At 65.6% G+C, this 53,817-nt stretch carries 60 protein-coding genes, 1 tRNA gene and 4 pseudogenes (2 of these 65 only partly in view); 19 read left to right on the top strand and 46 right to left on the bottom strand.

Translation table 11 applies throughout. From position 1 onward, the window contains the following. A protein-coding gene (locus D5041_RS03590) for a thiamine phosphate synthase (protein WP_265283886.1) crosses the window boundary here: on the top strand, positions 1-857 show its 3' portion. 55 nt of this gene lie to the left of the window's left edge; 857 of the gene's 912 nt are visible here — the last part of the coding sequence; its start codon lies beyond the left edge, outside the window; it ends in the stop codon at positions 855-857. Between the two features lie 41 nt (positions 858-898). On the opposite strand, the gene D5041_RS03585 is transcribed toward D5041_RS03590, so the two are convergent. The 25 genes from D5041_RS03585 to D5041_RS03465 all read right to left on the bottom strand — a co-directional run bounded on the left by D5041_RS03585 (position 899) and on the right by D5041_RS03465 (position 17,650). Beyond that, positions 899-975, bottom strand: a tRNA-Met gene (locus D5041_RS03585). Positions 976-997: 22 nt separating this feature from the next. Next, positions 998-1,390: a 50S ribosomal protein L17 gene (gene rplQ, locus D5041_RS03580; RefSeq protein ID WP_265258280.1), complete on the bottom strand. Its 393-nt coding sequence runs from the start codon at positions 1,388-1,390 to the stop codon at positions 998-1,000. A 103-nt stretch (positions 1,391-1,493) separates the two neighbouring features. Further along, positions 1,494-2,486 carry a DNA-directed RNA polymerase subunit alpha gene (locus D5041_RS03575; RefSeq protein ID WP_010100590.1) on the bottom strand — a complete coding sequence of 331 codons (993 nt, stop codon included), beginning with the start codon at positions 2,484-2,486 and terminating at the stop codon, positions 1,494-1,496. Between the two features lie 114 nt (positions 2,487-2,600). Beyond that, complete coding sequence (gene rpsD / locus D5041_RS03570; RefSeq protein WP_010100592.1) at positions 2,601-3,224, bottom strand: 30S ribosomal protein S4; 624 nt, start codon at positions 3,222-3,224, stop codon at positions 2,601-2,603. Positions 3,225-3,318: 94 nt separating this feature from the next. Beyond that, entirely contained in the window at positions 3,319-3,723 is a 405-nt protein-coding gene (gene rpsK, locus D5041_RS03565) for a 30S ribosomal protein S11 (protein WP_005793662.1), read from the bottom strand. An 18-nt stretch (positions 3,724-3,741) separates the two neighbouring features. Further along, a complete protein-coding gene (gene rpsM, locus D5041_RS03560) occupies positions 3,742-4,107 on the bottom strand; it encodes a 30S ribosomal protein S13 (protein ID WP_010100600.1) in 366 nt (121 codons plus the stop codon). 23 nt (positions 4,108-4,130) lie between these two features. Beyond that, complete coding sequence (gene rpmJ, locus D5041_RS03555; protein ID WP_005793651.1) at positions 4,131-4,244, bottom strand: 50S ribosomal protein L36; 114 nt, start codon at positions 4,242-4,244, stop codon at positions 4,131-4,133. 105 nt (positions 4,245-4,349) lie between these two features. After that, a complete protein-coding gene (secY, locus tag D5041_RS03550; RefSeq protein WP_265258281.1) occupies positions 4,350-5,660 on the bottom strand; it encodes a preprotein translocase subunit SecY in 1,311 nt (436 codons plus the stop codon). 31 nt (positions 5,661-5,691) lie between these two features. Then, entirely contained in the window at positions 5,692-6,123 is a 432-nt protein-coding gene (gene rplO, locus D5041_RS03545) for a 50S ribosomal protein L15 (RefSeq protein WP_265258282.1), read from the bottom strand. 11 nt (positions 6,124-6,134) lie between these two features. After that, positions 6,135-6,320 (bottom strand): 50S ribosomal protein L30, encoded by a 186-nt coding sequence (rpmD, locus tag D5041_RS03540; RefSeq protein WP_010100606.1) that lies wholly within the window; start codon positions 6,318-6,320, stop codon positions 6,135-6,137. A gap of 15 nt (positions 6,321-6,335) precedes the next feature. Next, the gene (gene rpsE, locus D5041_RS03535) at positions 6,336-6,854 is read right to left on the bottom strand and encodes a 30S ribosomal protein S5 (RefSeq protein ID WP_010100608.1); all 519 of its coding nucleotides are present in this window, start codon (positions 6,852-6,854) and stop codon (positions 6,336-6,338) included. Positions 6,855-6,871: 17 nt separating this feature from the next. Then, a complete protein-coding gene (gene rplR / locus D5041_RS03530) occupies positions 6,872-7,240 on the bottom strand; it encodes a 50S ribosomal protein L18 (protein WP_010100610.1) in 369 nt (122 codons plus the stop codon). An 11-nt stretch (positions 7,241-7,251) separates the two neighbouring features. Beyond that, a complete protein-coding gene (rplF, locus tag D5041_RS03525) occupies positions 7,252-7,785 on the bottom strand; it encodes a 50S ribosomal protein L6 (RefSeq protein ID WP_029554051.1) in 534 nt (177 codons plus the stop codon). Positions 7,786-7,810: 25 nt separating this feature from the next. Then, entirely contained in the window at positions 7,811-8,206 is a 396-nt protein-coding gene (gene rpsH / locus D5041_RS03520) for a 30S ribosomal protein S8 (protein ID WP_265258283.1), read from the bottom strand. Positions 8,207-8,230: 24 nt separating this feature from the next. Further along, positions 8,231-8,536: a 30S ribosomal protein S14 gene (gene rpsN / locus D5041_RS03515; RefSeq protein WP_010100616.1), complete on the bottom strand. Its 306-nt coding sequence runs from the start codon at positions 8,534-8,536 to the stop codon at positions 8,231-8,233. A gap of 8 nt (positions 8,537-8,544) precedes the next feature. Then, entirely contained in the window at positions 8,545-9,084 is a 540-nt protein-coding gene (rplE, locus tag D5041_RS03510; protein ID WP_010100618.1) for a 50S ribosomal protein L5, read from the bottom strand. A 15-nt stretch (positions 9,085-9,099) separates the two neighbouring features. Continuing rightward, positions 9,100-9,423, bottom strand: a complete 324-nt coding sequence (gene rplX, locus D5041_RS03505; RefSeq protein WP_010100620.1) for a 50S ribosomal protein L24 — start codon at positions 9,421-9,423, stop codon at positions 9,100-9,102. Positions 9,424-9,435: 12 nt separating this feature from the next. After that, positions 9,436-9,804, bottom strand: a complete 369-nt coding sequence (gene rplN / locus D5041_RS03500) for a 50S ribosomal protein L14 (RefSeq protein WP_010100621.1) — start codon at positions 9,802-9,804, stop codon at positions 9,436-9,438. A gap of 213 nt (positions 9,805-10,017) precedes the next feature. Then, positions 10,018-11,619 (bottom strand): glycerol-3-phosphate dehydrogenase/oxidase, encoded by a 1,602-nt coding sequence (locus D5041_RS03495; RefSeq protein WP_265283885.1) that lies wholly within the window; start codon positions 11,617-11,619, stop codon positions 10,018-10,020. Between the two features lie 31 nt (positions 11,620-11,650). Beyond that, positions 11,651-13,381 (bottom strand): ABC transporter substrate-binding protein, encoded by a 1,731-nt coding sequence (locus D5041_RS03490; protein WP_265283884.1) that lies wholly within the window; start codon positions 13,379-13,381, stop codon positions 11,651-11,653. Between the two features lie 84 nt (positions 13,382-13,465). Continuing rightward, positions 13,466-13,774, bottom strand: coding sequence for a DUF2160 domain-containing protein (locus D5041_RS03485; RefSeq protein ID WP_265258286.1), 309 nt, complete (start codon positions 13,772-13,774; stop codon positions 13,466-13,468). A gap of 23 nt (positions 13,775-13,797) precedes the next feature. Continuing rightward, positions 13,798-14,610, bottom strand: a complete 813-nt coding sequence (locus D5041_RS03480) for a carbohydrate ABC transporter permease (RefSeq protein ID WP_010102795.1) — start codon at positions 14,608-14,610, stop codon at positions 13,798-13,800. Then, positions 14,603-15,499: a carbohydrate ABC transporter permease gene (locus D5041_RS03475; RefSeq protein ID WP_010102794.1), complete on the bottom strand. Its 897-nt coding sequence runs from the start codon at positions 15,497-15,499 to the stop codon at positions 14,603-14,605. The genes D5041_RS03480 and D5041_RS03475 overlap by 8 nt, the downstream gene beginning before the upstream one ends. Then, entirely contained in the window at positions 15,496-16,572 is a 1,077-nt protein-coding gene (locus D5041_RS03470) for an ABC transporter ATP-binding protein (RefSeq protein WP_265258288.1), read from the bottom strand. Before D5041_RS03470 ends, D5041_RS03475 begins: the two co-directional genes overlap by 4 nt. Before the next feature lies 1 nt (position 16,573). Further along, entirely contained in the window at positions 16,574-17,650 is a 1,077-nt protein-coding gene (locus D5041_RS03465; protein ID WP_265282279.1) for an ABC transporter ATP-binding protein, read from the bottom strand. 192 nt (positions 17,651-17,842) lie between these two features. On the opposite strand from D5041_RS03465, the gene D5041_RS03460 reads away from it, so the two are divergent. Beyond that, positions 17,843-18,607 (top strand): DeoR/GlpR family DNA-binding transcription regulator, encoded by a 765-nt coding sequence (locus tag D5041_RS03460; protein ID WP_029554177.1) that lies wholly within the window; start codon positions 17,843-17,845, stop codon positions 18,605-18,607. 30 nt (positions 18,608-18,637) lie between these two features. On the opposite strand, the gene D5041_RS03455 is transcribed toward D5041_RS03460, so the two are convergent. The 5 genes from D5041_RS03455 to glnT form a co-directional block, all read right to left on the bottom strand. Beyond that, the gene (locus D5041_RS03455; protein WP_010102789.1) at positions 18,638-20,011 is read right to left on the bottom strand and encodes an ammonium transporter; all 1,374 of its coding nucleotides are present in this window, start codon (positions 20,009-20,011) and stop codon (positions 18,638-18,640) included. Between the two features lie 63 nt (positions 20,012-20,074). Further along, complete coding sequence (locus tag D5041_RS03450; protein WP_265283883.1) at positions 20,075-21,427, bottom strand: FMN-binding glutamate synthase family protein; 1,353 nt, start codon at positions 21,425-21,427, stop codon at positions 20,075-20,077. Position 21,428: 1 nt separating this feature from the next. After that, positions 21,429-22,121 (bottom strand): GltB/FmdC/FwdC-like GXGXG domain-containing protein, encoded by a 693-nt coding sequence (locus tag D5041_RS03445; RefSeq protein ID WP_265258292.1) that lies wholly within the window; start codon positions 22,119-22,121, stop codon positions 21,429-21,431. Further along, the gene (locus tag D5041_RS03440) at positions 22,109-23,017 is read right to left on the bottom strand and encodes a class II glutamine amidotransferase domain-containing protein (protein WP_265258293.1); all 909 of its coding nucleotides are present in this window, start codon (positions 23,015-23,017) and stop codon (positions 22,109-22,111) included. The genes D5041_RS03445 and D5041_RS03440 overlap by 13 nt, the downstream gene beginning before the upstream one ends. Before the next feature lie 13 nt (positions 23,018-23,030). Further along, positions 23,031-24,401: a type III glutamate--ammonia ligase gene (gene glnT, locus D5041_RS03435; protein ID WP_010102784.1), complete on the bottom strand. Its 1,371-nt coding sequence runs from the start codon at positions 24,399-24,401 to the stop codon at positions 23,031-23,033. Between the two features lie 181 nt (positions 24,402-24,582). Between glnT and relB the strand changes: the two genes are divergently transcribed. Further along, complete coding sequence (gene relB / locus D5041_RS03430; protein ID WP_265258294.1) at positions 24,583-25,185, top strand: type II toxin-antitoxin system RelB family anti-toxin; 603 nt, start codon at positions 24,583-24,585, stop codon at positions 25,183-25,185. A 132-nt stretch (positions 25,186-25,317) separates the two neighbouring features. Here the strand turns inward: relB and D5041_RS03425 are convergent. Both D5041_RS03425 and D5041_RS03420 read right to left on the bottom strand, forming a co-directional pair. Continuing rightward, positions 25,318-25,524: pseudogene (locus D5041_RS03425) on the bottom strand (FAD-binding protein); the annotation flags it as partial. 191 nt (positions 25,525-25,715) lie between these two features. Beyond that, positions 25,716-26,195 (bottom strand): annotated as a pseudogene (locus D5041_RS03420) (IS5 family transposase); the annotation flags it as partial. Positions 26,196-26,248: 53 nt separating this feature from the next. Here D5041_RS03420 and fabF point away from each other — a divergent pair. Continuing rightward, entirely contained in the window at positions 26,249-27,529 is a 1,281-nt protein-coding gene (fabF, locus tag D5041_RS03415) for a beta-ketoacyl-ACP synthase II (protein ID WP_265283882.1), read from the top strand. 177 nt (positions 27,530-27,706) lie between these two features. Here fabF and D5041_RS22075 read toward each other — a convergent pair. Both D5041_RS22075 and D5041_RS03405 read right to left on the bottom strand, forming a co-directional pair. Beyond that, positions 27,707-27,901 (bottom strand): annotated as a pseudogene (locus D5041_RS22075) (transposase); the annotation flags it as partial. Continuing rightward, positions 27,898-29,082, bottom strand: a complete 1,185-nt coding sequence (locus D5041_RS03405) for an NAD(P)/FAD-dependent oxidoreductase (protein WP_265283881.1) — start codon at positions 29,080-29,082, stop codon at positions 27,898-27,900. The pseudogene D5041_RS22075 and the gene D5041_RS03405, both read right to left, overlap by 4 nt. 144 nt (positions 29,083-29,226) lie before the next feature. Between D5041_RS03405 and D5041_RS03400 the strand changes: the two genes are divergently transcribed. The 4 genes from D5041_RS03400 to xylB are packed head-to-tail and all read left to right on the top strand — an operon-like array spanning position 29,227 to position 33,562. After that, the gene (locus tag D5041_RS03400; RefSeq protein ID WP_265283880.1) at positions 29,227-30,279 is read left to right on the top strand and encodes a LysR family transcriptional regulator; all 1,053 of its coding nucleotides are present in this window, start codon (positions 29,227-29,229) and stop codon (positions 30,277-30,279) included. A gap of 11 nt (positions 30,280-30,290) precedes the next feature. Continuing rightward, positions 30,291-30,557 (top strand): hypothetical protein, encoded by a 267-nt coding sequence (locus tag D5041_RS03395; protein ID WP_265283879.1) that lies wholly within the window; start codon positions 30,291-30,293, stop codon positions 30,555-30,557. After that, positions 30,499-32,022 carry a glycerol kinase GlpK gene (gene glpK / locus D5041_RS03390; RefSeq protein ID WP_265283878.1) on the top strand — a complete coding sequence of 508 codons (1,524 nt, stop codon included), beginning with the start codon at positions 30,499-30,501 and terminating at the stop codon, positions 32,020-32,022. Before D5041_RS03395 ends, glpK begins: the two co-directional genes overlap by 59 nt. Before the next feature lie 43 nt (positions 32,023-32,065). Then, positions 32,066-33,562, top strand: coding sequence for a xylulokinase (gene xylB, locus D5041_RS03385; RefSeq protein WP_265283877.1), 1,497 nt, complete (start codon positions 32,066-32,068; stop codon positions 33,560-33,562). Between the two features lie 22 nt (positions 33,563-33,584). Here xylB and D5041_RS03380 read toward each other — a convergent pair whose 3' ends face one another. The 4 genes from D5041_RS03380 to flhD all read right to left on the bottom strand — a co-directional run bounded on the left by D5041_RS03380 (position 33,585) and on the right by flhD (position 36,834). Then, the gene (locus D5041_RS03380) at positions 33,585-34,511 is read right to left on the bottom strand and encodes a 5'-nucleotidase (protein WP_010105628.1); all 927 of its coding nucleotides are present in this window, start codon (positions 34,509-34,511) and stop codon (positions 33,585-33,587) included. A 49-nt stretch (positions 34,512-34,560) separates the two neighbouring features. Further along, complete coding sequence (gene gspF / locus D5041_RS03375; RefSeq protein WP_010105630.1) at positions 34,561-35,793, bottom strand: type II secretion system inner membrane protein GspF; 1,233 nt, start codon at positions 35,791-35,793, stop codon at positions 34,561-34,563. A 135-nt stretch (positions 35,794-35,928) separates the two neighbouring features. Continuing rightward, positions 35,929-36,480 carry a flagellar transcriptional regulator FlhC gene (flhC, locus tag D5041_RS03370; protein WP_010105631.1) on the bottom strand — a complete coding sequence of 184 codons (552 nt, stop codon included), beginning with the start codon at positions 36,478-36,480 and terminating at the stop codon, positions 35,929-35,931. A 27-nt stretch (positions 36,481-36,507) separates the two neighbouring features. Next, entirely contained in the window at positions 36,508-36,834 is a 327-nt protein-coding gene (gene flhD, locus D5041_RS03365; protein ID WP_010105632.1) for a flagellar transcriptional regulator FlhD, read from the bottom strand. Positions 36,835-37,758: 924 nt separating this feature from the next. Here flhD and D5041_RS03360 point away from each other — a divergent pair. Continuing rightward, positions 37,759-38,175 carry a hypothetical protein gene (locus tag D5041_RS03360; RefSeq protein WP_236610752.1) on the top strand — a complete coding sequence of 139 codons (417 nt, stop codon included), beginning with the start codon at positions 37,759-37,761 and terminating at the stop codon, positions 38,173-38,175. Positions 38,176-38,186: 11 nt separating this feature from the next. Continuing rightward, entirely contained in the window at positions 38,187-38,528 is a 342-nt protein-coding gene (locus D5041_RS03355; protein ID WP_236610753.1) for a hypothetical protein, read from the top strand. 87 nt (positions 38,529-38,615) lie between these two features. Here the strand turns inward: D5041_RS03355 and D5041_RS03350 are convergent. Next, positions 38,616-38,864: pseudogene (locus D5041_RS03350) on the bottom strand (RES domain-containing protein); the annotation flags it as partial. Positions 38,865-38,937: 73 nt separating this feature from the next. Here D5041_RS03350 and D5041_RS03345 point away from each other — a divergent pair. Then, positions 38,938-39,411 (top strand): GNAT family N-acetyltransferase, encoded by a 474-nt coding sequence (locus D5041_RS03345; protein WP_010105636.1) that lies wholly within the window; start codon positions 38,938-38,940, stop codon positions 39,409-39,411. Positions 39,412-39,678: 267 nt separating this feature from the next. On the opposite strand, the gene D5041_RS03340 is transcribed toward D5041_RS03345, so the two are convergent. From D5041_RS03340 to D5041_RS03330, 3 genes are read right to left on the bottom strand one after another with little or no spacing between them, the layout of a single operon-like run. Continuing rightward, positions 39,679-40,287: a glutathione S-transferase family protein gene (locus tag D5041_RS03340; protein WP_010105637.1), complete on the bottom strand. Its 609-nt coding sequence runs from the start codon at positions 40,285-40,287 to the stop codon at positions 39,679-39,681. 24 nt (positions 40,288-40,311) lie between these two features. Next, on the bottom strand, positions 40,312-41,208 hold the full coding sequence (fghA, locus tag D5041_RS03335; RefSeq protein ID WP_010105638.1) for an S-formylglutathione hydrolase: 897 nt from the start codon (positions 41,206-41,208) through the stop codon (positions 40,312-40,314). Between the two features lie 12 nt (positions 41,209-41,220). Further along, the gene (locus tag D5041_RS03330; RefSeq protein WP_010105639.1) at positions 41,221-42,327 is read right to left on the bottom strand and encodes an S-(hydroxymethyl)glutathione dehydrogenase/class III alcohol dehydrogenase; all 1,107 of its coding nucleotides are present in this window, start codon (positions 42,325-42,327) and stop codon (positions 41,221-41,223) included. A gap of 171 nt (positions 42,328-42,498) precedes the next feature. On the opposite strand from D5041_RS03330, the gene D5041_RS03325 reads away from it, so the two are divergent. The 6 genes from D5041_RS03325 to D5041_RS03300 all read left to right on the top strand — a co-directional run bounded on the left by D5041_RS03325 (position 42,499) and on the right by D5041_RS03300 (position 48,148). Continuing rightward, on the top strand, positions 42,499-43,560 hold the full coding sequence (locus tag D5041_RS03325; RefSeq protein ID WP_265258303.1) for a GlxA family transcriptional regulator: 1,062 nt from the start codon (positions 42,499-42,501) through the stop codon (positions 43,558-43,560). Between the two features lie 85 nt (positions 43,561-43,645). Then, complete coding sequence (locus D5041_RS03320) at positions 43,646-44,659, top strand: sulfate ABC transporter substrate-binding protein (RefSeq protein WP_029554374.1); 1,014 nt, start codon at positions 43,646-43,648, stop codon at positions 44,657-44,659. Then, positions 44,656-45,522 carry a sulfate ABC transporter permease subunit CysT gene (gene cysT / locus D5041_RS03315; RefSeq protein ID WP_010104822.1) on the top strand — a complete coding sequence of 289 codons (867 nt, stop codon included), beginning with the start codon at positions 44,656-44,658 and terminating at the stop codon, positions 45,520-45,522. The genes D5041_RS03320 and cysT overlap by 4 nt, the downstream gene beginning before the upstream one ends. Further along, a complete protein-coding gene (cysW, locus tag D5041_RS03310; protein WP_265258305.1) occupies positions 45,519-46,400 on the top strand; it encodes a sulfate ABC transporter permease subunit CysW in 882 nt (293 codons plus the stop codon). Before cysT ends, cysW begins: the two co-directional genes overlap by 4 nt. Positions 46,401-46,416: 16 nt before the next feature. After that, complete coding sequence (locus D5041_RS03305; protein ID WP_265258306.1) at positions 46,417-47,544, top strand: sulfate/molybdate ABC transporter ATP-binding protein; 1,128 nt, start codon at positions 46,417-46,419, stop codon at positions 47,542-47,544. Positions 47,545-47,617: 73 nt separating this feature from the next. After that, positions 47,618-48,148: a disulfide bond formation protein B gene (locus D5041_RS03300; protein ID WP_265258730.1), complete on the top strand. Its 531-nt coding sequence runs from the start codon at positions 47,618-47,620 to the stop codon at positions 48,146-48,148. A gap of 68 nt (positions 48,149-48,216) precedes the next feature. Here D5041_RS03300 and D5041_RS03295 read toward each other — a convergent pair whose 3' ends face one another. The 4 genes from D5041_RS03295 to D5041_RS03280 all read right to left on the bottom strand — a co-directional run bounded on the left by D5041_RS03295 (position 48,217) and on the right by D5041_RS03280 (position 52,221). After that, the gene (locus D5041_RS03295) at positions 48,217-50,724 is read right to left on the bottom strand and encodes a penicillin acylase family protein (RefSeq protein WP_265283876.1); all 2,508 of its coding nucleotides are present in this window, start codon (positions 50,722-50,724) and stop codon (positions 48,217-48,219) included. Positions 50,725-50,819: 95 nt separating this feature from the next. Next, the gene (locus D5041_RS03290) at positions 50,820-51,512 is read right to left on the bottom strand and encodes a DUF6444 domain-containing protein (protein WP_265283875.1); all 693 of its coding nucleotides are present in this window, start codon (positions 51,510-51,512) and stop codon (positions 50,820-50,822) included. A gap of 118 nt (positions 51,513-51,630) precedes the next feature. Continuing rightward, entirely contained in the window at positions 51,631-51,819 is a 189-nt protein-coding gene (locus D5041_RS03285) for an antitoxin VbhA family protein (RefSeq protein WP_010108200.1), read from the bottom strand. Positions 51,820-51,822: 3 nt separating this feature from the next. Further along, complete coding sequence (locus D5041_RS03280) at positions 51,823-52,221, bottom strand: hypothetical protein (protein ID WP_010108199.1); 399 nt, start codon at positions 52,219-52,221, stop codon at positions 51,823-51,825. Positions 52,222-52,440: 219 nt separating this feature from the next. Here D5041_RS03280 and lgt point away from each other — a divergent pair, with 219 nt between their 5' ends. Further along, the gene (gene lgt, locus D5041_RS03275; RefSeq protein ID WP_265283874.1) at positions 52,441-53,247 is read left to right on the top strand and encodes a prolipoprotein diacylglyceryl transferase; all 807 of its coding nucleotides are present in this window, start codon (positions 52,441-52,443) and stop codon (positions 53,245-53,247) included. A 60-nt stretch (positions 53,248-53,307) separates the two neighbouring features. After that, positions 53,308-53,817: the 5' portion of a tripartite tricarboxylate transporter substrate-binding protein gene (locus D5041_RS03270; protein WP_029554620.1), read on the top strand. It continues 471 nt past the right edge of the window; only the first 510 of its 981 coding nucleotides appear in the window; its start codon is at positions 53,308-53,310; its stop codon lies beyond the right edge, outside the window.

Below are 53,817 nucleotides of genomic sequence, written 5' to 3'. Positions count from 1 at the left end.
TCGCGGGCTTCGCCCGGGAGCCCGTGCCCGAGCCGGCAGCGCCAGACCCCGTCTATCTGGCGGCGCTGCGGGCGTGCAGCGCGCTGGGCTTCATGGCGCACGACGCGCAATGCCTGGCACGCGCCTGGCAGGCGCGCACGCTGCGCGTTGGCGCATTCCAGGCAACGCCGTGGCCGGACGCGCCCGAGGACTTCGGCCTGCAGGCCGTGCCGCGCGCCCGGGCTTTCGCGCCCTGCCCCGACCGCCTGGGGCTGTACGCCGTGCTGCCCGACGCCGCCTGGGTTGCGCGCATGGCGCGCGCGGGGGTGCCGGCGCTGCAACTGCGCTTCAAATCCTCCGACGCGCGGGCGATTGCGCGGGAAGTGGCGGCCACCGTGCGCGCAGTGCAGGGGAGCCGCGCGCTCCTGTTCATCAACGACCATTGGCAGGCGGCCATCGACGCCGGCGCGTATGGCGTCCACCTCGGCCAGGAAGACCTGGACGCGCTGGACCCCGGAGCACGGCAAACCCTGCGCGCATCCGGCCTGCGCCTGGGGGTCAGCACCCATGGCTACGCCGAAATGCTGCGTGCGGACGCGCTGGGCCCGAGCTACATCGCCATGGGCGCGGTGTTCCCGACCACGCTCAAGAAAATGGCCACGGCCCCGCAGGGCCTGGGCCGGCTGGGCGCGTATGCGCGCTTGCTGCGCAACTACCCGCAGGTCGCCATCGGGGGCATCGGCGCCGCGCAGTTCCCGCAGGTGCTGGCCACGGGCGTGGGCTCCATCGCCGTCGTGCGGGCCCTCGTCAGCGCCCCGAACCCCGAGGCAGCGGCGGCGCAATTGATGGCCTGCATGGCGCCGGCGTCTCCTCCATGAATAAAGCCAAACGCCCACTCGGGGTGGGCGTTTGGCTTTATTGGTTGCGCGAGAAGGATTTGAACCTCCGACCTTTGGGTTATGAGCCCAACGAGCTACCAGACTGCTCCATCGCGCGGCAAGAGGGGGATTGTACCCTATTATTCGGCGGCTTCCTCAGGGTTTTCGGGTTCTGCCGCACGATCCACGAGTTCGACCAACGCCATGGGAGCGTTGTCACCCACGCGAAAGCCCATTTTCAGAATCCGCGTGTAGCCGCCGGGGCGCGCCTTGAAGCGCGGGCCCAGGTCGCCGAACAGCTTGGTCACGCTGTTGCGGTCGCGCAGGCGGCTGAATGCCAGACGGCGGTTCGCCAGGGAGTCTTCCTTGGCCAGCGTGATCATGGGTTCGATCACGCGGCGCAACTCCTTGGCTTTGGGAACGGTGGTCTTGATGGCCTCGTGCGCGATGAGCGAGTTCATCATGTTCTGCAGCATCGCAAGGCGATGCGAGCTGGTGCGGTTGAGTTTACGCAGGCCGTGTCCGTGGCGCATGGTGCTTTCCTTTTGTTTGTGATTGATCAGGCAGCCGTATCAGGTACTGCCCGAGGCACTGTTTCCCCCGAAGGGGCGTAAAAAACCCGATAAAACCTGTCCCTTAGCGCTTGTCCAAACCGGCTGGCGGCCAGTTTTCAAGCTTCATGCCGAGCGTGAGACCGCGCGAGGCCAGAACTTCCTTGATTTCGTTGAGCGACTTGCGACCCAGATTGGGCGTCTTGAGCAATTCGTTCTCGGTGCGCTGGATCAGGTCCCCGATGTAGTAAATGTTCTCCGCCTTCAGGCAGTTCGCGGAACGCACGGTCAACTCGAGCTCGTCCACGGGGCGCAGCAGGATCGGATCGAACGAGGCATTCCCGCGCGATCCTGTCGGTGTGTCAAACGCCGCCAGTTCGCCACCTTCCAGCTGGGCGAATACGGCCAGTTGCTCCACCAGGATCTTGGCCGACGCGCGCACTGCGTCTTCGGCCGTGATGGCGCCATTGGTTTCAATCTCGACGACCAGCTTGTCCAGGTCCGTGCGCTGTTCGACCCGCGCGCTTTCCACCGTGTAGCTCACACGCTTGACGGGGGAGAACGAGGCGTCCAGAACGATCCGGCCAATCGACTTGGTCGATTCGTCGGCGTAGCGGCGCAGGCTGCCAGGCACGTAGCCACGGCCCTTCTCGACCTTGATCTGCATGTCCAGCTTGCCGCCTTGCGACAGGTTGGCGATCACGTGCTCCGGGTTGACGATTTCCACGTCGTGGGGGGTCTGGATGTCACCTGCGGTGACGACCCCTTCGTCGTCCTTGCGCAGGCTCAGCGTGACTTCGTCGCGGCCGTGCAGCTTGAATACCACGCCTTTGAGATTCAGCAGGATGTTGACCACATCTTCCTGAACGCCATCGATGGACGAGTACTCGTGCAGAACACCGGCGATGGTGACTTCCGTCGCCGCATACCCCACCATGGACGAGAGCAGGACACGCCGGATGGCGTTCCCCAGCGTATGACCGTACCCGCGCTCAAAGGGCTCCAGCTCGACCTTGGCACGGTTGTGACCAAGTTGCTCGACATTGATCGCCTTGGGTTTCAGCAAATTGGTTTGCATTCAGACTTCCTCTCAATACCCCCAGCTCGTTACGCCGGTAAGGCTGGTGAAGCGCCTGAACCACGATCCTTCGCGGTTCAGGGACTGTTTCCTGGAAAAATATGCACCGGGCGATCAGCGCGAATACAACTCGACGATCAGCGATTCGTTGATGTCGGCGCCAAATTCATCGCGGTCCGGCACCCTGTTGAAGACGCCTTTGACCTTCTCGGCGTCCACATTCACCCAGGCTGGCATGCCGACCTGGGCAGCCAGTTGCAGGGCTTCGACGACGCGCGCCTGCTGCCTGGACTTTTCACGCACGGACACCAGGTCGTTCGACCTCACGAGGTACGAGGCGATGTTCACGGGCTTGCCGTTCACCGTGATCGCCTTGTGCGACACCAGCTGGCGCGCCTCGGCGCGGGTGGAGCCGAAGCCCATGCGGTACACCACGTTGTCGAGGCGGGACTCGAGCAGGAACAACAGATTCGCACCGGTATTTCCCCTGCGGCTTTCGGCGGTCTCGAAGTAGCGGCGGAATTGCTTTTCGAGCACGCCGTACATGCGCTTGACCTTCTGCTTTTCACGCAGTTGCAGGCCGTAGTCGGAGGTGCGGGCACCCGAGGTGCGACCATGCTGACCCGGCTTGGAGTCGAATTTGGACTTGTCGGCGATCGAGCGGCGTGCGCTCTTGAGGAACAGGTCCGTGCCTTCACGGCGGGAGAGTTTGGCCTTGGGGCCAAGATAGCGTGCCACTTGAACTTCCTTTGTGTCATCTGCCGCAAACCATTGCGGGAGCCGCCTGAGGTGCTTGCGCGTTCACAGGTGGCGGTGGGCTTTGAGAGAGAAATCAGATACGCCGGCGCTTTTGCGGACGGCAGCCGTTGTGCGGCACCGGGGTCACGTCGGAGATCGACGTGATGCGGATGCCCAGCGCGCCCAGCGCGCGCACCGACGATTCACGGCCCGGTCCGGGGCCCTTGATCTCGACGTCGAGATTCTTGATTCCCTGGTCGATGGCAGCACGCCCGGCCACTTCCGACGCCACCTGGGCAGCGAACGGGGTGGACTTGCGCGAGCCCTTGAAACCCTGGCCACCGGACGAGGCCCACGACAGGGCATTGCCCTGGCGATCGGTGATCGTGATGATGGTGTTGTTGAACGATGCGTGCACGTGGGCAATGCCGTCCGAGACGTTCTTGCGGACCTTTTTGCGCACGCGCTGCGCGGCGTTGTTGGCAGGAGACTTGGCCATGATGATCCTTGAATCTCTTTATTTCTTCAGTGCCGCCGCACCCTTGCGCGGGCCCTTGCGGGTGCGCGCATTGGTGCGCGTGCGCTGACCACGCATGGGCAGGCCGCGGCGATGGCGAAAACCCCGGTAGCAACCGATGTCCATCAGGCGCTTGATGTTCATCGTGGTTTCGCGGCGCAGGTCACCCTCAATGGTGTACAGCTCGATTTGCTCGCGAATTTTCTCCAGATCGCCGTCCGTCAGATCCTTGATCTTCTTGCTGTAAGCGATACCGGTTGCGTCGCAAATCTTGCGCGCGCGGGGGCGACCAATGCCAAAAATGGCGGTCAAGCCGATTTCCGCGTGTTTGTGCGGCGGAATGTTAATGCCAGCGATACGTGCCATATGCGTCCTCTGATACTTTCCAATCAACCTTGCCGTTGCTTGTGCCGCAGATCCGTGCAGATCACGCGCACCACACCCTTGCGGCGGATGATCTTGCAGTTGCGGCAGATTTTCTTGACCGAAGCCGAAACTCTCATTGCATTCTCCTGAAACTTTTCCATCCGTCCCGGCGAGCTTGCACGGGACACAATCAACACAAATCCTGTGCCCGCTCCGGGGCGCCAGTTCAAGCCATATCCAACTCAACCACCCGTGCGACCCCTGAAGTTGGCCTTCTTGAGCAGCGATTCATACTTTTGCGACATCATGTAGTTCTGCACCTGGGCCATGAAATCCATGGTCACCACCACGATGATCAACAGCGATGTTCCCCCGAAATAAAACGGCACGTTGTATTTGAGGATCAGGAACTCCGGCAGCAGGCACACGAAGGTGATGTACACGGCGCCTGCCAGGGTCAAACGAACCAGAATCTTGTCGATGTAGCGCGCGGTCTGCTCGCCCGGGCGAATGCCCGGGATGAACGCTCCGCTCTTTTTCAGGTTGTCTGCGGTCTCGCGGCTGTTGAACACCAGTGCCGTGTAGAAGAAACAGAAGAAAATGATCGCTGCGGCATAGAACATCACGTAGATGGGTTGACCCGGCGTCAGCGCACCCGAGATGTCCTTCAACCAGCGCATGGATTCGCCGGCGCTGAACCAGTTCACGACCGTTGCCGGCAGCAGGATGATCGACGAGGCAAAGATCGGCGGAATCACGCCTGCCATGTTCAGCTTCAGCGGCAGGTGCGAGGACTCCTTGCTGCCGCCCATTTGCCGGCGCGCGTGGTTCACCAGAATCTTGCGCTGACCCCGCTCCACGAACACCACGAAGTAGGTCACCAACGCCACGACGATGACGATGAAGATGGCCGCCAGAATGCTCATGGCCCCCGTGCGCACGAGTTCCAGAAGACCGCCGATGGAGCTCGGCAAACCGGCCGCGATCCCGCCGAAGATCAGGATCGAGATTCCGTTGCCCAGGCCGCGCTCGGTAATCTGCTCGCCCAGCCACATCAGAAACATCGTTCCCGCCGTGAGGCTGACCACGGCCGTCATGCGAAAGCCAAAGCCGGGGCTCAGGACCAGGCCCGCAGAACTCTCCAGTGCGACGGCAATGCCCAACGACTGGAACACCGCCAAGCCCAGCGTGCCATACCGGGTGTACTGCGTGATCTTTCTGCGACCGGCTTCGCCTTCCTTTTTCAGCTGCTCGAATGTGGGCAGCACGTAAGTCATCAACTGCATGATGATCGACGCCGAGATGTACGGCATGATCCCCAACGCAAAAACCGTGAAGCGCGAGAGCGCACCGCCCGAGAACATGTTGAACAGGTTCAGGATGCCGCCCTGCTGGCCATTGAACAGCTGCTGGAGCTGGGCCGGGTCGATTCCGGGCACGGGGATATGCGCCCCGATGCGGTACACGACCAGCGCCAGCAACAGAAAGACCAGGCGCCGGCGCAGGTCGCCGAGCTTGCCGGTCTTTGCAATTTGAGCTGCACGGGTAACCACGGATGCCTTTCTCTTTCTGCTTCTGCTTCGCTCAGGCGACGCTGCCGCCCGCAGCTTCGATCGCGGCCCTGGCCCCGACCGTGGCGCCGATGCCGTTGAGCTTCACGGCCTTGCTGAGCGAACCGCTCTTGATGACCTTGACCACCTTGGCCAGATCGGCCACCAGGCCGGCCTGCTTGAGCGCCAGCAGATCGACTTCGGCGAGGCCGAGTTTCTCCAGCGCCGTGAGCGTCACTTCGGCGTTGAACCGCAGCCGCTGCGACTTGAAGCCGCGCTTGGGCAGGCGCCGTTGCAGCGGCATTTGACCGCCTTCGAAACCGACCTTGTGGTAGCCCCCGGAGCGCGACTTCTGGCCCTTGTGGCCCCGGCCCGCGGTCTTGCCCAGGCCGGAGCCTATACCCCGGCCCACGCGGCGCCTGGCGCGCTTGGCGCCGTCTGCGGGCTTGATGCTATTGAGTTCCATGATCCGATCTCTCAGAGGATTTTGACCAGATAGCTGATCTTGTTGATCATGCCGCGCACTGCGGGCGTGTCCTGCAGTTCGCGCACGCTGTTGAGCTTGCGCAGACCCAGGCCGCGCACGGTCGCGCGGTGCGATTCCCGGGTGCCGATCGTGCTGCGCACCAGCTGGATTTTGACGGTTTGTTGCGTCGTAGTCATATATGCAGCCTCCGGTCAGGCGAAGATGTCTTCAACCGTTTTGCCCCGCTTGGCCGCGACTTGCGACGGCGTCGTCGAATTCGTCAGCGCGTCGAAGGTGGCACGGACCATGTTGTAGGGATTCGAGGAGCCATGGCTCTTGGCCACGATGTCCGTCACGCCCAGGACCTCGAAGACTGCGCGCATCGGGCCGCCGGCGATGATTCCGGTTCCCTTGGGAGCGGGGGCCATCATCACGATCGCGGCGCCGTGGTGCCCCGTCACGTTGTGGTGAATGCTGCCGTTCTTCAGCGAAACCTTGACCATGTTGCGGCGCGCTTCTTCCATCGCCTTTTGCACGGCAGCGGGCACTTCCTTGGACTTGCCCTTGCCCATGCCGACACGGCCGTCGCCGTCGCCGACCACCGTCAACGCGGCAAAACCGAGAATGCGGCCCCCTTTGACGACCTTGGTCACGCGGTTCACCGCGATCATTTTCTCGCGCAGACCGTCGTCCCGACCTTCGTCTTGCACCTTGGGTTGAAATTTAGCCATTTTCTGTTTCGCTCCGCTTAGAACTGCAGTCCGGCTTCACGGGCCGCGTCGGCCAGGGCCTTGACGCGACCGTGGTAGGCAAAGCCTGCGCGATCAAATGCCACTTTCTCGACGCCCGCGGCCTTGGCCTTTTCAGCGATTCGCTTGCCGACGATCTGGGCCGCAGCGGCGTTGCCGCCCTTGCCCGATGCACCACCGAGCGACTTGCGCACGTCGGCTTCCGCCGTCGATGCGCTGGCGAGCACCCGGCTGCCGTCGTCGGAAATCACATTCGCGTAGATATGCAGGTTCGTGCGGTTCACGGTGAGCCGCGCAACGCCTTGCTGTGCAATGCGGATGCGGGTCTGGCGCGAACGGCGAAGACGCTGCTCTTTCTTGGTCAGCATGTTGCAGCTCCTTATTTCTTCTTCGTCTCTTTGATCGTGATCTTTTCGTCCGCATAGCGGATGCCCTTGCCCTTGTAGGGCTCGGGGGGACGAACGGCACGAATCTCGGCGGCGATCTGACCGACGCGCTGGCGGTCGGCACCCTTGACCACGATTTCCGTCGGGGTCGGCGTGGCGACCGTGATTCCGGCGGGCATTTCGACGTTCACCGGATGCGAATAACCGACGGCCAGGTTCAGGCTGGAACCCGACGCGGTGGCCTTGTAGCCCACGCCGATCAGGCTGAGCTTCTTTTCGAAACCCTTGCTGACGCCGACGACCATGTTGTTCACCAGCTGGCGGATGGTTCCGCTCATGGCGTTGGCTTCGCGCGAATCGTTGACCGGCGCAAAGCTGAGCCGGCCTTCATTGTTCGACACCTGGACCAGCGCATTTTGCGCAAGCAGCAGGGTGCCACCCGATCCCTTGACGGAGATCTGGTCGTCTTTCACGGACACATCCACGCCGGCGGGGATGGTCACGGGCATTTTTCCTATTCGGGACATTTCGGTTTCTCCTCGCTGCCGCGGGTCAGGCCACGTAGCAGAGCACTTCGCCACCGACGCCGGTGGCGCGCGCCCTGCGGTCGGTCATCACGCCCTTGGGCGTGGTGACGATGGCCACACCCAGGCCGTTCATGACCTGGGGAATGGCGTCGCACCCCTTGTAGACGCGCAGACCGGGACGGCTGACGCGCTCGATGCGTTCGATCACGGGGCGCCCCGCGTAGTACTTCAGGGCAATTTCGAGTTCCGACTTGCCGGCTTCGGTCTTCACCTGGAAGCCGTCGATATAACCCTCGTCCTTGAGCACCTGGACGATGGCAATCTTCACCTTGGACGAAGGCACCACGACCGTGGTCTTGGCGACCATCTGTGCGTTGCGGATGCGGGTCAGCAGGTCAGCGATGGGATCACTCATGCTCATGTTGAATTTCTCCTGCTCGGGGCCTTACCAGCTGGCCTTGGTGATGCCCGGGATATCGCCGGCAAAGGCCATCTCGCGGATCTTGGCGCGGGCCAGACCGAATTGACGGAAGGTGCCGCGCGGCCGCCCGGTGATTGCACAGCGGCTGCGCTGGCGCGTGGGATTCGCGTTGCGCGGGAGCTTCTGCAGGCCCAGGCGGGCGGCTTCACGCTCTTGCGCGCTGCGCTTGGCGTCGCCGGCGGTGGCCTTCAGCTGCGCATACTTGGCTGCGTACTTGGCAACCAATTTTTCGCGCTTGAGTTCGCGCTGGATCAAAGCTACTTTGGCCATGGATCGCCTCAATTCTTGAACGGGAAACGGAAGCCTGCGAGGAGCGCCTTGGCCTCCTCGTCGGTCTTGGCCGTCGTGGTGATGCTGATATTGAGACCGCGCAACGCGTCCACCTTGTCGTACTCGATTTCAGGAAAGATGATCTGTTCCTTGACGCCGACGTTGTAGTTGCCGCGGCCGTCGAACGCGCGGCCGGAGACCCCGCGGAAGTCCCGCACCCGCGGCAGGGCCACGGTCACGAAACGGTCCAGGAACTCGTACATCCGCACGCCACGCAGCGTGACCATGCAGCCTATGGCCTGCCCTTCGCGGATCTTGAAACCGGCGATGGCCTTCTTGGCCTTGGTCACCACGGGCTTCTGGCCGGCGATGCGGGCCAGGTCGGCGACGGCGCTGTCCATCACCTTCTTGTCCGAGACGGCCTCGCCCACGCCCATGTTCAGCGTGATCTTGCTCAGACGGGGGACCTGCATCGGTGAGGTGTAGCCAAACTGCTTCGCCAGTTCGGGAGCGATCTTGTCGCGGTAGATTGTCTGGAGTCGTACCATGTTTGCCTCTTGCGCTTACCTGGCGGTCTTGATTTCAGCGCCGCTGGACTTGTACACGCGAACCCGCTTGCCGTCGTCCAGCTGCTTGATTCCCACGCGATCGGCCTTGCCGGTGGCGGCGTTGAAGATGGCCACGTTGGACTGGTGGATCGGCATGGTCTTTTCAATGATGCCGCCCGTCGTCCCCTTCATGGGGTTCGGCTTGACGTGCTTCTTGACCCGGTTGATGCCGTCGATGACGAGGTGCGTGTCGTCCTTGCGCAACGCCACGGTGCCGCGCCGGCCCTTGTCGCGGCCGGTCAGCACGATGACTTCGTCGCCCTTGCGAATCTTGTTCATGGTGCGTCCTTTTCAGAGAACTTCGGGAGCCAGCGACACGATCTTCATGAACCGCTCGGTCCGCAGTTCACGCGTCACGGGGCCGAAGATGCGGGTGCCGATGGGCTCCAGCTTGGCGTTGAGCAACACGGCGGCGTTGCCGTCGAATTTGATGAGCGATCCGTCGCCCCGGCGAATGCCCTTGGCCGTGCGCACGACGACCGCGCTGTAGATCTCACCTTTTTTGACGCGGCCACGCGGAGCGGCTTCCTTGATGCTCACCTTGATGATGTCGCCAATGCTTGCATAGCGACGCTTGGAGCCGCCGAGCACCTTGATGCACAGGACGGACTTGGCGCCGGTATTGTCGGCAACCTCTAGCCGGGATTCTGTCTGGATCATTGTTCAATATTCCCAACTTGCACCAGGAGGCAGGCGCCCCAGGAAAGTGCATCCTGGGTGGCCCATCAGCCGGGTCAGTCTTGGGCCCGTCGTCCGCACTGCAAACCATTTGCAGCGCTTCCCTCTGGGCAAGAAAGCAGAAATCTTCGGGCGCTCTTCCAAGCGCGAAGCCCGCAATTCTCGCCGCGTTCATTTCGGAAGTCAAGCGCCTCGTCAGGTCGGCACGCGCAGGTACTGCTGCGCGAGCGCCAAAAAGTCCCCGGGGCGGGGGTCGGTGTCCAATTCCTCGCGCAGAAGCTGCGCCACGGCGGGCACCAGATCGATGGCCTTGCGGGCGTCCAGGAACAACAGCCGGGAGCGGCGCGCGAGCATGTCTTCCACCGTGCAGGCGTACTCGTGGCGCGCGGCAAAGCGGACCATGGCCGCGCTCAGACCGCCGCCCAGGTCGGTGCGCGCGCCGGGAAGGCTTTGCACATGGGGGGCATCGCTGCCGTAGGAATGCAGGCCCGGCGCGTCGCTGATGCGCTGCTGGCCGGGCTCTGCGCCTCCCCGGGGCGCACCCACCAGGCGCAGCTGCGCGGTCATGCCCGCCGGTTTTTCTGGCAGCAGACCGTGCGCGAAGCATTTTTGCAACACGTCTTCGGCCATCACGCGGTAGGTGGTCCATTTCCCGCCCGTCACCGTCACCAGACCGCTGCGGCTGGCCAGCACCGTGTGCTCGCGGCTCAGGTGCTTGGTGTCGTCGCCTTCGTCGTGCTGCGGCTTCACCAGGGGACGCAGACCGACCCAGAGGCTGCGCACGTCCTGGGCCTGGGGCGCGCGCGCGAGGTAGCGCGCGGATTCCTCCAGGAGGAAGCGGACCTCTTCGCGCAAGGCCTGCGGTTCGCGCACGATGTCCTGGCGCGGGCTGTCGGTGGTTCCCAGAATCAGCTTGCCGAGCCAGGGGACGGCGAACAGCACCCGCCCGTCGGCGGTCCTGGGGACCATCAGCGCGTGGTCGCCGGGGAGGAAGGCGCGCTCCACCACGATGTGCGCGCCCTGGCTGGGCGCGACGAGCGCGGCGACGGGACGGCCCGTCGCCACGCCGTCCATTTGGCGCAATGCGTCCACCCACACGCCGGTGGCGTTCACCACGGCCCGCGCGCGCACCGTGAAGCGCCGGCCCCCGTGGGCGTCCTCGCAAACGAAGCCGGCGACCTTCCCGGCCTCGTGCAGCAGCGCGCGCACGGGGCAGTGGTTGAGCACCAGGGCACCCAGGCTTGCCGCCGTGCGCGCCAGCGCCAACGCCAGGCGGGCGTCGTCGAATTGCCCGTCCCAGTATTTGACGCCCCCCTTGAGCCCCTCGGCCCGGGCGCCGGGCAGGCATTCGAGCGTGCGCGCGGGCCCGAGCAAGCGGGTCGCGCCCAGCCCGGCCCGGCCCGCCAAGGCGTCGTACAGCATGAGTCCGGTGCCGTAGAAGGGCGCCTCCCAGCAGTGGTAGCAGGGCAGCACGAACGGCAGGGGCTGCGCCAGATGCGGCGCGTTGCGCAGCAGGCTCGCGCGCTCGTGCAGCGCTTCGCGCACCAGCGCGATATTCCCCTGCGCCAGGTAGCGAACCCCGCCGTGCACCAGCTTGGTGGCGCGCGACGAGGTCCCTTGGGCGAAGTCGTGCGAATCCACCAAGACCACGCTGAAGCCGCGCGCCGCCGCGTCCAGCGCGACCCCCAGGCCCGTCGCGCCGCCGCCGATCACCGCCAGGTCGTAGCGCGGCGCGCGCGCCAGACGGTCCAGCAGCGCAGCGCGGCGCGTGGGCGCAGGAGCGGGGGCAGCGGTCATGGGAGGGGATCGCGGCGCGGCGCCGGGGGAGTCAGCGTGCCTTGCCGTCCTTCCAGGCCTGCAACAGCTTGCCGTAGGCGATGGTTTCGCCCTTGGGCTTTTCATTCGCCAGCTTGGCCCAGGGGGCCTGCTTGTCGCTAAGCCATTTGGCGCTGTCGCCCTTGGGGTTGAGCTTGGGCGCGCAATGCGCCATTCCGGCGCGCTCCAGGCGGGCCAGCACCTGGTCCATTTCCTCGGCCAGCTGGTCCATCGCGCCCTGGGGGGTCTTCTCGCCGGTCACCGCCTGCGCCACGTTTTTCCACCACAGCTGCGCCAGCTTGGGGTAGTCGGGGACATTGGTTCCGGTCGGCGACCAGGCCACGCGGGCGGGGCTGCGGTAGAACTCGACCAGCCCGCCGAGCTTGGGCGCCATGTCGCTCATGGCCTGCGACTGGATGTCGCTTTCCCGAATCGGCGTCAGGCCGACGAGGGTCTTTTTGAGCGACGTGCTCTTGGCCGTCACGAACTGCGCGTAGAGCCAGGCGGCGGCGGTCTTGTTCGCGTCGTGGTTCTTGAAGAAGGTCCAGGAGCCGACGTCCTGGTAGCCGTTCTGCATTCCCGGCTTCCAGTACGGGCCGTTGGGGCCGGGAGCCATGCGCCATTTGGGCGTTCCGTCGGCGTTCACCACGGGCAGGCCGGGCCGGGTCATGTCGGCCGTGAACGCGGTGTACCAGAAGATCTGCTGCGCGATCTGGCCCTGCGCGGGCACCGGGCCGGCCTCGCCAAAGGTCATTCCCATGGCCTCTTTGGGCGCGTATTTCTTCATCCAGTCGACGTACTTGCCCAGCGCGTAGACGGCCGCCGGCGAATTGGTCGCGCCGCCGCGCGCCACCGACGCGCCCACGGGCGTGCACTTGTCGTCGGCCACGCGGATGCCCCATTCGTCGATGGGCAGGCCGTTGGGCGCGCCAACGTCGGCAGCGCCGGCCATCGACAGCCAGGCGTCGGTAAAGCGCCAGCCCAGCGACGGGTCCTTCTTGCCGTAGTCCATGTGGCCGTAGATCGGCTTGCCGTCGATGCTCTTCACGTCGCGGCTGAAGAACTCGGCAATGTCTTCGTAGGCGCTCCAGTTCAGCGGAACGCCCAGCTCGTAGCCGTACTTGGCCCTGAACTGGTCCTTGAAGTCCTGGCGCTCGAACAGGTCGGCACGGAACCAGTACAGATTCGCAAACTGCTGGTCCGGCAGCTGGTACAGCTTGCCGTCGGGGGCGGTCGTGAACCGGGTGCCGATGTAGTCCTTCAGGTCGATTCCGGGGCTGGTGTACTCCTTGCCTGCGCCGGCCATGTAGTCGCTCAGGCTCATGATCTTGCCGTAGCGGTAATGCGTTCCGATCAGGTCCGAGTCGGAGATCCAGCCGTCGTAGATCGACCGGCCCGACTGCATCGAGGTCTGCAACTTCTCGACCACGTCGCCTTCCTGTATCAGGTCGTGCCGGACCTTGATTCCAGTGATTTCCTCGAAGGCCCTGGCCAGGGTCTTGGATTCGTACTCGTGCGTGGTGATGGTCTCGGACACCACCGAGATTTCCTTCACGCCCTTGGCCTGGAGTTTCTTGGCCGCGCCGATGAACCATTTCATCTCGGCCAGCTGCTGGTCCTTGCTCAGCGTGGAGGGCTGGAACTCGCTGTCTATCCATTTTCTGGCCTCGACCTCACCCGCCATGGCGCATCCGCCCGCCATGGCCGCCATGGCGCATGCCAACGCCGTGAACCGTGTCTTCATGGTATCTGTCTCCTCATGGTCAACTCCCCCTTTGAAAGGGTCGCGCGGCTCCGGGGAAGGGTCGGATCGCGCGACGCACACACGTCATCCCTTGCGCATGATCAGGGCCAGCAGCGCCAGCGCCAACGCAAAGCCGATCCAGACCGAGGGCTCGCCCTGCAGGCTGAACCACTGCGCCAGCCGGCCGCCGATGCCGACAAAAAACAGGTTCACGTAGGCCGCCGCGAGCAGGCCGATGAAGAGCCGGTCGCCGCGGGTCGTCTCCAGCGGCAAAAAGCCCTTGCGCGGGCAGCTGGGCGATTTGATTTCCCACACCGTCATGCCGATGAGCAGCAGCACGATGCAGAAGAAAAACACCGCCACCGGCAGCGTCCAGGCCATCCATTCGAACATGCTGCGTCCTCCCCATACATTCCTCACACGCGGCCCATCGCGAATCCCTTGGCGATGTAATGGCGCACGAACCAGATCACGATGGCGCCGGGAACGATGGTCAGCACGCCCGCTGCCGCGAGCGTGGCCCAGTCCATTCCGGACGCGCTCACGGTGCGCGTCATGGTGGCCACGATGGGCTTGGCGTTGACGCTGGTGAGCGTGCGCGCGAGCAGCAGCTCGACCCAGCTGAACATGAAGCAGAAGAACGCCGTCACGCCGACCCCGGCCTTGATCAGCGGCAGGAAGATGCGCACGAAGAAGTGGGCAAAGCCGTAGCCGTCGATGTACGCGGTCTCGTCGATCTCGCGCGGGATGGCGCTCATGAAGCCTTCCAGAATCCACACCGCGAGCGGCACGTTGAACACCAGATGCGCCAGCGCCACGGCGATATGCGTGTCCATCAATCCCACGCTCGTGTAGAGCTGGAAGAACGGCAGCAGGAACACGGCGGGCGGGGTCATGCGGTTGGTCAGCAGCCAGAAGAACAGATGCCTGTCGCCCAGGAAGCGGTAGCGCGAGAACGCATACGCCGCCGGCAGCGCCACGCCGAGCGAGATCACGGTATTCATTCCCACGTAGATCAGGCTGTTGACGTAGCCCATGTACCAGGATGCGTCGCTGAAGATGGTCCGGTAGTTGTCCCAGGTGAAATGCTGCGGGAAGAAGGAGAAGGTCGAGAGGATCTCCGCGTTGGTCTTGAAGCTCATGTTGAGCATCCAGTAGATGGGCAGCATGGCGAACACCAGGTACGCGATCAGCAGCAGCGACCGCTTGTGAAAGCGCTTTTCATGCATCTGCGGTCCCTGCGTCGCGGCCGCTGCCCACGCGCTGCATCCCGTTGTAGAGGACGAAGCACAGCAGCACGATGATGAGGAAATAGATCAGCGAGAACGCCGCCGCGGGGCCCAGGTCGAACTGGCCCACGGCCTTGGTCGTGAGGTACTGGCTCAGGAAGGTGGTGGCATTGCCCGGCCCGCCGCCCGTGAGAACGAACGGCTCGGTGTAGATCATGAAGCTGTCCATGAAGCGCAGCAGCACCGCGATCATGAGCACGCCGCGCAGCCTGGGCAGCTGGATGTGGCGCAGCACGGCGTACTGGCTCGCGCCGTCTATGCACGCCGCCTGGTAGTACGCGTGCGGGATGGCGCGCAGCCCCGCGAACGCCAGCAGCGCGACCAGCGGCGTCCAGTGCCAGACGTCCATCAGCAGCACCGTGAGCCAGGCCTGGGTGGCGTTGCCGGTGTAGCTGTAGTCGATGCCGAGCTGCTGCAACACGCGGCCCATGAGGCCGATGTCCGCGCGGCTGTATATCTGCCAGATGGTTCCCACCACGTTCCACGGGATGAGCAGCGACAGGGCCAGCAGCACCAGCACCGCGGAGGACTTCCAGCCCTGCACGGGCATGGCCAGGGCCAGCGCAACGCCCAGCGGCAGTTCCAGCGCCAGCACCGCCAGCGAGAACCCGAGCTGGCGCCACAGCGCGGCGTGCAGTTCCTCGTCACGCAGCACGGCAGCAAACCATTCGGTGCCCACGAACACGCGGCGCTCGGGCGAGATGATGTCCTGCACCGAGTAGTTGACCACCGTCATCAGCGGCACGATGGCGGAGAAGGCCACGCAGACGATGACCGGAAGAATCAGCCACCAGGCCTTCTGGTTCACGGGCTTGGTCGTCGGGTTCATGCGAGCAGTTCCTCGTTCTGAAAAAAGCAGGTGTGCGCCCCGAGCAGTTGCAGCCAGACGGTGGCGCCCACCGCGGGGGGCTGCGTCTGCGGGTCCAGGCGCGCCCTGAGCCGGTGCCCGCCGAGCGTGGCGCTGAGCAGCAGATGCGTGCCTATGTCCTGCCACTGCAGCACCGTGCAGGCGAGCGCGCCGGGCTGCCCGGCTGCCGCCAGGGTCAGGTACTCGGGCCGCACGCCCAGTTGCAGCGGGCCCGCCGGCAGGGCGCGCCCGGCCGGGGCCGGCAGTCGGCAGCCCGCAATGTCGAGGCCGGCGCCGTCGGCCTGCACGGGCAGGAAGTTCATTCCGGGCGAGCCGATGAAATGCCCGACGAACGCATGCCGGGGCCGCTCGAACAGCGCCGCCGCCGATCCCAGCTGCAGCGCGCGGCCGTGGCGCATCACCAGCACCTGGTCGGCAAAGGTGAGCGCCTCGACCTGGTCGTGCGTCACGTAGATCAGCGTGAGCCGGAGCTCCTGGTGGATCTGCTTGAGCTTGCGCCGCAGCTGCCACTTCAGCTGCGGGTCGATGAGCGTGAGCGGCTCGTCGAACAGCACGGCCGCCACGTCGGGGCGCACCAGGCCGCGGCCCAGCGAGATCTTTTGCCGGACGTCGGCGCCCAGGCCCGCCGCGCGCTGGTCGAGCTGGCCGCTGAGTTCGAGCATCTCGGCGATCGCGCCCACGCGCTGGCGGATCTGCGCGCCGGGCAGCCTGCGGTTGCGCAGCGGGAACGCCAGGTTCTCGGCCACGGTCATGTTCTCGTAGACCACCGGGAACTGGAACACCTGCGCGATGTTGCGCTCCTGCGGGCTGGCGTGCGTCACGTCGCGGCCGTCGAACAGCACCCGGCCCTGCGAGGGCAGCAGCAGGCCCGACATGATGTTCAGCAGGGTGGTCTTGCCGCAGCCCGAGGGACCGAGCAGCGCGTACGCGCCCCCGTCCTCGAACTCCATTGCGAGCGGCAGCAGCGCATAGTCGCCGTCCTGCTGCGGGTGCGGCTGGTACGCGTGCGCCAGATCCAGGCCGATGCGCGCCATCTCAGCCCCCTCCCCGGCGCGCGGGCGCGCAGAGCAGCCGGCCGTCGGCGCCGAACACGTAAGCCTGCGCCGGGTCCAGATGCAGCGTGATCGCCGCCCCGAGCGCAAAGCCGTGCACGCCGGTGAGCTGCGCCACCAGGCGCCCCCAGGGCGTGGCGGCGTGCACGAAGGTGTCGGAGCCGGATATTTCCGCCAGTTCCACCACGCCGTGCACGCGCACGTCGCCCGGACGGGCGTGCACGCGCAACGCGCTGGCGCGCAGCCCCACGGTCAGCCCGGTGGCCGCTGCCGCGCCCTGCGCAAAGGGTAGCGCGAGCTGCGCGCCGTCCTCCAGGCGCACGCCCTGGGCGCTGGCCGACGCAGCCAGCAGATTCATCGGCGGATCGCTGAAGGCGCACGCCACGCACAGCGAATCGGGCGCGTGGAACACCTCGGCCGTGGGACCGTATTGCAGCAAACGGCCCGCGCCGAGCACCGCCGTATGGCCGCCCAGCAGCAGGGCCTCGGCCGGTTCGGTGGTGGCGTAGACCACCGTTGACTGCCCGGCGGCAAACAGCTCGCCGAGCTCTTCGCGCAGTTCCTCGCGCAGCTTGTAGTCCAGGTTCGCCAGGGGCTCGTCGAGCAGCACCAGCGGCGCGCCCTTGGCCAGCGCACGCGCCAGCGCCACGCGCTGCTGCTGGCCGCCCGAGAGCTCGGCCGGATGGCGCTCCAGAAACGTCTCGATATGCAGGCGGCGGGCGATCTCGCGCACCCGGGCGTCGATGTCCTTGGCGCCGCGCAGCCGCAGGGGCGACGCAATATTCGCCGCCACCGTCATCGCCGGGTAGTTGATGAACTGCTGGTACACCATGGCCACATTGCGCTTGCGCACGGGAGTGCCGGTCACGTCAACGCCATCGACCAGCACGCGGCCCGCAGTCGGCGCGTCCAGCCCGGCCATGATGCGCATCAGGCTGGTCTTGCCCGCCTGCGTGGCGCCCAGCAGCACGGTGACGCCGCCGGGCAAGGCCAGGCTCACGTCATGCAGCCAGGTCTGCGCCCCCACCTTCTTGGCTACGCCGTCCAACGCCAGCCGCATCCCGCCACCTTTCCTGGCCGTCCCCGGGGCCGTGTGAATCCCGCGCCGCCGCAGGGGGTTGGAGCGGGCGCCGCCTGTTTTCTATTTCGTTCATTTTTGTTCTTTTCTGATCGCATTGAATCAGGAACAACCCTTGATGGATTTCTTTTGCCCCGATTTACAGTATCCGAACCCTTCTGCTCCCGAATGCGCGTGAATACGAACCCCCGACAACTGCTGCTGCTCGAAGAAGTCCGCGCGCGCAAGTCCGCCACGGTCGAACACCTGGCCGAAACCCTGGGCGTGACCCTGCAGACCGTGCGCCGCGACGTGCAGCGGCTGGCCGAATCCGGCCTGCTCACGCGCTTTCACGGCGGCGTGCGCGTGCCCGGCTCGAGCGTGGAGAACCTGGCGCATACCCAGCGCGAAACGCTCAACGCCGAAAGCAAAACGCGCATTGCGCGCGCCGTCGCGCGGCAGCTGCCCAACGACTGCTCGCTGATCCTGAACATCGGCACGACCACCGAGGCCATCGCCCGGGCGCTGTTGCAGCACCGGGGCTTGCGCGTGATCACGAACAACCTGAACGTGGCCGCCATCCTGAGCGGCAACCCCGAGTGCGAGGTCATCGTCACCGGAGGGGTGGTGCGCACGCGCGACCGCGGCATCGTCGGCGAGGCCACGGTGGACTTCATCCGCCAGTTCCGGGTGGACATCGCGCTCATCGGCATCTCGGGCCTGGAGTCCGACGGCTCGCTGCGCGACTTCGACTACCGCGAGGTGAAGGTGGCGCAAACCATCATCGAACAGGCGCGCGAGGTCTGGCTCGCGGCCGACCACAGCAAGTTCAACCGCCCGGCGATGGTGCAGTTGGCCCGGCTCGCGCAGATCGACCGCCTGTTCACCGACGCGCCACCGCCCGAGCCCTTCCCCGCGCTGCTGCAGGAGGCCGGGGTGGCCTGCACCCTGGCCGACTGAGAGCGTGTGAATCCGTGTTCCCCGCGACCTTCAAGGGTTGTAGGCGCGCTCGCTGTGCTCGGTCTGATCGAGGCCGATCTGCTCCTGTTCGGCACTGACGCGCAGCCCTGCGGTCAGCAGGCCGGTGATTTTCAGCAGCACCCAGGTCACCATGGCGCAGTACGCCACGGTAAAGAGCACGCTCTTGACCTGGATCCACAGCTGGCTGGCCAATGCAAGCTCCTCGAAGCCGCCCATGGCGAGCGGCGCGAATACACCGGTCAGGATGGAGCCGACGATGCCGCCCACCCCGTGCAGGCCGAAGGCATCGAAGCTGTCGTCGTAGCCGAGTCGGCGCTTCAGCGCTCCAATGGCGAAGAAGCAGGACAGCGCGGCGACGAAGCCGATGACCAAGGCACCAGACGGACCGACGAAGCCGCAGGCCGGGGTGATGCCGACCAAGCCCGCCAGCGCACCGGAGGCAGCGCCCAGCGCGCTCGGCTTGCCGCTCCGGATCCATTCGGCCAGCAGCCACCCGAGGATGCCGGTACTGGCGGCGATCTGCGTCGTCAGCGTCGCCATGCCGGCCTTGTCGTTGGCCGCGACGGCAGAGCCCACGTTGAAGCCAAACCAGCCAACCCATAGCAAGGCGGCACCCGCCAGAGTGAAGACCAAGTTGTGCGGCGGCATGGCCGTCTGCGGGTAGCCCTTGCGCGGCCCCAGGGCCAGTGCGGCGACGAGACCTGCTACGCCCGCATTGATGTGGACCACGGTGCCACCTGCGAACTCGAGGATGCCCCAGTCGAACAGCAGCCCGCCCGGGCCGCTCCAGGCCATGTGCGCCAGCGGGATGTAGCAGAAGGTGGTCCAGAGTGCCGAGAACAGCAGGACGGATGAGAACTTCATCCGCTCGGCGAAGGCTCCCGCGATGATCGCCGGCGTGATGCAGGCGAAAGTCAACTGGAACATGGCGAATAGGCTTTCGGGGATGGTGCCCGTCAGGCTGTCGCGGCCGACGCCGTGCAGCATGAGCTTTCCGAATCCTCCGATGAAGCTGTGCAGGTTGACCGTGCCGGCCTGCATGCCGGTGGTGTCGCCAAAGGCCAGGCTGTAGCCGTAGACCGTCCAGAGCAGGCCGATGACGCCAGCGATGGCGAAGCACTGCGTGAACAGTGACAGGACGTTCTTGGTCCGCGCCATGCCGCCGTAGAACAGCGTCAGGCCGGGTACCAGCATCATCAGGACGAGCACGCTGGAGACGAGCAGCCAGCTGGTGTCGCCGCTGTTGAGCACCGCCGGTGCATCCGCGGCCAGCGCGCTGAAGGATGCCCCGGGGAGAATTGCTGCAAGCCCCAGGGTGCGTGCGCCGCGGGCAGGGCAGGATGCGCAGCCTGGCTGGCCCCGGCGCAGGATGAAAGTGGTCATGGGATGTTTTTCCGGTTCAAAGCCAACGCAAGACGGGCCTGCCCCATCGGTCCGCGCCGCGGATCAGAACGTCTGGCCGGGGAACCAGCTGGTGCCTGCCAGCGGCACCTGCGTCATGGCGGCCGACTCCAGCGTCAGCGCCACCAGGTCTTCCGGCTCCAGGTTGTGCAGGTGCGACTTGCCGCAGGCCCGCGCGATGATCTGGGCCTCCATCGTCATCACCGCGAGGTAGTTGGCCAGCCGGCGGCCGGCCAGCACCGGGTCCAGGCGTGCGGCAAGTACCGGATCCTGCGTGGTAATGCCGGCCGGGTCCCTGCCTTCGTGCCAGTCGTCGTACGCGCCGGCGGTGCTGCCGAGTGCGCGGTACTCCTCTTCATGACGCGGGTCGTTGTCGCCCAGCGCGACCAGGGCAGCGGTGCCAATGGCCACGGCATCGGCGCCCAGTGCCAGGGCCTTGGCCACGTCCGCGCCGTTGCGGATGCCGCCGGACACGATGAGCTGCACCTTGCGGTGCATGCCCAGGTCCTGCAGAGCCTTCACCGCCGGGCGGATTGCCGCCAGGATCGGGATGCCCACATGCTCGATGAACACTTCCTGCGTGGCAGCCGTGCCGCCCTGCATGCCGTCGAGCACCACCACGTCGGCGCCGGCTTTCACCGCCAGCGCCACGTCGTAGTAGGGGCGCGTGGCGCCGACCTTCACGTAGATCGGCTTTTCCCAGTCCGTGATCTCGCGCAGCTCCAGGATCTTGATTTCCAGGTCGTCCGGGCCGGTCCAGTCCGGGTGGCGGCAGGCCGAGCGCTGGTCGATGCCCTGCGGCAGACACCGCATCCTGGCCACGCGCGGGCTGATCTTCTGGCCCAGCAGCATGCCGCCGCCGCCCGGCTTGGCGCCCTGGCCGACCACCACCTCGATGGCATCGGCCTTGCGCAGGTCGTCCGGGTTCATGCCGTAGCGCGACGGCAGGTACTGGTAGACCAGGTGCCGGGACTGGCCGCGCTCTTCGGGAGTCATGCCGCCGTCGCCGGTGGTGGTGCTGGTGCCGGCGATGCTGGCGCCGCGCCCCAGTGCTTCCTTGGCATGCGCCGACAGCGCACCGAAGCTCATGCCGGCGATCGTCACCAGCGTCCTCAGATGCAGCGGCTTCTTGGCGAAGCGGTTGCCGAGGATGACGTCGGTGCCGCACTTCTCGCGGTAGCCTTCGAGCGGATAGCGGCTGATCGACGCGCCAAGGAACAGCAGGTCGTCGAAGTGCGGCAGCTTGCGCTTGGTGCCGGCGCCACGAATGTCATAGATGCCCGTGGCGGCCGCGCGGCGGATCTCCGACAGCGTTTGCTTATCGAACGTGGCCGAGAACCGCGGCAGGGTCTGCGGGATGTGGGGCGCGCTGGTCTTCGATTCGGAGGATGCGCTCATGTCAGTAAGCTCCTGCGTTATCGACATGGAAGTTGTAGAGCGTGCGGGCCGAGCCATAGAGCTTGAAAGCCGAGGGATCGACGTCGCCGTGGCCCGACTGCTTGAGCAGACCGGCCAGAAGGTCGCGTTCGGCTTCGCCGAGCGGCTTTTCCTCGCAGTCGGCGCCCAGGCTCTTGACCTTGCCGCGCACGAAGATCCGCGCTTCGTAGATCGAGTCACCCAGCGCTTCGCCAGCGTCGCCCAGGACCACCAGGTTGCCGGCCTGCGCCATGAAGGCCGAGAAGCTGCCGACCGAGCCGCCGACCACCACGTCGGCGCCCTTGAGCGAGATGGCGCAACGCAGTCCGGCGTCGCCATCGATGACCAGCAGCCCTCCCTGGGCGGTGGCGCCGGCGGCGTTCGACGCGAAGCCCTTCACATGGACCTTGCCGCTCATCATGTTCTCGGCCACACCCGTGCCGGCGCTGCCGGTGATGGTGACGTTGGCCTGTTGGTTCATGCCAGCGACGTAGTAGCCGGCATGGCCGTCGATGGTCACGCCGATCGGTGCGTTCAGGCCTGCGGCGATGGCATGGGCGCCGTTCGGATTGGCGATCGAGACCTCCAGGCCGGGCCTGCCCGGGGCTTCCTTGTGCAGGAACTGGTTGACCTCGCGCAGCGGCGTTTCGGCCAAGTCGAATTTCAGGCTTGCCATACGTACATCTCCTCGGGGGCGGGTTCAAAGACATGGGCGTTCCTGACGTCCGGCAGGTGCGCCAGGGAACGGAATTCGGAAGCAATGGCAACGTAGTCGTCGGTTTCGGCGACTACGGCCGGCTTGCAGGCGAACGGATCGCGGATGAGGGCCAGTTCGGTGGGGGTACCCATCAGGAAGGTGTAGAAGCCGTCGAGGACTGCGAAACCCTTCTGGAGCGCATCCTTCAACGCATCGCCTTCGCGCAGACGCCACTCCAGGAAGCGGGTGGCTGCCTCGGTGTCGTTGTCCGTGTCGAAGCCGATGCCGTAAGGCGCCAGCATGCGGCGGATGCCGTTGGGATTCGACAGCGAGCCGTTGTGCACCAGGCAGAAGTCCTCGCCGGCGGTGAACGGATGGGCGCGGTCGGGCGTGACCGTCGACTCGGTGGCCATGCGGGTGTGCGCGACCAGGTGGGTGCCCTGGAAGTTGCCAAAGCCATAGCGTGCGGCGACCTCGGCGGGCGTCCCGACGTCCTTGTAGAGGTCGATGCTCTTGCCCGCCGAGAACACCTTGAGCAGTGGTTCGTAGCCCTTGATCCAGGTCCTGACCGCTTCTGGTTCGAGCGCGAACGAAACGATGCCGTGCTTGCCCTTGACCGCGACCTCTGCCTGCGCATTCAGCGCCTGGTTCAGCGCGCGCACCAACGCATGCCAGTCGTAATGATCCCCGCCCTCGACATCGCCGGAGAACACGCTGACCTTCTTGCGGCTGCCTGTCAGCGGGGGCGTGAAGATCGCAAGGCCGGCAGAGTCCGGGCCGCGCTCGGTCATTCCGATCAGCATCGGGACCGTGAGTTGGCCCAACTGCTCGCGCAGCGCAGGCTTTTTTACGAGCAGTCCAACAATTCCGCACATGGCGGTTTTCCTTTCAGAAGAATTCAAGGTATTGCTTGATTTCCCACTCGGAGACATGGCGCTGGTACTCCAGACACTCCATGCGCTTGAGTTTGAGAAATTCGGGGGCGACGGGGCCGAGGGCTTCGAAGATCACCGGGTCGGCCTCGAACTGGTCGAGCGCGGCTCCCAGGCTCTGCGGCAGCAGCCCGATGCCAGCCTTGGCCAGCTGGGTATCTGTCCATTCGTAGAGATTGGTGTTCTGCGGTGCGCCCGGATCACGCTGGCGGTCCATGCCGTCCATGCCGGCCGCGATGACGGCTGCGGTGGCCAGGTAAGGGTTGGCCGAGCCGTCGGGCAGGCGCAACTCAAGCCGGCCTTTGGGGATGCGGATCATGCTGGAGCGGTTGTTGTCGCCGTAGCTGATGTAGGCCGGCGCCCAGGTTGCGCCCGTCAATGAGCGGCCGACCACCAGCCGCTTGTAGGAGTTGACGGTCGGCGCGCACAGCGCGGTCAGCGCCGGGGCATGGGCCAGCAGGCCGCCGAGGAAGTGGTAGGCCAGCTGAGACAGCTCCAGGCCGCGCGGATCGCCCTTGTCCTCGAACAGGTTGCGCTTGCCGTCACCGATCGACAGGTGCATGTGCATGCCATTGCCCGGCCGGTTGGCAAACGGCTTGGGCATGAAGGAGCACACCAGGCCGAGTTCGTTGGCGATCTCGGATGCCGCCATCTTGAAGAACACGAAGTGGTCGGCCGAGGTCAGGCAGTTGTCGTAGGTGAAATTCAGCTCGAACTGCCCGTTGGCGTCTTCGTGGTCGATCTGGTAGACGTCGATGCCCGTGGCGCGCAGCACGTTGGACAGCCGCTCCAGGAACTCGCGGGTGCGTGACAGACCCTTGTAGTCGTAACAGGGTTTGGCCAGCGTGTCGCTTGGATCGCACGGCGCGATGCTGCCGTGCTCGCCGCGGCGCAGCAGCGAGAACTCGGGCTCCAGTCCGGTGAACAGCGTGTAGCCGCGCTCAGCCAGCCGGGCGATCTGCTTTCGCAGCGTGACGCGGCTGTCGTAGGCCCACGGCTTTCCTTGTACGTTGCCTTCGCAGACAATGCGCGCCAAGCCCGGCTGCCAGGGCACGGTCGTCAGGGTGGACAAGTCACCCACGGCCATGAAGTCCGGGCCGTTGGGCTCAATGCCGACGCCCCAGATGGCAAAGCCGGCAAAACCTGCGCCAGCCTCCAGCACCATGGGCAAGTGGGAGACAGGCACGGACTTGGCCTTTGCCACGCCGTGGATGTCCACGAATTGGGCCAGGACATAGCTGATACCTGCGGTTCGCAAGTACTCCTGGGCCTGTTCTACGGTTTCGAACCGGGGCGGCTTCACCAGTTCGCCGGACGACGGTGCCAAAAGGACTGAGGGGTCTGATTTCACGAGTCAAGCTCCTGGTGCAAGAAAGGGCGGGACTACCAGAGGGACGTTTCACCTATCTGGGGCATTCCGTCGTCATGATTCCTGCAATGCAACTAATATGCCTACTGTGAATTTATTATGGGATGCATCCGCATCCAACCTGTCCAAGCTCTCGACCATGGAAAACAGCAACGAAAGCCGCATGACTGCGCTGGAGGAATCGGTCGGCGCGGCTATCCGCGAACTCCGTCTGAAAGAGGGGCTGACCATCGCGGAAGTCTCCGAACTCGCGGGGATCAGTCGAGGCATGCTCTCGAAGATCGAGACCGGCAGCACGATGGCCGGCATGGATACGCTCGCGCGCATCGCGCGTGCGCTGGGCGTGGCCATGTCCGTGCTGTTCAGCAAGTACGACGCCGAAACCTCGAGCGCCCAGCACGTCAGGAAAGGTGCGGGTATGGAAGTGGTGCGCCGTGGCACCAAAAGCGGACATACCTATCACCTGCTCGCCTATGGGCAGGGCGCAGTGAAGCTGTTCGAGCCGTTCCTCATCACGATGGAAGACGACTCTCAGCGGTACCCCACGTTCCAGCACCCTGGCACCGAGTTCCTCTACATGCTCAGCGGATGCATCGCGTACCGCAGTGGCAACCAGACCTATGTGCTCGAACCAGGCGACTCGCTGACCTTCGATGGCAAGGTGGCGCACGGGCCAGAGAAGCTGCTCAAGTTTCCGATCAAGTTCCTGTCGGTCATCGTGTACCCGCACCGTGCCGAATGAACGAAGGCCCGACCCGCGGTGGCCGCGGACCGGGCCTGTGCCAGGGCGATGCGACGGTGCGGGCTACGTGCCTGGGTCGTTGGGGCCACCGCCGCCCTCTGGCGAGACCCGGACGATGTTTTGCTTCGGCTCTCAGGCTGTTGCCGCAGGCAGGCCGGACTGCAGCGCGGGCAGTGCATCGAACAGGTCGCCCACGATGCCGTAGTCCGCGATCTGGAAGATCGGTGCATCCGGGTCCTTGTTGATGGCAACGATGCACTTGGCATCCTTGATGCCGGCCAGATGCTGGATGGCACCGGAGATGCCGAGGGCTACGCACAGGTCCGGCGCAAGCACTTTCGCTGGCTCGCAGTCCAGTGGCATACGCAAAATCCAGCACGAAGCAAGAACAAACGCCTCCATCAACTTGAAACCTCAAAGGACACCCCACACCGGCCGGAAATTCCGGCGGTTTGGGCGTACCACCCCTACAATGCGGCTTTGTTGCACAAGTCGGAAGAAGAACGAGATGATCCCAACCCCAGGCGCAGCTATGCCACAGCAGCCACGGGCACCGTTGGCGGGCGCCCGAGTTGCGTGAAGCGGTTGAGCAGAGCCACCCGCACATGCAACTCCACCACCTGACGCTCAAACGTGCGCGCCATCACCCGCTCGCCCAGGCGCTTGAAGCAATGCATCTTGGTCTCCACCAGGCTGCGGCGGTGGTAGCCGCTCCGCTTCTTCCAGATGCTGTGCCCCAGCCTGTGGCAGGCTTTGAGCGCATCGTTGCGAGCCGTCGCTCCCGAGAGCGTGGCCTTCCAAGCTTGGGCGTTCTTGCGCGGAGGAATCACCGCCTGCGTCCCACGTTGAACGATCGCCGCATGGCACGCCTTGGTGTCGTAGGCACCGTCCCCACTGACGCTGGCCACCGCTTCATCGGGTGGGATCTGGCTCAGCAACTCGGGCAGCATGGGTGCATCGCCCACGCTGTTGTCGGTCACTTCGATGGCCCGAATCTCCAGTGTGTTCGCAAGAGCTTGAGCGATGCCGCTCAGAGGAGCATGAGCCGAATGAAGGAGATTGCATGACGCGCCGAGTGGTTGTGACCGGGCTCGGCATTGTTTCTCCTCTCGGTTGCGGTGTGGAGTTGGTGTGGCGGCGCCTCATTGGCGGATGCTCCGGGCTGCGCCTTCTGGCGGACGAGATTGCCGACGATCTTCCCGCCAAGGTTGGCGGGATTGTGCAAGACAGGACCACCGATCCCGAGGGTGGTTTCGATCCTGAAATCTCGACTTCGCGCAAGGAGTTGAAGAAGATGGATCGATTCATCCAGATGGCGATGGTCGCCGCTGACGAGGCGCTGACAGATGCCGGATGGATCCCGCAAACGAACCATGATCGTGAGCGAACTGCGACCATCGTTGCGTCGGGCATCGGCGGATTTCCCGCGCTGGCCCATGCGGTCAGGACGGGCGAAAGTCCTGGCGTGCGCAGGCTGTCGCCTTTCACTATTCCGTCTTTCCTGTCGAACCTGGCGGCTGGACAAATATCGATCAAGCATCAGTTTCGGGGGGCGATTGGTTGCCCCGTAACGGCCTGCGCGGCCAGCGTGCAGGCGATTGGCGACGCGATGCGCCTGATCCGCACTGGGGAGGCGGACATCGTGTTGGCCGGCGGCGCCGAAGCGGCTTTTGACAAAGTGAGCATTGGCGGGTTCGCGGCGGCGCGGGCTTTGTCGACAAGCTTCAACGATCAACCGACTCGTGCTTCGCGCCCCTTCGATCGCGACCGTGACGGGTTCGTGATGGGTGAAGGCGCAGCCATGTTGGTGGTCGAGGCGCTGGACCATGCAGTTGCGCGCGGCGCTCGCCCGATCGCCGAAGTCATCGGCTACGGAACCACCTCGGATGCCTATCACATAACGGCCGGCCCCGATGATGGCTCGGGTGCCATGCGGGCGATGAAGCTGGCCCTGGCAATGGCGGAAATGGCGCCGAATCGTGTGGACTACGTGAATGCGCACGCTACATCGACGCCGGTTGGCGATGCCGGAGAAATCGCTGCCTTGAAGACAGTGTTCGGAACAGGAGCAGCAGGCCCCGCCATTTCCTCCACCAAATCGGCGACGGGGCATTTGCTGGGAGCGGCGGGTGCCATCGAGGCGGTGTTCTCCGTTCTTGCGCTCAGAGACGGAGTTCTGCCTGGCACGCTCAATCTGGAGCACCTCGACGAGTGCGCGATGGGCCTCGATCTGATCGGGCCAACGGCGCGTCGTGCCCCCATCCAGATTGCCCTATCCAACGGGTTCGGGTTCGGAGGTGTCAACGCTTCGGTGCTCTTTCAACGATTCCCGGCTTCACTCTAAAAGAAGTCCCTCCGTGTTGGACGCCCTGATTGTTGGCGCGCACTGTGCCGGTGCCACGCTCGCGATCCATCTATTTGGCACGCGCCGGCAAACGCGTCATTGCCATCGACGCGAACCATACGCAGCCGCAAAGTTGTGATCGACGATCGGACGTGGCGCTGCGTGCGCGGGGCTTCCGCGAGGCTTGTAATGCGTGGGTAGGGCAGGTTCGGGCACACCGGCCTTCTCGCGCCGCGCCCTGTCATCGGCCCATTGCTGGGGCAGGTACAACTGCCAGGCCGTGGGCAGGCTGCCCGCCAGGCAAGCCAGACTGACATGTGCATGGTCTGTTCTTCGAATCCGGGGGGAGGATGCTGCCGGGGCAGTCGTCAGGAGACGGCACCCAGTCCATACTTTCCGGTCAGCAGCTTGCCGGTACGAAAGCGCTCGAGTGCATAGGGGGTGATGTCCACCTCGGTCTTCAGGCCCAGGGCCGACTGGGCGAGCAGGCGGCCCACCGCGGGCGACAGCTTGAAGCCGTGGCCCGAGAAGCCATAGCCCACGACCAGGCCCGGCAGATCCGGCAGGCGGCCAAGCACGGGGTTCCAGTCGGGTGTCACGTCGTAGACGCCGGTCCACGACGAGGCCACGCCAGCGGTTTCGTAGGAGGGGAAGCGTTCGGCCACCTGGCCGCCGACTTCCAGCATGTAGTCCATGCTGACGTCGCCCTGCGCGTTGTCAGGCGTGGGCAATGTCTCGCCGGCGATGCCTTCGCTCACCAGCATCTGGGTGCCGCCGTAGCTCCGGCAGTACAGCATGCCGGGCGATCCCAGGTCCTTGCAGACCGGCATCTGGAAGGTGTAGGCCCGGGGTCCTTCCAGCGCCAGCACGCTGTGGCGCTCGGGCACGACCGGGCTGGGGATGCCGGTCCAGCGTTCGATGTCGGTCGCCCAGATGTTCTGGGTGCTGATGACCGTGCCCGAGAAGAAGGTGCCCATCGAGGTCTGCACGCCGGCAACCTTGCCGCCTTCGAGCAGCAGTTTCTCGACTGCCACCCCCTCGATGATCTTGACGCCCTGACGCCGCGCCGTCCGGGCGAAGCTGGTTGCGACCAGGTAGGCATCGGCGAAGCCAGCCTCCGGCTCGTAGCCGATCAGCGCGGCGTCGTCGAAGCGGGCGATGGGCAGCAACTCCGACGCATGCTCGCGGCTGAGGAATTGCACCTCGATGCCCTGCGCCTGTTGTGCCTTGAGCGAGGCCTCCAGCGGGGCGAGTTTGGCGCCTTCGGGCGCGGCAATCAGGTAGCCGCACTGGACCAAGCCCGCGGCGGCGTCCTCGTCGCCCAGGTAGTTCTGGAAGTCGTTGAACACCTGCCAGGACGCTTGTGCCAGCCGCACGTTCTCGATGACCGAGTAGTGGGTGCGCAGGATGCCGCTGGACTGAGACGTGGTGCCGGAGCCGATCTGTGTGCGCTCCAGAACCAGTACCTTCTTGCAGCCCAGGTGGGCCAGATGGTAGGCGACCGAGCTGCCGATGACACCGGCGCCGATCACGATTGCGTCAAAACTTTCCATGTCTGTTCCCGCGTGGTGGACGAATGGACGCCAGCTTAGGAGCGCTGCTTTCTTTCGGCCTTTACTGAAGTAAATATAAAGATCAATATCTGTTTTATTTCAGGTTCGGTTCCGCGGACCTTTCAAGAGGAACATCCATCCACCATGATCCGCAAGGCCCCTGCATCTCTGCAAGCCGGTGGCCCGCCGGTGCGGCGTGCACACGCACTGCCTGACCTCCACGCGCTCGATACCTTCGTGACCGTCTGTGCGTCGGGCTCGATGGCCGCTGCGGCCCAGCGGCTGGGCGTGAGCCAGAGTGCCATCAGCCAGACCATCAAGGTGCTCGAATCGGCGTACGGCGTGCAGTTGCTTGATCGCGAGGTGCGGCCGGCACGCGCCACCCGCGCAGGGGAGCTGCTGCTGGAGATGGCCAACGGCCTGCTGGCAGATGCGCGCACCATCGCGGACCGCCTGCGCCAGAGCGTCCGCCAGGATCACGCGCAGATCCGTCTCGGCTGCGTGGATTCATTCGCTGCGACGGTGGGACCATCGCTCATCCGTGCGCTGTCGGCGTCCGCGCGTCAGCTGCAGCTGTGGTCCGGCCTCACGCCGGGCCTGAATGCCCAGCTTCTGGCCCGCGACCTGGATCTGGCCGTCTGCACCGAGCTGCCCACGGATGCGCGGGTCTCGCACCGCCTGCTGTTCTCTGAATCCTGGGTGGCCGTCTTTGCGCCGGGGCGCCCGCTCGACCCGATCACCCACCTGCGCGACCTGAAGGAGCGCGCCGGCGCGCTGCCGCTGGTCCGCTACACCACGCGTTCGGTGATCGGCCAGCAGGTCGAGCGCTTTCTGCGGCACCTGGGGCTGGAAATGCCTCAGCGCTTCGCGTTCGACGCCACGGACCCGCTGCTCAGCATGGTGGCAGCGGGGCTGGGCTGGGCCATCAGCACACCGCTGTGCCTATGGCAGTCGCGCGCCTGGCTGGATCAAGTGCAGGTGCTGACGCTACCCGCCGCCCGGCTCGGATACCGGGACTTCCACCTGCTGTGCCGCGACGCGGAATGGACGCGGACGGCCGACGAAATCGTGAACCTCACGCACCAGTCCATGCGGCGCGAACTGCTGCCGGCCCTGCACAAGGCTATGCCCCATCTGTCCTCCGACTCCATCGTGGTGCGGCTGCAAGCCAACGACGCTCCTCCTGTATCTTCCTGAAAAAGGCCCCCATGACCGTTCCCGTCTTCGACCTCCATGCCGGCACTGTTCCAGTCCTGATCTCGATCCCGCACCTGGGCCGGATCATTCCTGAAGAGATCCGTCCTTCGTTGACTGATGAGGCATTCATCGTCAGCGATACGGACTGGCATCTGGAAAATCTGCCAGCCACCCCCGCCCGCGTTTGCATGCGCTCTCATCCACTCCCTGCCCGCCCCCATGACCTATCTGCTCGCGCTCGACCAAGGCACTTCCAGCTCCCGCAGCATCGTCTTTGACGAACAGGGCCGCAGCGTCGCGCAGGCGCAGCTGGAGCTGACGCAAATCTATCCCCGGCCCGGCTGGGTGGAGCACGACCCGCTGGAGATTTGGCGCACCCAGCTGGCCACGGCGCGCGCTGCGCTGCACCAGGCGGGAATCGCCGCCAGCGCCGTGCGCGCCGTGGGCATCACGAACCAGCGCGAAACCACCGTGCTGTGGAACCGCAAGACCGGCCAGCCCGTGCACCACGCCATCGTCTGGCAGGACCGGCGCTCCGAGCCCGCGTGCGCGCAGCTGCGTGCGCAGGGCCACGGCGCCGCGATCCAGGCGAGAACGGGCCTGCTGATCGACGCGTACTTCTCGGGCAGCAAGCTGCAATGGCTGCTCGACCATGTTCCCGGCGCGCGCGCGCAGGCCGAACGCGGCGAGCTGGCTTTTGGCACCGTGGACAGCTGGCTGATGTGGAATCTCACCCACGGCCAGCTGCACGCGACCGACGTGAGCAACGCCGCGCGCAGCATGCTGTTCGACGTGCACGAGAACCGCTGGGACGACGCGCTGCTGGCCCTGCTGCGCATCCCCCGGTCGCTGCTGCCCGAGGTCCTGCCGTCGAGCGCGCACTTTGGCGACACCGCGCCCGACCTGCTGGGCCACGGCATCCGCATCGGCGGCGTCGCAGGCGACCAGCAAAGCGCGCTGTTCGGCCAAGCCTGCTTTGGCGCGGGAATGACCAAGAACACCTATGGCACGGGCTGCTTCATGCTCATGCACCTGGGCGCCCGATTCCAGACCAGCCAGAACGGCCTGCTGACCACCAGCGCGGCGCAGATCGCGCCCACGCCCGTCGCTGGCGCCGGGCCGACTGCGTCGGAGCGGGCCTACGCACTGGAGGGCAGCGTCTTCGTCGCTGGCGCCGTGGTGCAGTGGCTGCGCGACGGCCTGCGCGCCATCGCCCATAGCGGCGAGGTCGAGGCCCTGGCGCGCAGCGTTCCCGACGCGGGCGGCGTGCTGCTGGTTCCGGCCTTCACCGGCCTGGGCGCCCCGTACTGGAAGCCCGACGCGCGCGGCACCATCACGGGCCTGACGCGCGGCAGCACGCTGGCCCATATTGCGCGCGCAGCGCTCGAGAGCATCGCCTACCAGAGCGCCGCGCTGCTGCAGGCCATGGGCCGCGACGCCGCAGCCGCAGGCGCCGCCCCGGTGCATGAACTGCGCGTGGACGGCGGCGCCTGCGCGAACGACCTGCTGATGCAGTTCCAGGCCGACCTGCTGGGCATCCCGGTGCTGCGCCCCGCGGTGATCGAGACCACCGCGCTGGGCGCCGCCTACCTGGCGGGCCTGTCCAGCGGCGTGTACCGCAGCACGCACGAGATCGCGCAGCTGTGGCGCGCCGAGCGCCGCTTCGAGCCCAGCCTGGACAGCGCCCGCGCGCAGGAGCTGATGGCCAACTGGGAGCGGGCCGTGCGCCAGACCACGGCGTAATACGCCATAGGATGCGCTGGACAACCCCGCTGAAGGAACGACCATGTACCTCGGAATCGATTTGGGTAGCTCCGGCGTCAAGCTCCTGCTGCTGGACGAACGGCAGCAGCCGCAATCCACGGCCGACGCCGCCCTGGCGCAGCACCGCCCGCAGCCGACCTGGAGCGAACAGCACCCCGCCGACTGGCTGGCCGCGCTCGAGCGCGCCGTGGCGCAGCTGCGCGCGCAGGCCCCGGCCGCGTGGCGCCAGATACGCGGCATCGGCCTGTCGGGCCAGATGCACGGCGCCGTGCTGCTCGGTGCGCAGGAGCAGGTGCTGCGCCCGGCGATCCTCTGGAACGACGGCCGCGCGGCCGCCGAATGCGCCGCCCTGGAGCGCGCCGTTCCTGCGGCGCGACAGATCACCGGCAACCGCGCCATGCCGGGCTTTACCGCGCCCAAGCTGCTGTGGCTGCGCACGCATGAACCGGCGCTGTTTGCGCAAATCCGCCGCGTGCTGCTGCCCAAGGACTGGCTGCGCTTGCAGCTCACGGGCCAGGCCGTGAGCGACATGTCCGACGCCTCGGGAACGCTGTGGCTCGACGTGGGCGCGCGCGCCTGGAGCGACCCCCTGCTGCAGGCCTGCGGGCTGGAGCGCGCGCACATGCCCGCGCTGGTCGAGGGCAGCGCGCGCGCCGGCGTGCTGCGCGACGACGTCGCGCGCCGCTGGGGCCTGCCCGACGGCGTGCTGCTCGCCGCGGGCGCCGGCGACAACGCCGCCAGCGCCGTGGGCGTGGGCGCGCGCACGGCCGGCCAGGGCTTTGTGTCGCTGGGCACCTCGGGCGTGGTGTTCCGCGTGACGCAGTCCTTCGCCCCCGCGACCGAACGCGCCGTGCATGCCTTTGCCCACGCGCTGCCGCAGCGCTGGCACCAGATGGCGGTGATGCTCAGCGCCGCCAGCGCATTCGGCTGGGTGACGCGCCTCACGGGCCCGGGCGACGAGGCGCAACGGTCCGCCGCCGTGGGCGCCATGGCGCAGACGCGGCAGGCGCAGGCACCGCTGTTTCTGCCCTACCTCAGCGGCGAGCGCACGCCGCACAACGACCCCGCGGCCAGCGGCGTCTTCATGGGCCTGCGCCCCGGGCACGACGCGACCGACCTGGCCTACGCCGTGATGGAGGGCGTGGGCTTTGGTCTGCTCGACGGGCTCAACGCCATACGCGAGGCCGGCACGGGGGACGCCGACGCCGACACCGCGCTGGCCCTGGTCGGCGGCGGCGCGCGCAGCGACCCCTGGGCGCAGCTGCTCGCCAGTGCCCTGGGCTGCCCCCTGCAACGCCCGCAGGGCGCGCACGCCGCGGCCGCGCTGGGCGCCGCGCGGCTCGCGGCCATGGCCTGCGGCGGGGACGAGGCGCAGTGGTGCCAGCCGCTGCCCGCCGACGCCCGCTTCACCCCGCAGGCCGCGCAGCAGGCGCTGCTGGCCGAGCGCTACGCGCGCTTCGTGGCGCTCTATCCGGCGCTGCAATCGCAGTTCCGTGCGCCTGCGCCGGGCACGGCCTGAGGCGCCGGCGCCGGGGCGGGCCTCAAGCTCCCGCCGGCCGCGGGAGGTTGGCGACGCCGCCGTCCACGTGGCCTGCGGGCACGTGGCGCGCGGCGGACACGACATGGCCCGTCTGGTCGTCAAAGAAAAAGTCCGGCTCGAACTCGCGCAGAAACTCGCCCTTGGGCAGACCGCCGAGGAACATGGCCTCGTCGAGCGCGATGTCCCAGCTCATCAGTGTGCGGATCGCGCGCTCGTGCGCGGGCGCGCTGCGCGCCGTGACCAGGGCGGTGCGGATGCGCATTGCGCTGCCACTGGCTGCGCCCGCCGACTGCAAGCGGTGCAACGCGGCGAGCAGGGGCTTGAACGGGCCGTCCGGCAGCGGCAGCGCGGCCTTGTCGGTCTCGTGCTGCTGAAAGGCGTCCAGCCCTCCGGCCTGGTACACGCGCTCGGCTTCGTCGGAGAACAGCACGGCGTCGCCGTCAAAGGCGATGCGCACTTCCTGCGGGTTGGAGTCACCGGCCTGCACCGACTCCGTCAGCACCCGCGCGGCGGGGTAGCCCAGGTGCAGGGCCTCGCGCACGTCGGCCACATTCGCCGACAGGAACAGCTGCGCGCCCAACGGCCGCAGGTAGCGAAACGGATCGCGCCCCTGCGTGAACACGCCGCGCTGCACCATGGGCAGGCCATGCGCGGCACACGAACGAAAAACGCGCATTCCGCTGACCGGGTCGTTGCGCGACAACACCACCACCTCCACCCGCTGCGCTCCCGAGGCATTGAACGCGAGCAGCTTGCGCACCAGCGAGAACGCCACCCCGGGGGCGGCGGGCACGTCCAGCCGCTGGCGCTGCAGTTCCACGTAGGCGCGGTCGTCGCCATGCTCGAAAACGCGGTTCTCTTCCTCAAAGTCGAACAGCGCGCGCGAGGAGATCGCGACCACGAGCTTGCCGTCAAGGGTCACGGCCATGGGGGGCTCCCTGAAATCGCCGCAGCGGGGGCAGTGGGCGCCATTTCTTTTACTTGACGAACTGGTTGAGCTGGATGATGGGCATCAGCACGGCCAGCACGATCAGCATCACGACCAGGCCCATGGTCACGATGAGCAGCGGCTCGAGGAGCGTGGCCAGGTGCATTGCGCGCCGCTGCACCTCGGCGGACAGCTGCCGCGCCGCCCGCTGCAGCATCACGGGCAGTTGGCCGGTCTGCTCGCCCAGGCGGGCAAACATCGGCAGCAGGCCCGGAAAGCGCTTTTTCTGCGCCAGCGCCGAGGCCAGGGGCGCACCTTCGCGCACCAGCACCAGCGCGTCCAGCGCGTCGGCCCGCAGCGCGCGGTTGTTCAACGTTTCGGCGGCCGCCTGCAGGGCTTTGAGAATGGGCACGCCCGCGCCCGCGAGCATGGCCAGGGTGCCGGCAAACCGGGCCGCGTTGTAGCCGCGGGCCACCCGGCCGATCAGCGGCAACTTCAGCCAGGCCGCGTCAAACCTTTCGCGCACCGACTCCACGCTGAGCGCCCAGCGCGCGCCGAAAGCGGCCAAACCGCAGACCATCAGCAGGGTCCACCCATAGCTGCGCACGAAGGCGCTGATTCCCAGCATCGCCTGCGTGAGAAACGGCAGCGCCCGCCGGGTGCCCGCGAACACACTCGCCACCTGGGGCACGACGTAGCCGACCAGGAACAGCACGATCACGATCGCCACCAGGGTCACGATGGCGGGGTAGAGCGCTGCGCCCACGAGCTTGGCCTTGAGCGCCTGGCGCTCCTCGAGGTCGTCGGCCAGGCGTTCCAGCACCAGGCCCAGGCTGCCGCTGTGTTCGCCCGCGCCGATCACGGCGCAGTAGATGTCGGAAAACTCGCGCGGGTGCTGCGCCAGCGCTCTGGCGAACGTGGCGCCGGCGTTGACTTCGGCGCGCAGCTCGGCCACGAGCAGGCGCTGGCGCTCCTCGTCGGCCTCCTCCGCCAGGGCGGTGAGTGCCCGCTCCAGCGGCAGGCCCGAGGACACCAGCCCGGCAATCTGGCGCGTCCAGATCGCCAGCGCGGTGGCGCTGAACACGGGCCGGGTGAACAAGCGCTGACCCAGGCTGATCGGGCGGCCGTCGGGCGACTGGCTGGCCTGCACCCGTTCGACCTGCAGCGGCACCAGGGCCTGGGCCCGCAGCAGGCTGCGCGCGGCCCGGGCCGTATCGGCCTCCATGAGGCCCTTGCGGGTCTGGCCCTGGGCGTCCAGGGCTTCAAAGGAGAAAGCAGGCATGCAAGGGCGATCGGGCGGTCGGGGAGGTCACACGGGCCGCGCAAGACGTGCACGGCAGCCCGCGATGGTAGCCGCTGCCGACCGCCGACACGCAGCAGCGCCATGGGCGCGCTCCCGCAGGCTGCGTTCGGCAGCTCAATGCAGCATCAGCGCGCCGGCGGTCTTGCTCTTGCCGGCGCGGGCGGGCGGGTTGCACAGGCCGCAGATGAAGTGGCGGCTCTCGTATGGCGCGGTCACGAACTGGCCGCCGCAGCGTGCGCACCGGGTGCGGGTCAGCATGCCGGCGTCGATGAACTTCACCAAGCGCCATGCGCGGGTAAAGGACAGCAGGGGATCGACCCCGGCCGTGCCCACCTGTTCGGCGTACAGGCGGTAGGCCTTGACCAGCAGTTCCGCGGCGTCCAGCGCCATGGCCTTGGACAGGTACTCGTGGATTCCCAGAAGCAGCGAACTGTGGACGTTCTCCTGCCAGGTCAGGAACCAGTCGGTCGAAAAAGGCAGCTGACCCTTGGACGGCGACCTGCCGGCGATTTCCTTGTACAGGCGGATCAGGCGTTCATACGACAGCGTGGTTTCCGACTCCAGCAGCTGCATGCGGGCGCCCATGCGGATCAGCATCGCGGCGCGCTCGATCTGCCGGGACTCGTCGAGAATGCTCTTCACGGGGGATTTGGCGGGTGTGGACATGGCAGGCTTTCGTGGGCGCAGGGGTTCTCAGAGCACTTCCGACACGCGGCCGGCCATCAGGATGTTGGCGTGCAGCGTGTTCGCGGCGGCACTGCCCGCCTTCTTCGTCGGGTGGTTGGTGAGCAGGCTCCAGACCAGTTGGTCGTCAACCCGGAAGCTGCAAAGAAGCGTGTTTCTCGACGCCAGCGCCATGATTTGCGCCGCGGACAGCGAGGCCAGGATATCGGCCGATTCTTCGTTCATTCCGAGGCGGAAAACCGCTTCGGCCTTGTCCTCGCGGATCAGCGTCTGTGCCAGCATCAGATAGCCGAGGTTGGCTTCGCGGATTTCGGCGAAAAGTTGTTCGTGGGTCATGGCCGCTCCTTGGGTTTTCCGGTTGCGCGTCTTGCGTCGCCTGCTGGCTGCAGGTTTCGCGTGCTCCGCTGCCAGAGATTGTGAAACGGCCGCGCTCGAAAATTGAGTCAGGGTTTGGCGCTGTCGCTTGTCTGGTTTTGCGCCGCGCCGAGTAGGAATCTGCCCTACAAGCGAGCCCAAGCGCCGCCCCATTCCGGCAACGCCTGCGGCGGCGCCGGATTTTTCAAACGACCAAAAGCACCCAGCTGGACTTGGCCTCCGCAAATCCTAATATCACGAGTTTGAAGTATAAAAAATAGAGTGCCACAACGAATCCTGTGGTACTCCACTTCCAACGAAACAGTTTCATTAAAAAAACCAAGAACAACACAAATGGCACAAAACACCCGTATACCACAAGAGAAGAATACAAAATTATAACATCTCTTGGAATCTTGACGTCAAGAGAAGCAACAATTCCGACTGCAGAATAATATAAAGTTCTGCTCACCAAGAAATATAAAGAGATGGATGCGAATTTAACGATTTCCATTCACCATCACCCGTAGCAAGTACTTTTTCAACCATGAAAGCTAACGTGAAATCCCCTTCAAAGCAAGCGGAGCTCCGATCTGAAGCTGACCCGTGCCGAGACTGTATGTACGGGGAGCGCCATGTTGGGCGTTGTTGCATAAATCAGGAGTCCCTGTGTGTAGCGGGCAACACACTGGGCTGGAGACCCGGCAACCCCTGGATGACGGCATCCGGGAAGACAAATGGACGGCCTGCACTTGGGAGGCACTCGCAGTGGGCGCAGGCGCGAGCCAGCCGACTCTGGCCTGCCTACCCCCTCCGGCCCGCTACGCCGGTTGGGGCCCCCTTTCGACCCGTTAAACTGAGGTATCATCGAAATGTCCGAAACGATACGGTTGCTGCGTCACCCGCATGATTGTCACGCCTGACGCGCGATGCGTACCGAGCTTGGGCAACAACGGCCATACCGGCCCCGAAAGCAACGCCACCTGCATGCCAGGTTGCTTGCAGACCATCCAGAAAACTCTCTTGATGAAGAAAGAACCCATGAATTACCGACTCCCAAGGCGGGCAACACTCGCAATGATCTCGGTGGCTGCGCTGTTGTCCACCGGCTTCGCATCGACCCGCGCAATCGAGCAGAACACCGCACATGCTCTTGGCTTGGACAAGGGCTCGTTCACCATATCCAACCGCAGGAACGATGGCGTAAGGACCAGATACACCGTCAAAACCAACACCGGAAAGCGATACAGTTGCTACGTCACCGGCTTGGGCGCTTCGTTCACGGTGTCTGACGCGATGTGTACCGAGCTTGGCAAGAAATGAAGAAAGAACCCATGAACTACCTACTCCCACGGCGGGCAACACTCGCAATGATCTCTGTGGCTGCGCTGCTGTCCACCGGCTTCGCAGCGACCGACGCGATCGAGCAGAACACCGCACATGCTCTTGGCTTGGACGAGGGCTCGTTCACCATATCCGACCACAGGAACGATGGCATAAGGACCAGATACACCGTCAAAACCAACACCGGAAGGCGATACAGCTGCTACGTCACTGGCTTGGGCGCTTCGTTCCCGGTGTCTGACGCGATGTGTACCGAGCTTGGCAAGGCCGGTCAACAAGCAACGACCGACGCCTCATGCAACGCGCTCTTGAAGGCCGCGGGCAAGTGTTGATGACGCTGCGACTGAACTCGGAACCACCCGACTCGGCAGTCCATTCACGTGGGCAAAGATCGCACGACCATCCGGGCGAAGTTCTGCTTAAAACGCCCAGTCGTAGCTTTCACGCCCCCGTGTAAACATCACACCGCTTCGCGTCGCCTTGCAATGCCACGTCTGCATTGTCTGTTCAAGTCCCTCTGGGGACTCTCTGAGGCCATCCGGATCAAACACCACGGCGCAGTGCGCGGCCGGTGCCCTCACGGATTCGCAGGACAGCCACTGCACGCCCCGATCCTGAGCGCCCGCCGCCACAGCATGGGTGTCGGTGTAATCGCTGCCATGGATTCTTCTTCCCCAACGTGAACGGCATCCAGATTGAAATCGGCCAAGTCAATTAACCTCTTTTCAGAAAAGAAAGAAAATGCAAGTCATTCCCTGCACAGAAGCACAACTGGATATCATTGCAGAGCTGTTTAATGATTATCGAATTTTTTATGAACAAGCGAGTGATCTACCGGCTTCGCGCGCTTTTATCGAGAAAAATCTAAAGCAGCAACGGTCCAAAATTTTTTTGCTGCTCGATGACAACGGTACCCCGACGGGATTTTCCCAGTTGTACCCGGCGGTTTGTTCGCTGATGCTGCGTACCTACTATTATTTATCGGATCTGTACGTCGTCAAATCCGCAAGACGGAATGGCCATGCCCGGTATTTGATGAATTACATCACCAAGCACTTCACCCGGGACGGTGCGCAACGTTTGACGCTCGATACCGCCACGACCAATAAGATCGCGCAGAACCTGTATGAATCACTGGGCTACGAGCGCGAAGAGGTGTATATCACTTATCACCAACGCCTCGATACCCCGAGCGAAGTGCCAACCTCCACATAAACGATTCGAGTCCGGTTCGGGCAGATTGCAATGCTCGGCTTCGAACGCTATCCCATCTCTACCAAGACGGTTTTTCAAACTTTCGGCATCGCGCCCCATTGGCAATCTGACGCCGCATAGTTGCCCGACTTGGCCAAGGGGATTGGCGCATCTCCCGCCGGCAATCCAGGGTGCGCATGATCGGCAGCGGCCCCCCCCCGTTAACGGGAACGAGGCCTATCCGCTCCGTTTCCATCGCACACCCCTGTGCGTCCGTCCGGTTTTGCGTCAGGACGCGGTGGCAATGCCGGGCATGGGAATGAAGCCCGGGAGGCGCTTGATGCGTTCGATCCAGGACAGCACGTTCCTGTAGGGCGCAAGGTCGATTCCCCCTTCGCCAGCCAGCGCCGTGTAGGGCATGCAGGCGATGTCGCCTATGGTCGCATGGCCGAGTTCCAGGAATTCCCGGTCGGCCAGGTGGTCGTCCATGATCTTGAAAACCCGGTTCGCCCCGGCGTGCAGTTTTGCCAGGTCCAGCGGGTAGTTCAGCACCTTCACGAGCCGCGCGCCCGCGGCGTTCATGACCTCGCCGCCGCCGGTCGAAAGCCATTGCGCGATCTTGCCCTGCGCCGCGGCGTCGTTCGGGAACCAGGTGTCGGACTTGTCGTACTTGCGCGCCAGGTACACGAGGATGGCTTGTGCATCGCGCAGGCGCAGGTCGCCGTCTTCAAAGATCGGAATTTCGCCAAACGGATTGAGCGCCAGGTAGCGCGCGGACTTGTGTTCCTTTTTCACGAAGTCCACGGGAACGGCGTCGTAGGCGACGCCCAGGATGCTCATGAAGAGGCGGATCTTGTAGCAGCTTCCGGAAATGTCGCAGTCGTAGAGTTTTGGCATCTGTGTCTCCTTGGGGTTGAATGATCAAATGGTTGGCGGGGAACGCTTATCTGGCTTGCCTGGCTCGTCTGCGGGCAGGCGCGCAAGAATCCGGCTGTGGTGCATCAGGTGGTCGGCGATGAAACTCTGGATGAAGAAGTAGCCATGGTCGTAGCCTGGGTGCATGCGCAGTTCCAGCGGCTGGCCCACCTGGGCGCAGGCTGCGCGAAACAACTCGGGCTGCAACTGCTCGGTCAGAAATTTGTCGTCCAGGCCCTGGTCGAGCAGCACGCCCTGCGGCCAGGGCGGCGCCGTCTGCCGCTCCATCAACAGGCTGGCGTCGTGCTGCGCCCAGGCCGCGGGGTCGCTGCCGAGGTAGCCGGCAAACGCCTTGCGCCCCCACGGGCATTGCGTCGGCGCGCAGATGGGGGCGAAGGCCGAGACCGATTGGAAGCGTCCCGGATGCCGCAGCGCGAGCGTCAGCGCGCCGTGTCCGCCCATCGAGTGGCCGAAGATTCCCAGGCGCTGCAAGCTGATGGGCAGCTGCGCGCCAACGAGCGCCAGGAGCTCTTCGACGATGTAGCTTTCCATGCGCCAGAACCGCGCCCAAGGCGCCTGCGTTGCGTCCAGGTAGAAGCCTGCGCCCACGCCGAAGTCCCAGCTCGCGCTTTCCCCCTCGACATTCGCTGCGCGCGGGCTGGTGTCGGGCGCAATGAGCGCCAGCCCGAGCTCTGCCGCCAGCCGCTGCGCGCCGGCCTTGATCGCAAAGGTCTCTTCGTTGCAGGTCAGGCCCGAGAGGTAGAGCAGGGCGGGCACGTCGCCGGCCGCGGCCTGCGGCGGCAGGAACACGGAAAAGCGCATGCGCAGGCCCGTCTGGCCCGAGTCATGTTCATAAAAGCGCTGCGCGCCGCCAAAGCAGCGGTGTTCGGAAAGGATTTGCAATTTGGCTCGCCCTCAGTACAGCACGACCCCGCGGATCGATTCGCCGCGCCGCATCAGATCGAAGCCCTGGTTGATGTCCGCGAGCGGCATGGTGTGGGTGATCAGGTCGTCGATGTTGATTTTCTTTTCCATGTACCAATCGACGATCTTCGGCACGTCGGTGCGCCCGCGCGCGCCGCCGAAGGCCGAGCCTTCCCATTTGCGGCCCGTGACCAGCTGGAAGGGGCGGGTGCTGATCTCCGCGCCGGCCGGCGCCACGCCGATGATGACGCTGCGGCCCCAGCCCTTGTGCGTGCATTCCAGCGCCTGGCGCATCACCTGGGTGTTGCCTATGCACTCGAAGCTGTAGTCGGCGCCGCCGTCGGTCAGCTGCACGATCGCGTCAACGATGTTCTCCTGCTCCTTGGGGTTGAGGAAATGCGTCATGCCGAAGCGGCGCGCCATCGCCTCGCGCCCGGGGTTGACGTCCACGCCGATGATCTTGTCCGCGCCCACCATCCTGGCGCCCTGGATCACGTTCAGCCCGATTCCGCCAAGACCGAAGACCACCACGTTCGCGCCGGCCTCGACCTTGGCGGTGAAGATCACCGCGCCGATTCCGGTGGTCACGCCGCAGCCGATGTAGCAGACCTTGTCGAAGGGCGCGTCCTCGCGGATCTTCGCCATCGAGATCTCGGGCGCCACCGTGTAGTTGCTGAAGGTGGAGGTGCCCATGTAGTGAAACAGGGGCTTGCCGCCCTGGCTGAAGCGGCTGGTGGCGTCGGGCATCAGGCCCTTGCCCTGGGTGCCGCGGATCAGCTGGCAGAGATTCGTCTTGCGCGAGAGGCAGAACTTGCACTGCCGGCATTCGGGCGTGTAGAGCGGGATCACGTGGTCGCCCTTTTTGAGCGAACTCACGCCGGGCCCGACGTCGACCACGATTCCCGCGCCTTCGTGGCCGAGGATTGCCGGGAAAATGCCTTCCGGGTCGGCGCCCGAGAGGGTGTAGTAGTCGGTGTGGCAAATGCCTGTGGCCTTGATCTCGACCAACACCTCGCCGAACTTCGGGCCGTCGAGGTCCACGGTTTCTATGCTCAGGGGGGCGGCGGATTTCCAGGCGACTGCGGCCTTCGTCTTCATGCTTGTCTCCTTGAAGCCTCTTCTATAGTGTGCTGTGCCGAACGGATTGTGAAAGCGCGTGCGCGCCGCTGCCACAGCGCACCGACGGGCGCCGGGCAACTTGGCCGCACAGCGCACCAATTTGGCCGAATCACGTCACCCCGCCCCGTCCGATATGAAAGGGCCCTGTCCATGGCACCGCTTTCCGCGTCCCGAGCACGCCGCGTCGACATCGTGGTCTATCCGGGTTTCAAGGCCCTGGAGGCCATCGGCACGATGAGCGTTTTCGAATACGCCAACATCCACCTCGCGCGGCAAAAGCAGCCCCGGGGCTACGACGTCGCGGTGGTATCAACGGCCGCCGGCGCAGTGCCTTCGGACATGCTGATGTCGCTGGTCGCGACCCGCGGCCTGGACGCGGCGCTGCTGCCCGACATCGCGCTCATCGTGGGCGCACGGGCGATCGAGGCGGCGCTCGAAGACAATCCGGCGCTGCTGCACTGGGTGCGCGCCGCCGCGCCGCGCATCGAGCGGCTCGTGGCGCTGTGCTCGGGCAGTTTCTTCCTCGCCGCCGCGGGCCTGCTCGACGGCCAGCGCGCCACCACGCACTGGAGCGTCGCCCCGCTGATGCAGGCCCGTTTTCCCGGGGTGCAGGTCGAGGCGGACGCGATTTATCTGCGCGCCGGTCGGCTCTGGACGTCGGCCGGAGTGACTGCGGGAATCGACCTGGCGCTGGCGCTGGTCGAGGAGGATTTCGGGCGCGGCCTGGCGCTGGAAGTCGCGCGGGATCTGGTCGTGTACCTGAAACGGCCGGGCGGGCAGTCGCAGTTCAGCGTGCACTTGGCGAGCCAAAATACCAGCCACCCCGGGGTCCGCAGGGTGCAGGACTGGATTCTTTGTCATCTGGACGAGTCGCTCGGTCTGGCGGACATGGCACGGCGCGCGGCCATGAGCGAACGCAACTTCCGGCGCGTGTTCTGCAAGGAGGTCGGCAACAGCCCGCTGGCCTTCGTCGAGCGCGCGCGCCTGGAGGCCGCGCGGCGCCTGCTCGAGGACGGCGATCTGCCGCTGAAGTCGATCGCCGCGCGCATCGGCCTGGGGTCGGAGCAGCCGATGCGCAGGCTGTTCCTCAAGCACCTTGGCGTCACGCCGCACGAGTACCGCGCGCGCTTCGGCGGCGCGGGCGGGGCCGCGCAGCAGGCGCCCGCGCGCAGCGGCGTTGCCGGCCGCCCGCTTCCATATTCCAATATCTGATTGTTTAACAAGAATATATTCTTTTGAGTTTTAAGCAGCGCCGCGCACAATGCGCGGTTTTCAGCATTTCTCGGGCGCCGCACGCATGACATCCTTGAACCCCAAGACCCTTCTGGTCGCCCTGGCCCTGGCCGCCAGCGGTGTGGCGACGGCGCAGAACGCATTGCTCAACGTCTCCTACGACGTGGCGCGCGAGTTCTACAAGGACTACAACGCGGCCTTCGTGGCCCACTACCGCAAGACCACGGGCCAGGAGGTGAAGATCGACCAGTCGCACGCGGGCTCCAGCGCCCAGGCGCGCGCCGTGAACGACGGTCTGGCCGCCGACGTGGTGACCATGAACACCAGCACCGACGTGCAGTTCCTCGCCGACAAGGGCGTGGTGGCCAAGGACTGGGCCCGGCGCTTTCCGTACGACGCATCGCCCACCACATCGACCATGTTGTTCCTGGTGCGCAACGGCAACCCCAAGGGCATCCGGGACTGGGACGACCTGATCAAACCCGGCGTGCAGGTCATCGTGGTCAACCCCAAGACGGGCGGCAATGGCCGCTACGCCTACCTCGCCGCATGGGGCGCGGTGCGCGAGAAGGGCGGCAGCGACGCGCAGGCGGCCGAGTTCGTGGGCAAGCTCTACAAAAACGTTCCCGTGCTCGCCAAGGGCGGGCGCGACGCGACCGCGACCTTCCTGCAACGCAACCAGGGCGACGTGCTGATCACCTTCGAGTCCGAAGTGCTTTCCATCGAGCGTGAATTCGGCGCCGGCAAGGTGGACGCGGTCTACCCCTCGGTGAGCGTGGTGGCCGAGAACCCCGTGGCCGTCGTCGAGCGCACCGTGGCGCAAAAGGGCACGGCGCAGCTGGCCAAGGCGTATCTGGACTACCTGTATTCCGACGAGGCGCAGGAGATCGCCGCCCGGCACGCCATCCGCCCGCGCACGCCGGCCATGCTCAAGAAATACGCCGCCACCTTCAAGCCGATCGGGCAGTTCACGGTGGCCAAGTACTTTGGCTCGCTGTCCGAGGCGCAGAAGCTGCACTTCAACGACGGCGGCCACTTCGACAAGCTCTACCAGCCCGGCGGCCCCGGCAAACCATGAGCGCTGCGGGTGCGGTGGCCGCGCGGCCTGGCCGGCGCGCGGCCCGGCGGGTACTTCCCGGTTTTGGCCTCACGCTCGGCTATACGCTGTTCTATCTGAGCGCCATCGTGCTGATCCCGCTGTCGGCGCTGGTCTTCAGAACCTTCAGCCTCAGCTGGGAGCAGTTCTGGTCGGCGGTCAGCGCGCCGCGCGTGCTCGCGTCGTACCGGCTCACGTTCGGCGCCTCGTTCCTCGCCGCGCTGGTGAATCTGGTGTTTGGCCTGCTGATCGCCTGGGTGCTCGTGCGCTACCGGTTTCCCGGCAAGAAGATCATGGACGCGCTGGTGGACCTGCCGTTCGCGCTGCCCACGGCCGTTGCCGGCATCTCGCTCACGGCCCTGCTCGCGGGCAACGGCTGGGTCGGGCAGATCCTCGCGCCCCTGGGCATCGAGCTGGCCTTCAAACCCGCGGGAATCGTGGTCGCGCTGATTTTCATCGGCCTGCCGTTCGTCGTGCGCACGGTGCAGCCGGTGCTCGAAGACGCCGAAAAAGAACTCGAAGAAGCCGCCGCCTGCCTGGGCGCCACGCGCTGGCAGACCTTTGCCCGGGTCATCCTGCCGTCGATCACGCCGGCCCTGCTCACCGGTTTTGCCATGGCGTTCGCGCGCGCCGTGGGCGAATACGGCTCGGTGATCTTCATCGCCGGCAACGTGCCCATGCTGTCCGAGATCACGCCGCTGATCATCATCGGCAAGCTCGAGCAGTACGACTACGCGGGCGCCACCGCCGTGGCGCTGGTGATGCTGCTCATCGCCTTCCTCCTGCTGCTCGTCATCAATGCGCTGCAAGCCTGGCAGCGCCGCCGCGCGGGGGCCCCGGCATGAGCGGGCACCCCCCCCTCCATGCCCCGCGGGGAACGACCGAGGCGCCCTGGGTGCGCCGCACGCTGATCGCCGCGGCGCTGGCCTTCATGCTGCTGTTTCTGGTGCTGCCGCTGGCCGCCGTGTTTGCCGAGGCGCTGCGCAAGGGCCTGGGCGCGTACCTCGCCGGTCTGCGCGAGCCCGACGCCTGGTCGGCGATCCGGCTCACGCTGATCACGGCGCTCATCGCCGTTCCGCTGAACCTGGTGTTCGGCGTGGCCGCCGCCTGGTGCATTGCGAAATACGAATTCCGGGGCAAGGCCTTTCTGACCACGCTGGTGGATCTGCCGTTCTCCGTCTCGCCGGTGGTCGCCGGGCTGGTCTACGTGCTGGTGTTCGGCGCGCAGGGCTGGCTCGGTCCCTGGCTTCAGGCGCACGACGTCCAGATCATCTTTGCCGTTCCCGGAATCGTGCTGGCGACGGTGTTCGTCACCTTCCCGTTCATCGCGCGCGAGCTGATCCCGCTGATGCAGGCCCAGGGCAACGAGGAGGAGCAGGCCGCCATCGTGCTGGGCGCCACCGGCTGGCAGACCTTCTGGCACGTGACCCTGCCGAACATCCGCTGGGGCCTGCTCTACGGCGTGATCCTGTGCAACGCGCGCGCCATGGGCGAGTTCGGCGCGGTGTCGGTGGTCTCGGGCCATATCCGGGGGCAGACCAACACCCTCCCGCTGCACGTGGAGATCCTCTACAACGAGTACCAGTCCGTCGCCGCCTTCGCGGCCGCATCGCTGCTGGCCTTGCTGGCGCTGCTCACGCTGCTCATCAAGACGCTGGCCGAACACTACACCGCGCAGACGCAGACGGCCGCTGCCGGACTGCCCCCCGAGCGGCCCCGCTGAAGGAACGGAAAACACCATGGGAATAGAAATCCGCAACGTCAGCAAGCGGTTTGGCAGCTTCCAGGCGCTGCGCGACCTGAGTCTGGACATCGCACCGGGCGAGCTGATCGCGCTGCTCGGCCCCTCGGGCTGCGGCAAGACCACGCTGCTGCGCATCATTGCCGGGCTGGAGACGGCCGACACCGGGACGATCCACTTCTCGGGCGAGGACGCGACCAGCGTGCACGCGCGCGAGCGCAACGTGGGCTTCGTGTTCCAGCACTACGCGCTGTTTCGCCACATGACGGTGTTCGAGAACGTGGCCTTCGGCCTGCGCGTCAAGCCCCGCAGCGAGCGCCCGAGCCAGGCACAGATCCGGCAGAAGGTGACCGAGCTGCTCCAACTGGTGCAACTCGACTGGCTCGCCGAGCGCCATCCGTCGCAGCTCTCGGGCGGCCAGCGCCAGCGCATCGCGCTGGCGCGCGCGCTCGCGGTCGAACCCCGGGTGCTGCTGCTCGACGAGCCCTTTGGCGCGCTCGACGCCAAGGTGCGCAAGGAACTGCGCCGCTGGCTGCGCCGCCTGCACGACGAGCTGCACGTGACCAGCATCTTCGTCACGCACGATCAGGAAGAGGCGCTCGAAGTGGCCGACCGCGTGGTGGTCATCAACCAGGGCCGCATCGAGCAAAGCGGATCGCCGCAGGAGGTCTGGGAGCATCCCGCGAGCCCCTTCGTCTACGGCTTCCTGGGCGACGTGAACCTGTTCCACGGCCGGGCGCACGAGGGGCTGGTGCAGCTCGACGGCATGCAACTCGACTCGCCCGAGCACCGCACGGCGCAGGACGCCCCGGCCTTTGCCTACGTGCGCCCGCATGACCTGGACGTGCAGCGCTATTGCCCGGGCGCCGGGCTGGACGCCGAAGGCCGCCCGCGCGGAATCGTGGTGCGGCTCAGCCGGGCCATCGTCGTCGGGCCGATTGCCCGGCTGGAACTGATTCCATCGACCGAACCCAAACTGGCGGAAAATGCGTCCCCGCAAGGCCCCTTGATCGAAGCGCAGATCCCCGCGCAGCAGTTCAGGGAGGCGGGTTTCCGGGAGGGCGAGACGCTGGTGGTGACACCGCGCCGCGCCCGGGTCTTTCTGGACCCCGCTGCCGGCATCTGAGCCGCCCTTCCTCTCGGGGACCCGGCGCAGACGCCGGGAGCCATTTTGTGCGCCACTCCAAGGACAAGAAATGATGCTGTTGAAATGGATCGATCGCGCGCCCCGCAGGGTGCTCGCCTGCGTCAGCGCGGCCTGCGTGGCCATGCTGGGGTTTGGCATGTATCTGCAGTACGGGGTGGGCCTGGAGCCTTGTCCGATGTGCATCGTGCAGCGCTACGCGCTCATTGGCGTCGCCATCTTCTCCGGCCTGGCCTGCGCCCGGGGGGGCCGGCGCTGGTGGCTCCCGCTCGCCGGCCTGGCCGCTGCAACCGCGGGCCTGGGCGCCTTTGTGGCCGCGCGCCAAAGCTGGTTGCAATGGAATCCCCCGGAGACCGCGAGCTGCGGCCGCGACTTCTACGGAATGATCGAGAACTTCCCCATCAGCCGCGCCATCCCCATGATCCTGCGCGGCTCGGGCGACTGCACGGCAATCGACTGGACCTTCCTCGGCGGCTCGATCGCCAACTGGTCGTTCCTCTGCTTCACGGGCCTTGGCCTGCTGCTGCTCACCGTGCTCGTGCGCGGCCTGCGCGGCGCCGGGCGGCGCGACCTGTCGCCGGCCTGATCTGCGCGGGCAAGCGCCGCCCCAATCCCTGCCTTGGGGGCAGGGTAGCGGTGAAACAGGTTTCATTCTTAATCTGGCACCAAGGTCAGCTCATGCGCCCAGCGTGCAGGCTGACGCTGCAAGAGGCGGTAGCCCATGTTGGCCCAGGGGCTGTTCATGTCACGGTAGCGGGACGAGAACACCAGCCCGCTCTGGCCGGTCTGGCAGATGAAGCGCGACTGCTCCAAGTCCGCCAAGTCATACACCGCGCGCAACGAGGCCGCATGGTGGTTGACGAACAGCCCCTTGGCGTCGCCCGGGTTGTACTGCCCCACATTCACGGTGTACGGGCCCCCAGGCGAGGCATGGCGGACATTAAAAAAATGGGCCAGCACCGGCACGCTGCCCATGGGTCGGTGCACGCTCAGCGCCGGGTGTGCCACACCCCAGCGCCACCGGGCCGGATCCGGGCCATAGGCCATCTGCAGGCGATCAAGCGCACGGTCGAAAGCGGCCGCGGACTGCCCGGCGCAGGACAGAGGCTGGCACCACCAGCCGTCATTGCGCTCCAGTATGCCCTCCACCGCGGCCCGGTAATCGCGCTCACCACCATAGGTGGCTGCAAAACGCTCCAAGCCAATTCGCGGCGCGATCAGGCCCCGCACGAGCTCGTCCACCCAGGCGGAAAACAGCAATGGCGCGGCCTGCCCGGCATCCATCACCCCGTCAAAGTCGGCGAGTTGCGCCTGTGCGGCCGCAGCCAGCGGATGGGCCGAGCGAACCTGCCGCAAATAAGGCAGCAACCGGCGCACGGCCAGCGACGTCACGTCACCCTGCATGGCCTGCATGCTCGCGACGTCATGCTTTTCGCGGGCCTCGATGAGCTGCGCGATGCGCTGGTAGCGGTAAGGCAAGGTCCAATCCTGCGTCAAGTAATACGGGTAGTCCGGCGCCGTCACACGCTGGTTCGCCGTGGCCAGCCAACCCTTGGCGCCATCGTCGCGCGGGGTTTTCCCGGGTGCGATCCAGCCCTGCCAGTCGTAGCGCGCCTCCCAACCGGGAGCCGGAGCCACGCCCCGGATATCGTTGGCAGCAGCGCGTATCGGGACCCGGCCCACGGCCTGGAAGCGTATTTGACCCCGGTCGTCCGCCGCGACCACGTTCTGCATGGGCGAGTGGTAAGACGACAGGGCCTGGAACAACCCATCCACCGTTTGGACATGATTGGTTTGCAGGCCCGCCAGCACCGTCTGGTTGTCGGCATCCAGCGCGCTCCAGCGCAGCGCAAGCACGTATTTGTCCAAATTCAGCGTCCCGGCATGCGATTCTTGCGCATCGCTGAGCACCGGGCCATGGCGCGTGCTGCGCAACCTGATCACCTGATCTGCCTCCCCCTTGACCCGGATGGTTTCGCTGCGCACCGTGAACGGTGCCCAGCCCTCGGGGGTGCGGTATTGCGTGGCGTCAGCGGGGTTGATCTGCTCCAGGTACAGATCCTGCACGTCGGGGTCGGTGTTGGTAAACCCCCAGGCCACATGACCGGTACGGCCCAGCACCACAAAGGGCAGGCCCGGCATGGTGGCGCCGATCACATCGATCGGGGCAATCGGTGTGCCATCCGCGGCCCGACCCGCGGGCGCTTGCAAGGCGGCAAGGTACCAAATCGAGGGTGCGGACAAATCCAGGTGCGGGTCGTTGGCCAGTAACGGCTTGCCGCTCACCGTGCGCGAGCCTGCCAGCGCCCAGTTATTGCTGCCCCGGCCTTCATGGCTACCAGCAGTGCGCGTGAGCGCTTCGGCCCAGGCACGCAGGCCGGCGCTGATCTGGCGAGACAACAGGCCTTCTTGTTGCGCTGGGTGTTTGGGCGCTGCTCCCTGCGGCGCGGCACCTGGGTCCGCTGCCCGATAAACCCCCAACTGACGGTAGAGCGTAGCCAAGTCGACCGAGGTGGCAGGTCGCTCTCCCGGGTAGGGGGGCATCAGTTGCCACAGGCGCTCCGTGTCCAGTGTGCTGGCAACCGACAGGCGCGTGAATTCATGGCCCCAGTTACCACCCATCTCCAGCGCCATCATCAGCGCCCAACCCACGCTGTCCTCGGGCTCCCAGCCACCAGGCTCAACGCCGAGCAGATGGAACTCCGGGGGAAGCGCCTGGGACCGATGGCGGTGAAAAGCCTGTATGCCCTGACTGTAGGACTGCAGGGCTTGCCTGGCGTACGGCGGCAGTCCTTGGTACTGGCGCCGAGCGTTCCCGATGATGTCCAGCGCACGCATCAGTTTGTCGGTCTCCAGCGTGGCGCCGCCGAAAACTTCGGACAGTTCACCGTGCATCACGCGGCGGTTGAATTCCAACTGCCAACTACGCTCCTGCGCATGCACATAGCCCATCGCAAACCAGGCGTCCTGCGGGGTCTGGGCGCGGATATGGGTCACATCGGCATCATCCCGCTGCACCTGGACAGCCTGGCGCAACCCCACCACAGCCAGCCTGCCATCGAGTACCGCAAAGCTGCGCTGCACATAGACCGCAACGGCGCTACCGGCCAGCAATATCGCCACCCCCAGGCCGACAACTATCCACTTGATCCATGACGCCATGGTGCCTCCTATTTTTCGATCCATCTCAGCCCCCGGGCCCACGGCCCAGCCGATTCGTGAAAGGCACGTTCGGGTCCGTCATGAAACGCCAAACGTCATCGCCGCAATCGCGTAGTCGGCTGGATTGGCTGGTTCACCAACTCCTGCGCGATGGCCGTGACTGTGGGTGCCAACAGCTGGGCAGCTTCAGCGTTGGCACTCAGAATCGTTGCCTCGGACATGGGCATGTCAAAGAGATCACCCATCACTTGCCCCGTGCGCTTGAGTGGCAGCATCTGGTACTGGCTCAGGTACACGGCTGCGGCCTTCGCACGCGGGCCGTGTTGCACCGCTGCGGTGACGTTCGGGGGGAATGCGCCACGGTGGGTCTTGCCGCAGTTGCAGATCGCTTGCAGCACGCGGTGCTCGGTGACTTGGTAGCGCAAATCGGGCAGATCGTGGACCTGCCGGGACTCCATCACGCTGGCCTGACCCAAGGAACCGTGGCAGACATCGCAATGCTCGGGCGGCGCATGGGTGATGACCACATTGGGCTCGGCCACTTGGCTCAGGGTATGGCCCTTCTGCCCGCCGACCGGCCGTTGCCCGGCCTTGCGCAATGACTGGGGTTGGGGCTTGTTGAGCCCATCGCTCGAGGGTGGCTTGCTGGAGTTGCGGTTGTTCAGATTGAGCCGCGCTTGCAGTTCGCTGATCTGCACCGTCAGCGTCTGCACCATCGTCCATAGTTCCAGAGTCAGTGCATCCCTCTGGGTCGAACTGAGTGTGCTGAGGTCGGGTAGCTGTTGCATCAGGTTGCAGATTATGGCCTATGGCGAGGGGGGAGCTGAGTAGTTACGATCCCAAGGAGATTGCGGAGAACGCCCGTTTCGCTGTCCAGGTAAGGATCGCCGCGATCCCCAGCGTACTTCATGCCATTTCGAGCCGCACGCGCGCCTTGTACTGGTCCACGGCGGCGCCGATGGTCATCTCGCCGCGCGCCCAGCGCTGCGCGTCGGCCACGGCTTGGGCGTCCGGCTCCAGGCCCTCGATGCGCTGGCTTGCGAGGGCGCTCTGCACCACCGCGCAGCGCTCAGTTTGCTCCTGCTCTGCGATCATGATTTATGCCCCTCCATGGGGAGTTTCTTCATAGGTGATTTCTCTGCCGTCAATCATGCCACGCGGAGATATGGCAATGCTGATGCGCTTGAAATACCCAAAAAACTCTTTTGGCAACATTTCCAACTCTACTCGACGCACTGGCAAAGGCTTTCCAGCGTTGGCCTCTGCTTGAGTACGATCGTAATCGCCTTCATGCAGGAACACAGTGACCGAGAGGAGATCCTCGCCGATTCCTACGACGCTGGACCCGACATCGATGCCTACAAGGAACTCTCCTTTCCTCATTAAGCCATCTTGCATCAATCGCGAGTGGAGATCTTTCGTGTCGTGAAGGTCTACCTGCGCCGTACCCCGGAAGTCGCCGTATTGCACGGCGGCGGAAAATTCCTCTGTTACCATGTTCAATCCTTATTTATGTTGGAGTAACAAGTATAGTCGCTGAAGACCAGCCTCAACTCAATCGCCGCGGTTCCTGTGAGATCTGGATTTTTCGCTTGGCGCGCGGACCTTACGCCTCGCGCCTCACAGAGTTGCATCTTCCTCCGGCTGGCGCGCGCAACCGCCAAGCGCTGCGCCGCCGTGCCCAGGGATGCCAGCCGGCGTGCACAATGGCCCCCCATGCTGATTTACCCCCGGATCGACCCCGTCGCCCTGCAGATTGGCCCGCTGGCCATCCACTGGTACGGTCTGACCTATCTTGCGGCCTTTGGCCTGTTCCTTTTTCTGGGTCGCTGCCGCTTGAAGTACCCGCCCTATGCATCGCTTGCCGGCCCGGGCGCCTGGTCGCGCAAGGACGTGGAAGACCTCCTGTTCCTCGGGGTGCTCGGGGTCGTGGTGGGGGGGCGTCTGGGGTACTGCCTGTTCTACAAGCCGGACTACTACCTGGGCCACCCGCTGGAGGTCCTTGCGCTCTGGCAGGGCGGCATGGCTTTTCATGGCGGCCTGCTGGGCGTGATCGCGGCCATGCTCTGGTTTGCGCGCACGCGCGGGCGCCCGTTGCTCCAAGTGGCGGATTTCGTGGCGCCTGGCGTGCCCACCGGGCTGGCTGCCGGGCGCGCGGGCAATTTCATCAACGGCGAACTATGGGGTCGCCTGGCGAACCCCGACCTGCCCTGGGGCATGGTGTTTGCGCATAGTGGCTCCATGCAGCCGCGCCACCCTTCGCAGCTCTACCAATTCCTGCTCGAAGGCGTGCTGCTGTTCGTCCTGCTGTGGTGCTACGCCCGCCGCGAGCGCCGCCCGGGCCAGGTGGCTGCGGCCTTCGTGACCGGCTACGGCGTGCTGCGCTTCGTCGCCGAATACTTTCGCGAGCCCGACAGCTTTCTGGGCCTGCTCTGGCTGAACATGAGCATGGGGCAGTGGCTGTGCCTGCCCATGATCGCGGGCGGCGCGGGGCTGTGGCTCTGGGCGCAGCGCCGCCGGTAACGCGCGCTGCCAGGCGTCCTGACACTCCCCACCCCTTCCCTGTAACCGATGTACCGAATCATGAAAAAAACCATCTTCACGGTGGCCGGCATTGTGCTGGCCGCAACCACGGCAACCGGCCCCGCCATGGCGCAGGGGTACCCGACGAAACCCATCACCCTGGTCGTCCCGTACTCCGCGGGTGGCCCTACGGACGTGCTGGCGCGCATGCTCGGCGTGGTCATGGCCCGGTCCCTGGGGCAGTCCGTGGTCGTGGAGAACAAGACCGGCGCTGGCGGCACCCTCGCGGCAGCGTACACGGCCCGCGCCGCGCCCGATGGCTACACCTTTCTCATTCACCACAATGGCATGGCAACGGCTCCGGCGCTGTACCGCAGGCTCAGCTACAAACCGCTGGCCGACTTTGAATACGTGAGCCAGGTCCTCGACGTTCCCATGACCCTGATAGGGCGCAAGGACTTGCCGCCAAAGAATTTCAAAGAACTGCTCGTGCACCTCAAGAGCCATGGGGACAAGATAAACCTCGCCCATGCGGGCCTTGGCGCGGTGTCGCATCTGTGCAGCATGTTG

Source organism: Verminephrobacter aporrectodeae subsp. tuberculatae (assembly GCF_026127385.1).
GTDB classification, from domain to species: domain Bacteria; phylum Pseudomonadota; class Gammaproteobacteria; order Burkholderiales; family Burkholderiaceae_C; genus Acidovorax; species Acidovorax aporrectodeae.
Note: the sequence above shows the minus strand (reverse complement) of the source record. Positions and strands in the feature narration are given on the sequence as shown.

What these genes read in the sequence shown, in the direction of transcription:
- rplQ (WP_265258280.1), bottom strand. Translation starts at nt 1,390, where the DNA reads ATGCGCCACGGACACGGCCTGCGTAAACTCAACCGCACCAGCTCGCAT.
- D5041_RS03575 (WP_010100590.1), bottom strand. Translation starts at nt 2,486, where the DNA reads ATGCAAACCAATTTGCTGAAACCCAAGGCGATCAATGTCGAGCAACTT.
- rpsK (WP_005793662.1), bottom strand. Translation starts at nt 3,723, where the DNA reads ATGGCCAAGTCTCCTGCCAACAACGCCGCGCAGCGCGTGCGCAAAAAG.
- rpsM (WP_010100600.1), bottom strand. Translation starts at nt 4,107, where the DNA reads ATGGCACGTATCGCTGGCATTAACATTCCGCCGCACAAACACGCGGAA.
- rpmJ (WP_005793651.1), bottom strand. Translation starts at nt 4,244, where the DNA reads ATGAGAGTTTCGGCTTCGGTCAAGAAAATCTGCCGCAACTGCAAGATC.
- rplO (WP_265258282.1), bottom strand. Translation starts at nt 6,123, where the DNA reads ATGGAACTCAATAGCATCAAGCCCGCAGACGGCGCCAAGCGCGCCAGG.
- rpmD (WP_010100606.1), bottom strand. Translation starts at nt 6,320, where the DNA reads ATGACTACGACGCAACAAACCGTCAAAATCCAGCTGGTGCGCAGCACG.
- rpsE (WP_010100608.1), bottom strand. Translation starts at nt 6,854, where the DNA reads ATGGCTAAATTTCAACCCAAGGTGCAAGACGAAGGTCGGGACGACGGT.
- rplR (WP_010100610.1), bottom strand. Translation starts at nt 7,240, where the DNA reads ATGCTGACCAAGAAAGAGCAGCGTCTTCGCCGTTCGCGCCAGACCCGC.
- rplF (WP_029554051.1), bottom strand. Translation starts at nt 7,785, where the DNA reads ATGTCCCGAATAGGAAAAATGCCCGTGACCATCCCCGCCGGCGTGGAT.
- rpsH (WP_265258283.1), bottom strand. Translation starts at nt 8,206, where the DNA reads ATGAGCATGAGTGATCCCATCGCTGACCTGCTGACCCGCATCCGCAAC.
- rpsN (WP_010100616.1), bottom strand. Translation starts at nt 8,536, where the DNA reads ATGGCCAAAGTAGCTTTGATCCAGCGCGAACTCAAGCGCGAAAAATTG.
- rplE (WP_010100618.1), bottom strand. Translation starts at nt 9,084, where the DNA reads ATGGTACGACTCCAGACAATCTACCGCGACAAGATCGCTCCCGAACTG.
- rplX (WP_010100620.1), bottom strand. Translation starts at nt 9,423, where the DNA reads ATGAACAAGATTCGCAAGGGCGACGAAGTCATCGTGCTGACCGGCCGC.
- rplN (WP_010100621.1), bottom strand. Translation starts at nt 9,804, where the DNA reads ATGATCCAGACAGAATCCCGGCTAGAGGTTGCCGACAATACCGGCGCC.
- D5041_RS03495 (WP_265283885.1), bottom strand. Translation starts at nt 11,619, where the DNA reads ATGACCGCTGCCCCCGCTCCTGCGCCCACGCGCCGCGCTGCGCTGCTG.
- D5041_RS03490 (WP_265283884.1), bottom strand. Translation starts at nt 13,381, where the DNA reads ATGAAGACACGGTTCACGGCGTTGGCATGCGCCATGGCGGCCATGGCG.
- D5041_RS03485 (WP_265258286.1), bottom strand. Translation starts at nt 13,774, where the DNA reads ATGTTCGAATGGATGGCCTGGACGCTGCCGGTGGCGGTGTTTTTCTTC.
- D5041_RS03480 (WP_010102795.1), bottom strand. Translation starts at nt 14,610, where the DNA reads ATGCATGAAAAGCGCTTTCACAAGCGGTCGCTGCTGCTGATCGCGTAC.
- D5041_RS03475 (WP_010102794.1), bottom strand. Translation starts at nt 15,499, where the DNA reads ATGAACCCGACGACCAAGCCCGTGAACCAGAAGGCCTGGTGGCTGATT.
- D5041_RS03470 (WP_265258288.1), bottom strand. Translation starts at nt 16,572, where the DNA reads ATGGCGCGCATCGGCCTGGATCTGGCGCACGCGTACCAGCCGCACCCG.
- D5041_RS03465 (WP_265282279.1), bottom strand. Translation starts at nt 17,650, where the DNA reads ATGCGGCTGGCGTTGGACGGCGTAGCCAAGAAGGTGGGGGCGCAGACC.
- D5041_RS03455 (WP_010102789.1), bottom strand. Translation starts at nt 20,011, where the DNA reads ATGACCACTTTCATCCTGCGCCGGGGCCAGCCAGGCTGCGCATCCTGC.
- D5041_RS03450 (WP_265283883.1), bottom strand. Translation starts at nt 21,427, where the DNA reads ATGAGCGCATCCTCCGAATCGAAGACCAGCGCGCCCCACATCCCGCAG.
- D5041_RS03445 (WP_265258292.1), bottom strand. Translation starts at nt 22,121, where the DNA reads ATGGCAAGCCTGAAATTCGACTTGGCCGAAACGCCGCTGCGCGAGGTC.
- D5041_RS03440 (WP_265258293.1), bottom strand. Translation starts at nt 23,017, where the DNA reads ATGTGCGGAATTGTTGGACTGCTCGTAAAAAAGCCTGCGCTGCGCGAG.
- relB (WP_265258294.1), top strand. Translation starts at nt 24,583, where the DNA reads ATGGAAAACAGCAACGAAAGCCGCATGACTGCGCTGGAGGAATCGGTC.
- fabF (WP_265283882.1), top strand. Translation starts at nt 26,249, where the DNA reads ATGACGCGCCGAGTGGTTGTGACCGGGCTCGGCATTGTTTCTCCTCTC.
- D5041_RS03405 (WP_265283881.1), bottom strand. Translation starts at nt 29,082, where the DNA reads ATGGAAAGTTTTGACGCAATCGTGATCGGCGCCGGTGTCATCGGCAGC.
- D5041_RS03400 (WP_265283880.1), top strand. Translation starts at nt 29,227, where the DNA reads ATGATCCGCAAGGCCCCTGCATCTCTGCAAGCCGGTGGCCCGCCGGTG.
- D5041_RS03395 (WP_265283879.1), top strand. Translation starts at nt 30,291, where the DNA reads ATGACCGTTCCCGTCTTCGACCTCCATGCCGGCACTGTTCCAGTCCTG.
- glpK (WP_265283878.1), top strand. Translation starts at nt 30,499, where the DNA reads ATGACCTATCTGCTCGCGCTCGACCAAGGCACTTCCAGCTCCCGCAGC.
- xylB (WP_265283877.1), top strand. Translation starts at nt 32,066, where the DNA reads ATGTACCTCGGAATCGATTTGGGTAGCTCCGGCGTCAAGCTCCTGCTG.
- D5041_RS03380 (WP_010105628.1), bottom strand. Translation starts at nt 34,511, where the DNA reads ATGGCCGTGACCCTTGACGGCAAGCTCGTGGTCGCGATCTCCTCGCGC.
- gspF (WP_010105630.1), bottom strand. Translation starts at nt 35,793, where the DNA reads ATGCCTGCTTTCTCCTTTGAAGCCCTGGACGCCCAGGGCCAGACCCGC.
- flhC (WP_010105631.1), bottom strand. Translation starts at nt 36,480, where the DNA reads ATGTCCACACCCGCCAAATCCCCCGTGAAGAGCATTCTCGACGAGTCC.
- flhD (WP_010105632.1), bottom strand. Translation starts at nt 36,834, where the DNA reads ATGACCCACGAACAACTTTTCGCCGAAATCCGCGAAGCCAACCTCGGC.
- D5041_RS03360 (WP_236610752.1), top strand. Translation starts at nt 37,759, where the DNA reads ATGATTGTCACGCCTGACGCGCGATGCGTACCGAGCTTGGGCAACAAC.
- D5041_RS03355 (WP_236610753.1), top strand. Translation starts at nt 38,187, where the DNA reads ATGAACTACCTACTCCCACGGCGGGCAACACTCGCAATGATCTCTGTG.
- D5041_RS03345 (WP_010105636.1), top strand. Translation starts at nt 38,938, where the DNA reads ATGCAAGTCATTCCCTGCACAGAAGCACAACTGGATATCATTGCAGAG.
- D5041_RS03340 (WP_010105637.1), bottom strand. Translation starts at nt 40,287, where the DNA reads ATGCCAAAACTCTACGACTGCGACATTTCCGGAAGCTGCTACAAGATC.
- D5041_RS03330 (WP_010105639.1), bottom strand. Translation starts at nt 42,327, where the DNA reads ATGAAGACGAAGGCCGCAGTCGCCTGGAAATCCGCCGCCCCCCTGAGC.
- D5041_RS03325 (WP_265258303.1), top strand. Translation starts at nt 42,499, where the DNA reads ATGGCACCGCTTTCCGCGTCCCGAGCACGCCGCGTCGACATCGTGGTC.
- D5041_RS03320 (WP_029554374.1), top strand. Translation starts at nt 43,646, where the DNA reads ATGACATCCTTGAACCCCAAGACCCTTCTGGTCGCCCTGGCCCTGGCC.
- cysT (WP_010104822.1), top strand. Translation starts at nt 44,656, where the DNA reads ATGAGCGCTGCGGGTGCGGTGGCCGCGCGGCCTGGCCGGCGCGCGGCC.
- cysW (WP_265258305.1), top strand. Translation starts at nt 45,519, where the DNA reads ATGAGCGGGCACCCCCCCCTCCATGCCCCGCGGGGAACGACCGAGGCG.
- D5041_RS03305 (WP_265258306.1), top strand. Translation starts at nt 46,417, where the DNA reads ATGGGAATAGAAATCCGCAACGTCAGCAAGCGGTTTGGCAGCTTCCAG.
- D5041_RS03300 (WP_265258730.1), top strand. Translation starts at nt 47,618, where the DNA reads ATGCTGTTGAAATGGATCGATCGCGCGCCCCGCAGGGTGCTCGCCTGC.
- D5041_RS03295 (WP_265283876.1), bottom strand. Translation starts at nt 50,724, where the DNA reads ATGGCGTCATGGATCAAGTGGATAGTTGTCGGCCTGGGGGTGGCGATA.
- D5041_RS03290 (WP_265283875.1), bottom strand. Translation starts at nt 51,512, where the DNA reads ATGCAACAGCTACCCGACCTCAGCACACTCAGTTCGACCCAGAGGGAT.
- D5041_RS03285 (WP_010108200.1), bottom strand. Translation starts at nt 51,819, where the DNA reads ATGATCGCAGAGCAGGAGCAAACTGAGCGCTGCGCGGTGGTGCAGAGC.
- D5041_RS03280 (WP_010108199.1), bottom strand. Translation starts at nt 52,221, where the DNA reads ATGGTAACAGAGGAATTTTCCGCCGCCGTGCAATACGGCGACTTCCGG.
- lgt (WP_265283874.1), top strand. Translation starts at nt 52,441, where the DNA reads ATGCTGATTTACCCCCGGATCGACCCCGTCGCCCTGCAGATTGGCCCG.